Genomic DNA, 54,717 nt, shown 5'->3' on the forward strand with positions numbered 1-54,717 from the left:
GTTAGAGGTGATCGCACTACTGGGGTGCGCCGTTATCGGTGGCGGGTGCTTCCTTTGGTGCGGATGTGGCGATCGCTCGCGCCTGGGGTGGGCCGCAAACGGCGGATTCTCGGTCTCGATTCCTCGGAACCTGGGGTTGGGGTGCGTAGGTGGTGGCGACTTCCTTCGTGACGTACGGGGCCGCTCGGACGCGTTCCAGCCGGTTGGTTTCCCAGCGGCTGAGGTGGGGTTCGCGGGTCTGGCGTGGTTCGTGCGTGGGAGTGGTCGGCGTTCGGGGGCGCGGCGGAATCGGGGCCGGGCGGCGTCGCCGGGGGAATACCCGAATATTCTGGCTCGTTGTCGACTGCGATGGGTCGGCGTTGTGGAAAGGTGTGCGACTCGTGCTGGTGATCAGGGCCGACCTCGTGGAGGCGATGGTGGCGCACGCGCGCGCCGATCACCCCGACGAAGCCTGCGGTGTCATCGCGGGACCGGAGGGCTCCGACCGTCCGGAGCGCTTCATCGCCATGGTCAACGCCGAGCGTTCGCCGACGTTCTACCGTTTCGACTCCGGCGAGCAGCTGAAGGTGTGGCGGGCGATGGACGACGCCGACGAGACACCGGTGGTGATCTACCACTCGCACACCGCCACCGAGGCCTACCCGAGCCGGACCGACGTGTCGTACGCCTCCGAGCCGTTCGCGCACTACGTGCTGATCTCCACCCGTGACCCCGAGCAGCACGAGCTGCGCAGCTACCGGATCGTCGACGGCGAGGTCACCGAGGAGCCGGTGCGGATCGTGGACGCGTACGAGAACTGAGACCCGATGCCCGATCGTGAAACCGAGGAGTACTCATGCCGGTAACCGTGTCCATCCCGACCATCATGCGGGGCCTCACCGGAGGGGAGAAGCGCGTCCAGGCCGAAGGCGCCACGCTGTCGGCGCTGATCGCCGATCTCGAGGCCAACCACCCCGGGCTCGCCGAGCGCCTGCTGAAGGACGGCAAGCTGAACCGCTACGTCAACATCTACGTCGACGACGAGGACGTGCGCTTCGCGGGCGGACTCCAGGCCGAGGTGCCCCAGGACGCCAGCGTCACGATCCTGCCCGCCGTGGCCGGAGGCTGACCCCTCCGTGGCGCGTTACGAATCGCTGATCGCGACCCTCGGCGACACCCCGCTCGTCGGCCTGCGCACCCTGTCTCCCCGATGGGACGGGGACGATCACGTGCGGCTGTGGGCCAAGCTGGAGGATCGCAACCCGACCGGCTCGATCAAGGATCGGCCCGCCCTGCGGATGATCGAGCAGGCCGAGGCCGACGGGCTGCTGCGACCAGGGTGCACGATCCTGGAGCCCACCAGCGGGAACACCGGCATTTCGCTGGCCATGGCCGCGAAACTCAAGGGGTACCGGCTGATCTGTGTGATGCCGGAGAACACCTCGGTGGAGCGGCGGCAGCTGCTCACCATGTTCGGGGCGCGGATCATCGATTCCCCCGCGGCGGGCGGCTCCAACCAGGCCGTCGCGCTGGCCAAGCAGATCGCGGCGGAGAACCCGGACTGGGTGATGCTCTACCAGTACGGCAATCCGGCGAACGCGTCCGCGCACTACGAGACCACCGGCCCGGAGATCCTCGCCGACCTGCCCGAGATCACGCACTTCGTCGCCGGGCTCGGCACCACCGGCACGCTGATGGGGACCGGTCGTTTCCTGCGCGAGAAGGTGCCCGGCATCGAGATCGTAGCGGCCGAGCCGCGGTACGGCGAGCTGGTCTACGGCCTGCGCAACATCGATGAGGGATTCATCCCCGAGTTGTACGACGAGAGCGTGCTGACCACCCGTTTCTCGGTCGGCCCATACGACGCGGTGAAGCGCACCCGCGAACTGGTGCTCGAAGAAGGCATTTTCGCGGGCATCTCCACCGGAGCCATCCTGCACGCCGCGCTCGGCGTGGCCCGTAAGGCGGTGAAAGCGGGCACGCGCGCCGACATCGCGTTCGTGGTCGCCGACGGCGGATGGAAGTACCTGTCCACCGGGGCGTACGACGGCACGCTCGAGGAGGCGGAGGAGCGGCTCGACGGCCAGCTCTGGGCCTGATTCCCCGGCCGCGCCGGTACCCTCGGTGAGGCGGGGCCACGACCCCGCCACGGCGAGGAGGTGGCCATGACCGGCGCGGGACTCGGGCCGTCGTTCGACCCCGATCGGATTGCGGCGATCCGTGCGCGAGCTGGTGCGCCGGGGCCGTCGGCGCTCCCGGCGGCCGGAGGCTTCGGCGTGATGAAGCAACTGTGGTTGCGCGCGGGGATACTGATCGCGGCGTTCGTGGGAGTGCTCTACGGCGTCGAAGGGGTCGACTCCGCCGTCCACGGGGAATTGGAGTACGCGGGCATCCACCCACGCCGTGCCGACGGCCTGTCCGGCATCCTGTTCGCCCCGTTGCTGCACGACAACTGGGCGCACCTGATCGGCAACACGCTTCCGGTGCTGGTGCTCGGCTTCCTCGTCCTGCTGGCGGGCATCCGGCGCGGGCTGGCCGCGACCGCGATCATCTGGCTGCTGGCCGGGCTCGGCGTCTGGCTCACCGGGGCTACCGGCAGTGTGCATGTGGGCGCGTCGTCGCTGGTGTTCGGCTGGTTGACCTTCCTCATCTCGCGTGGCTGGTTCGCCCGTAACGTCGGGCAGATCGCGCTCGGTCTCGTGGTGCTCGCCCTCTACGGATCACTGCTGTGGGGCGTGCTCCCCGGGCAGCCCGGAATCTCTTGGCAGGGGCATCTATTCGGCGCGTTGAGTGGATTGCTGGCCGGCTGGGTACTCTCTGGAGATGCACGACGAAACCGCCGCGGGGACCGTCCGGGAACGGGCGCGGCTCCGCGGTGAGCGCGCGGCCCGCCGGAGAATGTGGGGGATCCTTTCTTGAGTGAGAATTCCGCGTGGCAGCATGGGGGAATGCGCCTTACCGTCCTCGGGTGCTCGGGCAGTGTGTCCGGCCCGGACTCTCCCGCGTCGGGTTACCTGCTGACCGGCCCGGACATGCGGCCGACGGTGATCGATTTCGGTCCGGGAGTGCTCGGCGCGTTGCAGCGCCACGCCGATCCCGGTGAGGTCGACATCTTCCTGACCCACCTGCACGCCGACCACTGCCTGGACCTGCCCGGCCTGTTGGTGTGGCGCCGCTACCACCCCACCCCGCCGGAGGGGAAGGCGATCGTGCGCGGCCCGTCGGACACCTCGCTGCGCATCGGCAACGCCTCCGCCGAAGTCGGCGGCGAATGCGACGACTGGTCCGACGTGATCGACATGCGGCCTTGGGTGGAAGGCGAGCCGATCCCGTTCGGGCCGGGCCACACCGTCACCGCCCGCCGCATGTACCACCCGCCGGAGTCCTATGGTCTGCGCATCGTCACCGCGGCCGGACGCACCTTCGTCTACACCGGCGACACCGCGCTCTGCTCCCAGGTGCACGAACTCGCGCAGGGCGCCGACGTCCTGATGGCGGAGGCGTCCTGGACTCACGACCCGGCGAATCGGCCGCCCGGCATCCACCTTTCGGGCACCGAGGCGGGCCAGATCGCCGCCGAGGCCGGCGTGAAGGAATTGCTGCTCACCCACATTCCCCCGTGGACCTCCCGCGAGGACGTGATCGCCGAGGCCAAAGCACAGTTCGCCGGCCCCGTACACGCAGTGGCCCCCGGCGAGTCCTTCGACCTCTGACCGAATCCGCCCCGGTGCACCGCCGTGCAACCCGTGCGGGCGATCCGACGTCCGAAGGTAAACGCGGTGCCTCGGCACTTCGGCCCCTGAAGCCCGGGCTGGTCGGCCATCCACCAGCGGCGGACGTCGGTCCGAGCCCCCAAGTGCCGTCGCCCGAATGTCGGCGACCTCGAGCGTCCAAGCGGCCTTCGTTCTCGGCGCGGTCTCGAGGCAAGACCTATCCCGTTGTGGCGGTCCGACGGTGTGAGCGCAGAAGTTGGGTTGTCCCTGTACAAACGGCGTGTCGTCCCCGGCCGGCGCTGTGGAGCAAGATTCGCTGGACGCAACAGCACCGGCCCGACCACGTCTTTCGAGCGAAGCGAGACCGAGCATTACCCGTTCGCGGCCCGGCTCGCGTCCGAGCATCCGCCGTGTAGTCGCCAGCGGTGGCCGCTACGCCGAAACGCTTACGGAATCCGTCCTAGAACCCCGTACGGTGAGAGGCAAGCGACCTCTCTGACGCGCTCAGTGCACCGCGACCACGCCTTTCGAGCGAAGCGAGACCGAGCGTCCGCTGTTCGCGGCCGGGCTCGTGTCCGGGCGGCTACCGCTGAGCCGAACGCTTGCGGAAGCCGTCCGCAGGACCCCCGTACGGTGGGACGTAGCAATCCCCTGTGACGCGCCCAGCGCACCCCAACCACGTCTTTCGAGCGAAGCGAGACCGAGCATTGCCCGTTCGCGGCCCGGCTCGCGTCCGAGCGGCCGCCGCGTCCGCGACGCAGTCGCCAGCGGCGGCCGCTCGGACGCGAGCCACCAAGGGGCCGCGAACACCCAGCGCCGCAGGCGCTGGAAAAACTACACAGCCGCGAACGCGCCGTGCCGAAGGCACGGCAAATCCAACCCAGTAGGCTGTGGCCGTGTCGAGACGAGCCGATGGCAGGGCGGACGATGAGCTCCGCGAGGTCCGGATCACCCGTGGATTCACCACGCATCCAGCCGGTTCGGTGCTGGTGGAGTTCGGTCAGACGCGGGTGATGTGCACCGCGAGCGTCACCGAGGGGGTGCCTCCGTGGCGGCGTGACTCCGGATTGGGCTGGCTCACCGCGGAATACGCGATGCTGCCCGCCGCGACGCACACCCGCAGCGGGCGGGAGTCGGTGAAGGGCCGGGTCGGCGGGCGGACCCAGGAGATCAGCCGCCTGGTCGGCCGTTCGCTACGCGCCTGCATCGATCTGGCCGCGATCGGCGAGAACACCATCGCGATCGACTGCGATGTGCTCCAGGCCGACGGCGGCACCAGGACGGCCGCCATCACCGGCGCCTACGTGGCGCTGGCGGATGCGGTGACCTACCTCGGCGCGGCGGGCGCGCTGGCCGACCCGCAGCCGATTTCGTGCGCGATCGCGGCGGTGAGCGTCGGCGTGGTCGACGGGCGGGTGCGCTTGGATCTGCCGTACGAGGAGGATTCGCGTGCCGAGGTGGACATGAACGTGGTCGCGACCGACACCGGAACGCTGGTGGAGATCCAGGGCACCGGTGAGGGCGCCACGTTCCCGCGCTCCACGCTGGACAAGCTGCTCGACGCCGCGCTCGCGGGTTGTGAGCAGTTGTTCGTCGTGCAGAAGGAGGCGTTGGCGCTGCCGTATCCCGGCGGGCTTCCGGAGCAGACCGAAGCGAAGAGGAAGTGATGACCCGCCGTCTGCTGGTCGCCAGCCGCAACGCCAAGAAACTGAACGAGCTGCGCCGCATTCTCGATGAGGCGGGCATCGCCGGTATCGAGATCGTGGGGCTGGACGACGTTCCCGCCTACGACGAGGCGCCCGAGACCGGCGCGACATTCGAGGCCAACGCGCTGGCCAAGGCCCGCGACGGGGCCGCGGCCACCGGATTGGCGTGCGTCGCTGACGATTCCGGCCTCGAGGTGGACGCGTTGAACGGCATGCCCGGCGTGCTGTCGGCGCGCTGGTCGGGCAGGCACGGCGACGACGCGGCCAACAACGCGCTGCTGCTGGCGCAGCTGGCCGACGTGCCGGACGAGCGCCGTGGTGGGCGGTTCGTGTCGACCTGCGCGCTGGTGGCGCCCGGCGGTGTGGAGACGGTGGTGCGCGGCGAATGGCCCGGCACGATCGGGCGCAAGCCGGTCGGCGACGGCGGTTTCGGCTACGACCCGCTGTTCGTCCCGGCCGGCGGCGAGGTCACCGCGGCACAGTTGACGCCCGCTGAGAAGGACGCGGTGTCGCATCGCGGGCGGGCGCTGGCCCAGTTGACGCCCGCGCTGGCGGCGCTCGCCGAAGGCTGACGCGGACGGCGCTGCGCCGGGTCAGACGCCGAAGGTCTGCTTGACCTGTTTGGCGTTGACGTGCTCGACGAAGAACGACAGCAGCGGGATGGTGCCCGCCAGCAGGGTGCCGACGGTGCGCAGGACCGGCCAGCGGACCTTGACCGCGAGGTCGGCGGTGACCAGCAGGTACACGAAGTACACCCAGCCGTGCACCACGGCGATCCAGCTGGGGGTGTGCACGCCGAAGCCGTACTTGGCGATCATCTCACCGGTGAGCAGCAGCAGCCAGAGACCGGTGATCCAGGCCAGGGCCCGGTAGCGCAGCAGGGCCGGGCGGATCTTGGCGGCGTTTCCCGCCGGGGCCTGTGCGGCGGTGGTCTCGGTGGAATTCTCGCTGGTGGTCAACCGGCGCTCCTCTCGCGGGTGTGCGGGTCTGTCGATCTGACCTGCTCATCGATGTCGTCGGCGTGCAGCGCGGCGAGGTACCGGTTGTACTCGGCGAGCACGGGGTCTTCGTCGGGGACGGCCTTGGGCCGCTCGGGCAGCAGGCCCGGCGGAAGTTCGGTGGCGGCGACCGGTTTCGCTGCGCGCCCGGCCGGGGCGGAAGCGCGCCGGGGGGCGTCGGCGGACTCTTGCTCTTCGGCCGCCGCGCGCTCGAGCCGGACGAACCGGAAGTAAGCGAAGACGGCGAACGCCGCGAACAGCGGCCATTGCAGCGCGTACCCGAGGTTCTGGCCGGTGCCCGTGGCGGACTCGTACCGTTCCCACTGCCACCAGGCCAGCACCAGGCAGCCCAGCGCGGCGACGATCACCAGCGCGATGAGGGCCGGGCGATTGTGTGCCGAGCGGCGGGGTGAGGCGGACACGGCTACTACGGTACCCGTTCTACTACGCGGGCCGTAGAGCAAGGTGTGCCGTGCTGGGCGCGCTGTGACCACGGTCATCGCGGCATTGTCCGGCCCGAGGCAAGGATCGGTGGGGCGAGGGGGCGATGCGCGCGTTTCAGCGCGATCGCCGCAGCAGGTATCGCCATGTCAACCGGCCGCTCGACAGCTGCGTGCTCCGGCTCCGGCCACCCTGGGGACGGCTTGCCGGTAGGGAAGTACTCAGCGGACGAGTGGTCGGGCGCGCTCCAGGTGACGTGCCTGTTCCGGCAGCACCTGGGCCGCTCAGCACGGATGACCCGCTGCGAACCAGCGGCCCCCGGTCGCGTGGATGAGCGGCCCGCCCCGGACAGCGGCAGGCCCGGTTGCCGCGTCGTGGCCCGTTCGGCTCAGAACGAGTAGGTGACGCCGGTCTTGCGCTCGGACTCGGCCCACAGTCGCTGCCACAGGTCCCTGTTCTGGGACAGGCGGGTTGACGACGCGGCCCGGACCGGTCCCTGCGTACCGAACAACCACGTCGGTCCCCAGTAGACCTCGGGGTCGGCGTCGGGCATGGTCGCGGCGAACAGCGTCGAGTGCGCGGCCTTGGCGGGCGAGTGTCCGATGAGGCGGATGAACGGCTTCGCGATGTAGTCGAGCGGGGTCTCGGTGTGCGCGAAGAGATCGGTGGCCGAGACACCCGGGTGCACGCCGTAAGAGCGCTTGGCGGAGCCGGATTCGGAGAGCCTGCGCTGGAGTTCGCGAGCGAACATCAGATTGCACAACTTGGACTGCGCGTACGCGAGATTGCGCTGGTAGCGACGGTTCTCGTAGTCGAGGTCGTCGATCCACAGCTTCGGGGTCTGCTTGTGCGCGATGCTGGACAGTGTGACCACCCGGTCGGTGATCCGGTCCAGCAGCAGGCCGGTGAGCGCGAAGTGTCCGAGGTGATTGACTCCCCATTGCGTTTCGAATCCGTCCTTGGTCCGCGAGAAGGGGAGGTTCATCAGACCCGCGTTGTTGACCAGGACGTCGAATTCGCCGCTGTCCTCGGCGAATCTGCGCACCGAGGCCAGATCGGCCAGATCCAGCTCGGCGACCCGGACGTCGCCGTCGATGCCGCCGGCCACCTCCTTCGCCTTGACCGGATTGCGGCACGCCATGATCACGGTCGCGCCCTTGGCCGCCAGGACTTTCGTCGCCACGGCGCCCAGGCCGCCGTTCGCGCCGGTGATGACGAAGGTGCGTCCCGTCTGGTCCGGGATTTCGCTAGGTTTCCATGCCATGGCTCAACCTTACTCTGGAGTAAGTTACGGGGGAAGCTTCGAACGGCGATATGCATCGATCGTCTCAGACGCAAGAGTTCGTGTCGCGGATTACCGCCGCGACACGAGCTTTGGTGTGCGTGGCGCTAGCGGCCGCTGCCGATGGGTTGCTGAAGGCGGCCGCGAGCACGGTGCCCACCGTCTCGCCCCACACCTGCCAAGTGGGATGTCGCCCGGGCATCGGGTCGCGCGATACTTCGTGGTCGCCGCGATTTCGCTACGGTGAGAGATGTGACGGCGACAGTGGGCAGGCAATACGGCGGGCGTGCCGTCGTGGAGCGGAAAGCCGAGCGGCGTCAGCGGTTCCTCGACGCGGCCACCCGGATCTTCGCCGAGCGCGGCTACGCCAACTGCTCGCTGGCCGACGTGTGCGCCGCCGCGGGCTTGTCCAAGCGGCAGTTCTACGAGGAGTTCCACACCAGGGAGGACGTGCTGGTCGCGGCCTATGACCGCATTCAGGACGAGGCCGCCGCCGCCGTGCTGGCCCGGCTCGGGGATCTCGATCCCCGCTTCGACCTGCCCGCCGCGATGACCGCCGTGGTGACGGCCTACCTCGAATCGATCGGCTCCGATCCGTACCGCGCGAAGGTCGCCTTCATCGAGGTGGTCGGGGTGAGCGATCCGATGGAGCGGCACCGTCGCGAGCGCCGCCACGCCTGGGCGGCCGTGCTGGAGTCGCACGTGGTGCCGGTGGTCGCGCCCGGTTCGCGAGTGCGGGGCGCGCCCGGATGGGGCGCGAGCGCTTTGATCGGCGCGATCAACGGGCTCGCGCACGAGTGGGTGCTGGCCGATCCCCGGCCCACCGTGGCCGAACTCGTCGATCTGCTCGTCCCGATCGCGCTGTCGCTGATCGACCGGCCGCGGCAGGGCTAGCCGCGCACGGCGTAATCGCCGATCGCCCGCTCCAGCGTGTCGAACGCGACGCCGATGTACTCCGTGAGGGCGGCGGCGATGTCTTCGTCGGATTCGCCGTCCAACGTGCGCCGCAGGGTCTCGTCGAACAGCACGCGATGGACGCCGCCGAGCAGTGCGGCCGCCACGCGAGGCGTGATATCGGCGCCGGTGGTGCTCGTCTCCGCGGCGAGGGCGGCGGCCAGTGCTCGTTCGCGCTCGTCGTGGAACTCGCGCAACCGGGCCACCAGCGCGGGGCTGTCGGTGATCATGCGGGCGAACTCGGGTCCGGAGAAGCCGACCACCGGATCGTGCCGGGCCACGGCGGCCAGATAGTCCCGCCGTAGCGCCGCGCTCGCGGACTCGCCGGACGCGCGCTCGCGCACCACGCGAGCGAGCTGGTCGACGAACACTTCGTGCAGGTCGAGCGCGAGATCCTCTTTACGCGGGAAGTAATTGGTGACCGTCATCTTGGCGACCTGCGCCGCGGCGGCGACGTCGGCGATCGTGACTTTGTCGAAGCCGTGCTCGAGGAACAGCAAGGTCGCGTGATGGGAGATGTTGTCCCTGGTCTGTTGCTTTTTTCTGGCGCGAAGCCCGAGGTCCGGCGTGATCATACCGCCACTCTAGCTGAAATCGACCTAAAAATCGCCTTGACATATTTTTATGTTCGTTCTAAGTTTGTTCTCGTCATCGGAACGAAGGGACGCACCATGCACCACGGACTCGTCGAAGCGACCTCGGCTCACATCAGCTCCAGCACCGACCGAAAGGGACCAGCCGTCATGGCCGACAAGACCACCGCGCCCGCCTTCGTCGAAACCGCGATCCGCCTGCTCCTCGCCGAAGGCGACGGCGCGACCGGCGCTGCTCGGATCGCCGGCGGCGTACGCACCGCGCCGCCCGCGCGCTCGTATCCGAGCCCGCGGCGCCGCGAACGACAGGGTGTCGCACCGCTCCGGGGCGCGGAGGGTTATCGCGCCAAGCCGCAGCGTCCGCTGCGTATTCCGGGGCGTGGCTGACCGCTAGCCGCTCCGACCCCGCCGGTCGGCGACGTGTTCTCGCATGCCGCCGACCGGTTCGATCCGCCAGGAAGGACGTTCAGTGACCGAACTGTGCACCCGCCCCCTCCGCTTCAGCGGCACCGTCAGCGACGACCCGATCAAGGACTATCTGCGGCTCATCGGACGGACGCCGCTGCTCACCGCCGCGCAGGAGGTCGAACTCGGCGAGCGGATGGAGGCGGGCGAGCACGCCGCGCTCCGCCTCGGCGATGCCGACGCGGCCGCCGAACTCGACGTGCGCGAGCGTCGGGAACTGCGCCGCCGGATCGCGGACGGCTCGCGCGCCAGGGACCGTATGGTCGAGGCCAATTTGCGCCTGGTCGTCTCGATCGCCAAGCGGTATCCCACGCCGACTGGTATGTCGCTGCTGGACCTGGTCCAGGAAGGCACGCTGGGCATGATGCGCGCGGTGGAGAAGTTCGACCATCGGCGCGGATTGAAGTTCTCCACCTACGCCACCTGGTGGATCAAGCAGGCGATCGGCCGAGCGCTGGCCGACCAGAGCCGCACCATCCGCGTTCCGGTGCACGTGGTGGAGGTGCTCAACCGGCTGAGCCGGACGCAGCGGGCGCTCGCCCAGCGGCAGGGTCGCGCGGCCACGGTCGCGGAACTCGCCGCGGAGTTGGAACTGTCGCCGGAAAAGGTGCGCGAACTGCTCGACCTCGCTCGCGACCCGGTGTCGCTGCACACGCCGGTCGGCGACGATGCCACCGAGTTCGGCGAACTGATCGCCGACACCGGGCCGGATCCGGCCGAGTCGGCGGCCGAGTCGGAAGTGCGCGATCAGCTGAACCGGGCCCTCGGCGCGTTGACCGAGCGGGAGGCGGCGGTCATCGCGTCCCGCTTCGGGTTGGGCGGCGCGCAGCCGAAGACGCTCGAGGAGGTCGGCAAGGTCTACGGGGTGTCTCGCGAGCGGGCCCGCCAGATCGAGGCCAAAGGTATGGCGAAACTGCGGCAGCCCGCGCGGGCCAAGGCGCTGGAGGGCCTGCTCAGCTGATTCGCTGCCGCGTCGCTGGATGTTCATCGAAGCGGCGAAGTCCCATACTGGGCTGATGGCCGGTTCGGTTGCTGTCGCCGCGGACCCGGTAGCCCCGATGGGCAGGGCCAAGACCAACGTCGTGTTCGGCACCATCGTGCTCGGCATGTTGATGGCGGCGCTGGACCAGACCATCGTGTCCACCGCGCTGCCGACCATCGTCGCCGACCTCGGCGGGGCGGGGCACATGGCCTGGGTGGTCACGTCGTACCTGCTGGCCGAGGCGGTGGCGACAGCGCTGGCGGGCAAGCTCGGTGACCTGTTCGGGCGCAAACCGGTCTTCCAGGTCAGCGCGGTGATCTTCATCGTCGGCTCGATGGTCGCCGGCTTGGCGAACGGCATGCTGCTGCTGATCCTCGCCCGCGGGGTCCAGGGTTTCGGCGCCGGCGGGTTGATGGTCACCTCGATGGCGCTGATCGCCGACATCATCCCGCTGCGGCAGCGCGGCAAGTACCAGGGCGCGCTGGGCGCGGTGTTCGGCGTGACCACGGTGATCGGCCCGACGCTGGGCGGCCTGTTCACCGACCACGCCAGCTGGCGCTGGTGCTTCTACGTCAACGTGCCGGTCGCCGTGATCATGATCGCCTTGGCGGCGCGCACCATCCCGCGGGTGCGGGCCGCGGCCAAGCCGATCATCGATTACGCGGGCATCGGTCTGGTGGCGCTGGGCGTCTCCTGCCTGATCCTCGGGTTGGAGTGGGGCGGGCAGCAGTACGCGTGGGGCTCGCCGACGATCGTCGGATTGTTCGCCGCGGCGGTGATCCTGCTGGCCGCGTTCGTCGCGGTGGAGTTGCGGGCTGCGGAACCGATGCTGCCGATGGGGCTGTTCCGCAGCCGGGTGTTCACGGTCTGCTCCCTGCTCAGCTTCATCGTCGGCTTCGCCATGCTCGGCTCGATGACCTACCTGCCCGCCTACCTGCAGTACGTCGACGGGGTCTCGGCCACCATGTCCGGCGTGCGCACCCTGCCGCTGGTGGCCGGGCTGTTCGCCACCTCGATCCTGTCCGGGCAGGTGGTCGGCAAGACGGGGCGTTATCGGTACTTCCCGATCGCGGGCACGCTGGTGATGGCGCTCGGGCTGTACCTGATGTCGACCATGGACCGGAACACGGGCGCGTGGCTGGAATCGCTGTACATGCTGGTCCTGGGGCTCGGCATCGGCCTGGCCATGCAGGTGCTCACCATCGTCGTGCAGAACACCGTGCCCTACGCCCAACTGGGCACCGCCACCTCCGGCGTCACGTTCTTCCGCACCCTGGGCAGCGCCTTCGGCACGGCGATTTTCGGCACGCTGTACAGCAACGAGATCGAGCCGAACCTGACCACGGCGCTGGCCCGCGTGCGGGTGGTGCCGCCGGGCGTCGCGGCGGACCCGCAGTCGTTGCGCGCGCTGCCCGCCGAACAGTCGGCTCCGATCATCGATGCGTACGCCGACTCCATCGGTCACGTGTTCTTCTGGGTCGTGCCGGTCGCGCTCGCCGGTTTCGCGCTCGCGTGGTTCCTGCCCGAGGTGCCGTTGCGCGACAGCGCGCGGGCGGGTGCGGGCGATGTGGGCGAAGGGTTCTCGGTGCCCGACTCGCCCGACCGGGTGGTGCAACTCGAGCGGGCGATCGCGGGAACCATGCGCAAGGCGGGCGCCGAGGACCCGATCGGACCGCGCATCCTCGCCGACGCGGACAGCGATTTGACGCGGGGCGAGGCGTGGGCGCTCGGGCAGGTGTATTTGCGCGAGCGGGTCGCGCGGGACGCCACGCTCGCCGCGATAGCGCGGGCGCACCGGCTGCCCGAGGAGGTGATCGAGCCGATCTACGACCAGGTCGGCGCGGAGGGGTATCTGACCAGGGACGGGGGCCGGTTGCGGCTCACCGATTCCGGCGCGGCCGAGATGGATCGGATCAAGGCGGCGTGGCGGCGCTGGCTCGACCGCAGACTCGACGACTGGAACGAAGCCGATCCCGCCGACCGCGCGCTGCTGGACCGGGCGCTGACGAACATCGCGACGAAGTTGCTGGAAGACCAAGCGCGCGAGCAGGAAACGGTGCCCGCCTGAATGGTTGCGGCCGAATACTCGTGTGCGTATATTCGTAGACGAGTAAGGAGGTGCCGCGATGAAGAAGCGCAAGGTCGACAACCTGCTCGCGCTCGCGGTGCTGTCCGTGATCGTGGAGCGCCCGATGCACCGGTACGAGATCGCGCAGACCTTGCGCGAGCGGGGCAAGGACCAGGACATGGCGATCAAGTGGGGATCGCTCTACACCGTCGTGCAGAACATGGCCAAGGTCGGCTTCCTCGAGGTCGTCGGCAGTGAGCGGGCGGGCTCCCGGCCCGAGCGGGTGATCTACCGGATCACCGAGGCGGGCCGCGCCGAGATGGCCGATTGGACCAGGGAACTGCTGTCGACTCCGGAACCGGAACCGCATCGGTTCGTCGCGGGTCTGTCCATGCTCGCGGTGCTCCCGCCCGGCGAGGTGGTCGAACTGCTCGGCACCCGCCTGGAAGCGCTGGAACGGACCATCGCGACCGTCCGCCGCGAACTCGGCGAGCTGGCGGGCACGCTGCCGCGCCTGTTCATCATCGAGTCCGAGTTCGGGCTGGCCATGCTGGAAGCCGAGGCGGCGTGGACGCGTTCGCTGCGTGCGGAGCTGACCGAGGGCGCCTTCCCCGGAATGGCGCAGTGGCGGGAATGGCACGAGCGCGGCATGCCGCAGTCCGAGGTCGCCGAGCTGGTGGAGAGGGGGATGGCCGAGAACTAGCCGAGACCGGACCCGGCGAGGTGCGGCAACACCGCCGCCGGGCCCGATCGAACAGTCTCGAACCGCGCCCGCGAACGCGCACCCGGCTACAAGGCTGGCAACCACAGGATAACCGGGTGGGTGGCGCGCGGGTCGGTTCGGGGAACCGAAACCCGAATCGCACGAATCCTGGAGACACCCATGTCCACAACACGTACCGCCCTGGTGATCGGTGGCGGCATCGCCGGCCCCGTCGTCGCGACGGCCCTGCGCAAGGCGGGCATCGAAGCCCGCGTCTTCGAGGCATATCCCGGCCCGTCCTACGGCATCGGCAGCGGGCTCGCGCTGGCGCCCAACGGCATCGCCGCACTCGACATCATCGGTGCGGGCGACCCCGTCCGCGCGATCGCGCTGCCGGTGACGAAGATGAACCTGGCCGTCGGCGACAAGGTGCTGGCGCTGCCCGGCCTGTCCGACGTGCCGCCGCTGCAACTGGTCGACCGCAGCGAACTGCACCAAGCGCTGCACCGGCACGCGATCGCCGCGGGGGTTCCGTTCGAGTACGACAAGCGCTTGGTCGACGTGCAGGAGGACGCGTCCGGCGTCACCGCGCGCTTCGCCGACGGCAGCACGGCCACCGCCGACGTGCTGGTCGGCGCGGACGGCATCCGCTCGGCCGTGCGCACCCTGATCGATCCGAACGCGCCGGGCCCCGACTACACCGGCATGCTCGGTTTCGGCGCGATCACCGAGTGCGACGCCGAGATGGCGCCCGACACTATGACTTTCGCGTTCGGCAAGCGGGCGTACTACCTGTACTGGCCGGTCGGGAACGGGCGGGTGGCGTGGGGGGCGAATCTGCCGCACAAGCAGTACCTGTCGCTCACCGCGGCACGCGCGGTGCCGAACGCGCGCTGGCTGGAGATCCTGCGCGAGACCTACCGCGACGACACTCCCGGCGGCGAACTCGCTCGTCGCACCACCGAAGAGGAGTTGGAGGTGGTCGGCGCCCTGCACATCATGCCGCCGGTGCCGCACTGGCATCGCGGGCGGATGGTGCTGGTCGGCGATGCGGTGCACGCCCCGTCCAACAGCTCTGGGCAAGGGGCGTCGCTGGCGATCGAGAGCGCTGTGCAGCTGGCCCGCTGCCTGCGCGATCTGCCCGCCGCGGAGGCGTTCGCCTGCTATGAGCGCTTGCGCCGCGACCGCGTGGAGGGCATCGCGGCTCGGGCGTCCAAGATCAACCACAGCAAGACGCCGGGGCCGGTGGGACGCAAGATGATGCAGCTGCTCATGCCGCTCATGGCCAAGACGGTGATGAAACCGGAGAAGTCGATGGGTCCCGAGCAGCGCTACCGGATCGATTGGGACGCGCCAGCCGATCGCGACCTCGCGGCGGCCTGAGCCCTGCCGAACGATCCCGCCGGTCCGCCCGACCGGCGGGATCGCCGCGTCGGTCCTATCGGCGGCGCAATAGTCTTGTCCGGTGACCGATAGGGATTCCGATGGAAATGTCGATCTGAACCAGTTGCGCACGTTCCTGGCCGTGCACCGGGCCGGTTCGATCACGGCCGGGGCGCGGCTGGTCGGGCTGTCCCAGCCGACGGTGACCGGCCAATTGCAGGCCTTGGAGAAGCGGCTCGGCGCCCGCCTGTTCGAACGCCTGCCGCGCGGCGTGACACCGACCGCGGCGGCGACCGAGCTGGCGGCCCGGATCGCCGCACCGCTGGACGAGCTGGACACCGTAGCCGGTCCCGCCCGCCGCGCCGAGCCCACGCCGCAGCCCGCCGTGCGCCTGGCCGGGCCTGCCGAGTTCCTCGCGGTGCAGGCGCTTCCGGCGCTGGCGCCGCTGGTCGCCCGGGGCGTGCGGCTGGCGGTCGGCGCGGGGCTGTCCGACGACCTGCTCGGCGGGCTGCGCGCGGGGCATTTCGACTTGGTGGTGTCGACGGTTCGGCCGAGAGGCCGGGCGTTGATCGCCGAACCCCTGGTCGATGAGGAATTCGTGCTCGTCGCCGCGCCGCAGGTCGCCGCGCGGCTCGACGGCAAGCTGTCGCGGGCCGGGGGACCGGTCGCGCCGGCCGGTATCCCGCTGGTCAGCTACGCCCCGGATCTGCCGATCCTGCGCCGGTACTGGCGGCACGTCTTCGGTGTCCGGCTCGCCGCCGAGGCGGCGGTGGTGGTCGCCGATCTGCGCGCGGTCGCCGCGACGGTCGCCGCGGGCGCGGGCGTCAGTGTGCTGCCGCGTTATCTCTGTGCCGCCGCGCTGGCTTCGGGAACGCTGGTCGCGCTGCTGGAACCGGACGACCCGCCGATCAACACCGCTTTCCTGGTGCGCCGTCCCGGTCCGGTGGCCGGTCCGCACGTCGAGCTGGTCCAGCAGCGGCTGATCGCGGCGGCGGCGCAGTGGTGAGGGCGGTCGCGCTCAGCGTCGTGCCGCGCGCTCGCGCAGGATTCGCGCGGACTGCTCGTCGCCGGGCAGGAACGCCTCCAGTTGCAGCTCGGCGAGGGTGACGTCGACGGCGGTGGCGAACGAGGTGAGCGTGGTGATCAGACGCAACTCGCCGTCGTCACAGCGCAGGCGCAGGGGCACCGCGAAACCGAGATGGTCCGGCCCCGGTTCGGCCTGCGGCAGATAGGTTTTCAGCTCGTCGATCAGCTCGTCGAGGGCGGGATCAGGACTGCGGGCCATCCGGTTGCGCAGCGCCTCGGTGACGTGCCTGCCCCATTCCGGCAGGTTGAGTACCCGAGCGGCGAGGCCATCGGGGTGCAGCGCCAGCCGCAGTACGTTCACCGGAGGCTCCAGCAGCCAGGGGGCGGCGCCCTCGGTGAGCACGTCGAAGGCGGCATTGGCGGCGAGCAGGACGCCGTAGGGCCGGACGACCAGCGCCGGGTAGGGCAGATGACCGTCCAGGATGGCTCGCAAAGCCTCCAGTACCGGCGCCAGCTCCACGGTGTCGAGTTCCGATTCGGGAAAGATCGGCGCGTAGCCCGCGGCGAGCAGCAATCCGTTGCGTTCGCGCAGGGAGAGGTCGAGTGATTCGGCCAGCCGCACCACCATGGTGCGGCCGGGGCGCGAACGGCCCTGCTCCAGAAAGCTCAGATGACGCTGCGTGGTGTCGGCGCGGATCGCGAGGTCGAGCTGGCTGACCCGGCGCAGCGTCCGCCAGTGCTTGAGCTGCCGGGCGAACCCGGTGGACTGGGCCGCCGTCGTCATAGCAGCAGTATCGGTCCGATGGCAGCCGCTGGCCATACCCTGCGGGGAATCGCTCAGCCGCCCGTTCACGGCGAAACTTCGCCGTATGAGTAAGCAACTCGATGAGCAGGAACTGTCGCGATTCGCCGAACGGTACGTCGCGCTGTGGAACGAACCCGACGTCGAGGCCAGGCGTCGGCAGATCAGGCGATTGTGGTCCGAGGACGGCGCCCAAGTGCTGGTGGACCCGCCGCAGGCGATGCGGGAGGCGTTGGCCGCGTTGGCCTTCCCGGTGCCCACCGTGGAGATCCGCGGCTACGAAGCGCTGGACCGTCGCGTCGATCGCGCGTACGACGAGTTCGTCGCCCCTGGCGAGCACGTGTTCACCGCGGACGGGCCTGCGGTGCGCCTTTCGGTGGATCTGATCGGCATTACCTGGCACATGGTGACCAAGGCGGGCGGAGCTGTCGTGGGCGGCGGGTACGACGTCATCGCGCTCGACGACGACGGCCGGATCCGATGGGACCACCAGTACATCGGCGTCGCATGATGAATGCCGTTGTCCACCCGCTTGGTCGCGGAGTGCGGACGGTCGGCCGCCGCGCCGCGCGAGTTCAGGGACAGGCAGTCAGGATCCGGGTCATGGCGTCCTTCTCGGCGGGGGTGACCCAGAGCTGATATGCCGCCTTCACCTGGACCTGCCTGGTCACGTAGGCGCAGTGATAGCCCTTGCTGGGCGGCAGCCATTCGGCCGCGTCGGAGTCGCTCTTGGACTGGTTGGTGGGGCCGTCCACGGCTTGCAGGTTCAGTGGATCGTTGGCCAGGTCGCGGCGGCGTTCGGCGGAAAGCTTCTGTGCGCCTTTCTGCCAGGCGTCCGAGAGCGCGATGACGTGATCGATCTGCACGTCGTCGGAGGACTTCGTGCCGCGTTTGAAGTTGATGACCTTGCCGGTGTAGGGGTCGGCGAGGGTCCCGGTCGCGACGATGCACTTGCCCGACTTGAAGGTCACGTCGGTCAGGTCGCGTTGCAAGATGTCGTTGCGGGTGTCGCAGCCGTTGTTGCCGCCGGGCACCGAGACGTTGTCCGACCACGGTGGCCCGAATTCGTCACGGCTGTAACCGGTTCTGGGTGCGCGATCCGCGACGCGCAGGGAGTTCAAAAGGGCGAGGGCGTCGCGTCCTGGGATCGCGGCGGGCGCGTCGGCGCAGGCCCGTCCGTCGGCGCCGCACTGTGTCGCTGTCGATTCACCGGGCTTGGTGGTGGAGCAGGCGACGAGTCCGATGCTGGTCGCGACCATGACACCGATCAGAGCCAGCCGCTGCGCTGTGGACTTCATCGAGCTTCCTAACGCCGAACCCACTTGAAACTGTAACCGGCGTCAAAGTATCCAGTCTCGGTGTTCGAGCAACCGAACGGCGCGTATGAGATTCGGCACAGCGGAAGGTTCGCGCCCGGCTCGCCGGAACTACCGGCCGTAGTGCGGGCCCGCCCCCGAATCGCCGTGCCGGCGCCGATTCGGGGGCGGTTTATCACGAGGAGACCTGTGGAGCCGCGCGGTTGCGCGGATGGTTGTCCACTCCGAATTCCGCGCTGGGACGACACCACGGGGCTGATGAGGGGGAGGTCCCGAGGTGTCGAGCCGCGCCTGCTCCGGACTCACTCGTGACGATCAGGGGATGATCGGGATCCGGCCGGTGCCGGGGACCACGCGGGTCCGTACCCTGGCGAGGGCCAGCACGCATCAGCTCCATCTCGATCTCGCTTTATTCTACGTATCAAGACAGTAGATAGGCGAGATGTCGATTGGCAAGTTCGTTCCGATGGTTCGAAAACTTTCTCAGCCGTTCTTCAGTTTGCGCCATGCGCCTACTGCATGACTACGGATGTCACCATGAGATGACGGCGCAGCGATCGATGGGTTCAGGCTGGTCTTCGGTGTGACGACACTCACTTAGTGTCCGGTCACAGACAAGCGAAATCGTGTGTCGAAACGGGTGCAGGCAGAACATTTCCGACCCGGAAGGACCCATCATGCCGACCGTCGACGTACTCGACTCCTTCATCCACTACCGCGACACCGGTGTCGGCGACACCCCCGTGGTGTTCCTGCACGGCAATCCGACCTCCTCGTATCTGTGGCGCAACGTCGTCCCGCACGTCGCGGACCGGACCAGGGCGCTGGCGCCGGACCTGATCGGCATGGGGGAGTCGGGCAAGCCCGTCAGCGACTACCGATTCACCGACCACGCCGCCTACCTGGACGCCTGGTTCGACGCGCTCGCGCTGGACCAAGTGGTGCTGGTCGGCCACGACTGGGGTGGCGCGCTGGGCATGGACTGGGCCGCCAGGCATCCGGGCCGGGTGCGCGGCGTCGCGCTGATCGAGACGTTCCTGCGGTCGATGCGCTGGGACGAGATGCCTCCGCTCGGCGCCGAGCTGTTCCGGAAGTTCCGGTCGGCGGAGGGCGAGCGAATGGTGCTGGAAGAGAACACTTTCATCGAGTTCAACCTGCCGAAGGGCGTCGCCGACCTGTCGGCCGAGGATCACGCCGTGTACCGGGCGCCGTACCCCACGCCCGAGTCGCGCAAGCCGCTGCTGGCGTGGCCGCGTGAATTCCCGCTGGACGGCGAGCCCGCCGACGTGGTCGCTGTGGTGGCGAACTACGGCGCGTGGGCGGCCGCGACTCCCGAGGTGCCCAAACTGCTGATGGCGCTGGCGAACGGAGTCGGACTGGGGTCGGCGGAGGTGATCGGCTGGGCGGCGGAAACTTTCGCGAGCGCCGAGGTCGCGCCGATCGGCCCGGCCGGCCACCACGCGCCGGAGGACCGGCCGGAGGAGATCGGCCGGGCGGTCGCGGGTTGGCTCGACCGGCACGCCCTGATCGGGGCGGTCGCTCGGTCGTGAGCCCGGCCATGGTGTGACCCGCCGCCGCTTGCGCCGACCTCGGCGCCGGCCGAATGATGGCCGGATGATTACGGAGCACGAGCGGGTCGCGGCGCAGGAGAAGGTCATGGTCGCCCGCGCGGTCGCGGGCGACCGGGACGCCGTCGCCCAGGTGGTGCGCCTGCTACAGGACCCGCTTTACCGGTTGGCCCTGCGGATGGTCTGGCGGCCCGACGAGGCCGAGGACGCCACGCAGGAGATCATGGTGCGCGTCCTCGACCATCTGCACACCTGGCGCGCCGAAGCGAAGCTGCTCACCTGGGCCTACCGCATCGGCGTCAACCACCTGCTGAATCTGCGGCGGCAGACTCCGCAGGAGGCCGCGCAGCTGAGCTTGGACGCCTACCGGGACGGACTGGCCGACGGGCTGTCGGAGGCGGACTATCGCGGACCGGAAGCGGTGCTGCTGACCGCCGAAGTCCGGCTCACGTGTAGCCAGGGCATGCTGCAATGCCTGGCCCGCGACGAACGGGTGGCCTTCGTGCTCGGCGACGTGTTCGAGCTGAGCTCGGCCGAGGCGGCCTGGATAATCGGCATCACCCCCGCCGCCTACCGGAAGCGGTTGCAGCGCGCCAAGAAACGGCTCGGGAACTTCCTGAACGCGACTTGCGGCCTGGTCGACCCGCAGGCGTTCTGCCGCTGTTCGCGGCGGGTGGATCGGGCGCTCGCGCTGGGGCGGGTCGATCCGCGCCGTCCGGTGTACACGCGCCATCCGGTCAGTCCGGGCGGGCGCACCGCGGCCGAGGCCGAACAGCAGATGATCCGGCTGCACGATGCGGCGTCGGTGCTGCGCGCGCACCCGGACTACGCCGCGCCGCGAGCGAAGATGGACGCGATCGCGGGGCTGCTCGGTTCCGGTCGCTTCCCGATGCTCGACGAGCAGTGACCCGTCCGGCGGGTCGTCGCGGCGAACGCCATCGGAGCAGGAGTGTTCAGCCGGGCGGATCGGTGGCGGTGCCGTCCGCGATGGACGCGGAGCCCTTCAGTTCGGTTGCGAGACGGGCGATGTCGGCGGGGCCCACCCGGCAGCATCCGCCGATGACGCGCGCGCCTCGCGCGAACCAGTCATGGGCGCGACGCGCGTCGAACCGCGCGGGACCGGTCCAGCGGTGGCGCTGCGCGTCCCATCCTTCGCCGCTGTTGGGGTAGGCGATCCCGGCTTTGCCGGTGCGAGCCGCGAGCTCGACCGCGGCCGTGACATCGGCGGGCGCGCAGCAGTTGACGCCGATCGCGACGATCGAGTCCGAGCCCGCCGCTACCGCGAAAGCGTCGGCGAGTGGCTGCCCGGCGCGGGTGCGCGCGCCGTCGATGGTGTAGCTGAGCCACGCTGGCACCCCGATCTCGTCCACCAGGCTTACCAGCGCTTCGGCTTCATCGATGTCGGGAACGGTCTCCAGCGCCAGCAGGTCGGCGCCCGCCTCCGCGAGCACCTCCATCCGCGGCCGGTGCCATGCCCGTAGTTCGGCCACGGTGCACCCGTAGCGGCCACGGTATTCCGACCCGTCGGCGCGGGCGGCGCCGTACGGGCCGATCGAGGCCGCGACCCATCGGCGTCGCCCGTCGGCGCAGGCGTCACGCGCCGCGCGGGCCAGGGCCACGCCACGCCGCCAGAGCCGCACCGAATCCGCCCTGGTCAGCCCGCGCGCGGCGAAACCATCGACCGATGCCTGGTAGGTCGCGGTGGTGGCGATGTCGGCGCCCGCCCGGAAGTAGGCCGCGTGCACGGCCTCGATCGCGGCGGGTTCGTCCACGAGCAGCCGGGCCGACCACAACGCGCCCGCTAGGTCGTGGCCGCGCGCCTCCAGTTCGGTGGCCAATCCGCCGTCCGAGATCAGTGCCTCCGCCGCCGAGTCGAACAGCACGGTTCCACTGTAGGACTGGGCTTACTCGTCGTCGCTGGGCTGGGCGGTCGGGGGGACCCCGGTGTCGAGGAAGCGGATGAGCCGATCGATGCGGGCGGTGTGGTCGATACAGCGTTCCAAGTGGTGGCCCAGCAGCGCGATATCGATCGCTACCTCGGTGGGCGGCTGGGTCCGCGGCTCGCGCAGCGTGGCATGCAGTTGCTGGTGCAGCGTTTCCATCGAGCGCGCCGCAGGCGTCTGCTCCTCGGCCTGTACCTGGCCAGCGACCGCTTGCGCGGCCAACGCCGTGCGTCGCGCAGCCAGCTGCCCCATCGCGGCGAGGACGTCCAGGATGGGTGGAGTGGCCACGTGTCCCGGATGGCTCCGATACACCTGGTCGGCCACCCGGCTGGCGAGCCAGCCGATGCGGGACAGTTCACCGGCGATCTGGATCGCGGTCACCACATGCCGCAGGTCGCGCGCCACCGGCGCCTGCAGCGCCAATAGCACCACGGTGCGCGCCTCGCACGCGCCGTACATCTTCTGCAACTGCTCGTCCAGCGCGAAAACCTCGTAGGTCGCGGTGAGGTCGGCGCCGACGAGCGCGTCGGTGACACGCTCGACGGCGTCGTGGGCGAGCGTGCACATCAGCGTCAAATCTTTCGTCAACGCGATGAGCTCGGCAGTGAACTGAGTGCGCACCGCCAAATTCTCGCTTATCGACCGCCGCGCGGTCGATTCCTTGCCGGATGTTCTTCGGTAACGACCTCGCCTCGGCGCGGCGTTCGAGGTCCACCGCGATCGGGAGTCCGCGGGCGCGGCTGTGGTGTCGCCGGGAAAGCGGTTCCTGCCAGTGGTTTCGCGCGGGTGCGAGCTTCGACGTTGCTACGAGTCGAGGGGCGCCGACCCGGTGCGGCCACCTTGTCTCCGCAGCTGGAACGAGCTGCGGAGAGTTATTGGCGTACGCGGAGATTATGGCGCACATCACAAATGACTCTGTCGCGCATGGCGACTCGTCCGATTGCTCAGGGCATGCCTCACCCAGCCCGGTGCTGCGGCACGGGCGGTCGATCCTGCGCGCTGCCGCGTGCGGGAGTTTGCGCCCGGGTATCTGTGCGGGCCATGCCCCGGTGTGGGACTGCCCGTGCCCTGCTCAGCGCATGAATCGTGCTCCCGGCGAGACCTGCTCGCGGACGCCGCCGGTGTTACCGTCGCGGCATGCCGAACTTGCGTGACATCCAGCATCGGGTGGTGACGGCGTTCCAGCGTGCCGTCGGCAACCCGATCCTTGGCAGGCTGCCCGGGCAGACTCTGCTGGAGACCACCGGCCGGGTCAGCGGACAGCCTCGGATCACCCCGATCGGCGGGCGGAAGATCGGGCAGGAATTCTGGCTGGTCTCCGAGTTCGGTGAGCGTTCGCAGTATGTTCGCAATATCAAGGCGGACAACCGGGTTCGGTTGCGGCTGCACGGAAGGTGGCACACGGGCACCGCGCACCTGCTGCCCGACGACGATCCGCGCGCCCGTCTGGCCGCCCTGCCGCGGGCCAACAGCGCGGCCGTCCGGGTCGTCGGCACCGATCTGCTCACCCTCCGCATCGATCTGGACGACTGAGCGCGCGGCCGGGCGGTCGAAGTCGGTCGCCCGACGGGGATGCGGATAGTTTGCTGGGACGATGGTGGGCATGATCCGTGTGCTGCTCGCCCGTTGGACCGTTCTCGTGCCGCTCCTGGCCGTCTTCGCTCTCGCGGCCACGTGGGGCCGAAGTCTGCCCGGCGTCGCGGTGGCGATCGTGGTGCCGGCGTTGATCGGGGCCGTGCTCGCCGCGGTGCACCACGCGGAGGTGGTCGCGCTCCGGGTCGGCGAACCGTTCGGTTCGCTGGTGCTGGCGATCGCGGTGACCGTGATCGAAGTGGCCCTCATCCTGACGCTGATGGGCTCGGGCGGCGACGAGACCGCCACCCTGGCGCGGGACACCGTCTTCGCCGCGGTGATGATCACCTGCAACGGCATCTTCGGGCTCTGCTTACTGGTGGGCGCCCTGCGCAGGCGGGTGGCGGTGTTCAACGCGGAAGGCACCGGTGCGGCGCTGGCCACCGTAACCACCCTCGCGACGCTCAGCCTCGTGCTGCCGACCTTCACCACGAGCAAGCCCGGCCCGGAGTTCTCGCCCGCGCAGCTGGCCTTCGCCGCGGTGGCCTCGCTCGCGCTGTACGGCTTGTTCGTGATGGTGCAGACGGTGCGTCATCCGGACGACTTCCTGCCGGTCGAGGCGGACGGCGTCGTCACCGAGGACGACGGGCGCGCCGAGCTGCCCAGTGGGCGCGCCGCGCTGGCCGGTCTCGGTCTCCTGGTCGTCGCCCTGATCTGCGTGGTGGGACTGGCGAAGGTGGTCTCGCCCGCCGTCGAGTCGGCGGTCGAGTCCGCGGGGCTGCCCCCCTCGGCGGTGGGTGTGGTGATCGCGCTGCTGGTGCTGCTGCCCGAGACGCTGGCCGCGGTGCGCGCCGCGCGCCGCGACCAGGTGCAGATCGGTCTCAATCTCGCCCTGGGCTCGGGTATGGCGAGCATCGGCCTGACCATTCCGGCGATCGCGGTCGCGAGCATCTGGCTGGACGGTCCCCTGGTGCTCGGCCTCGGCGCGACCCAGATGGTGCTGCTGGCCCTGACCGTCGTGGTGGGCGGGCTGACCGTCGTTCCGGGGCGGGCGACGCTCCTGCAGGGCGGCGTCCACCTGGCCGTGTTCGCGGCCTTCGTCGGACTCGCCGCCAGCCCGTGAAATGTGGCGGCCGCGTCTCGCCCGCTTGCGGCAGGCCCGGGGCACAGGACTGCGCGCTCGAGCCGCTCAGTGCGGATGCCGCGCCGCGTACCTCGCCCGTTCCACCTCGCGCTGCCGCGCCCGGCGCGGGTTCTCCAGATCCGCGGGCAGCCCGTGCTTCGCGAGCCGGTGCGCGCGGTTCATCGGCATGAACGCGACGGTGTAGAACAGGGCCAGCAGCAGCGCCAGCAGGACCATCGCGCCGCGCAGCCAGAATTCGCCGGGGAACAGCAGGAACGCCGCGAACAGCGGGGTGAACGGCACCATCCCGCGCAGGATGTGCCGGACGGTCGCGAACCTCCCGGTCAGGTCCGCGCGCACCCAATCCCGCATCGATTCGGGCAGGCGGCGACCGAATGCGTAGCCGATCCACTGGATCGGATCGGGACGTCGGCGCTCTGCGGTCATGCCTGTGCTCCTGCTTCGGCGGCGATGGCGTCGGGCCCGGCGAGCACCGATCGGCGGGCCGCCTCGTTCACCCGGGTGAGGACTTCGCGCAGCTCCTCGAGGTCGGCCAGGGTGACGCCGAGGCGGCGCACGACGGCAGGCGGAATCCGCTCGGCCTGCTCGCGCAGCCGGGCTCCCGCCGAAGTCAGGTCCACCACCAGGTTGCGCTCGTCGCGACTGTCGCGGCCCCGGCTGATCAGCCCCGCGGCTTCCAAACGCTTGAGCAGCGGGGACAAGGTGGGGGAATCGAGCTGAATGGCCTCGGCGATCGCTTTGACCGACATCGGCGCCTCGCCCCAGAGCGCGAGCATCACCAGATATTGCGGGTGGGTGAGCCCGAGCGGCTCGAGTAGCGGCCGGTAGACGGCGAGCACCGCGCGGTTGGCCACCGCCAGCGCGAAGCACACCTGCCGGTCCAAGCGCAGCGGATCATCGATCTCGGTCTCCATCGAGCCTCCTTGTCCTGCTTCAAGTTAGCGCACTAATAGTTAGTGCGTTAATCAATGTGTGCGACATCTCCCCGCGAGATCCCGGTGTGACGGCGGCTGCTCGATACCGTGAAACGCATGCACAACGACCCTGGTCCGCCGCGCATCGAGGAACTGGACGCGGTGCGCGGGTTCGCGCTGTGCGGGATTCTCGTAGTGAACATCTGGCAGATCACCGGGATGGTCGCGACGGACGGATCGGGCGTGGTGATCCCGCTTCGCCACGTGTTGTCGGTGGTGTTCGAGGGACGGTTCTTCCCGATCTTCTCGTTCCTGTTCGGGATCGGTTTCGCCCTGCTGATGGACACGGCGGCGGAGCGGAGCGAGCGGCCGCGGCTGGTCTTGATCCGCCGCCTGCTCGCGCTCGCGGTCGTCGGTCTGGTGCATCAGCAGTTCCAGCCGGGTGAGGCGCTGCTGCCGTACGCGCTGGCCGGGTTGCTGATCCTGGTGCCCGCGTCGGCGCTGCCGAACTGGGTGGTGCTGCTGGCGGGACTGGCCGGCACCTTCGGCGTCGCGCTGGCCCTCGGCGGCGGACTGGCCTTGGTGCCGGGATTGTTCCTACTCGGATCGGCCACCGCGCGGGCCGGGATCGTGGACACCCTGGACGAGCGAGGTTGGCAGATCGGTGCGGTCTTCGTCCTGGCCCTGCCCGCCGCGATACTGGCGGGCAGGTGGGAATACCGCACGCCGTATCTCGAGCTGTGGTCGACCCCCGCCATAGCTGTGGCGGGTCTGCTGGGCGCACTGGCGTATCTCACCGGCTTACTGCTCTTGCTGCGGATCGAACCAGGCCAGGTGCTGGCGGAGGTGTTGCGCCCGCTGGGCCGCATGACTTTGACCAACTACGTCGGCGCCACTGCTGCGATCCTGCTGGCGGCACCACGGCTGGGATTGTTCGGCTCCGACGACTACGCGACGGTCCTGGGGTTGGCGGTCACGATCATCGTGGTGCAGGCGGTGTTCAGCGCCGTGTGGTTGCGATTGTTCGCCTACGGTCCACTGGAATGGGTGTGGCGCTGCGTCACCTGGTGGACGATGGCGCCGATCCGGCGGACGGGGGCGCCGAGCCGCGCGTACTGAGTTCAGCGCCCACCAGTGGGATTCTCCAGCGCGGTCAGCGTCGCGGAAACCAAAGGCGCGGTGTCGAACTGGTCGGCGACCTCGGCCAGCCAAGCCAGCTCTGCTGCCAGCGTGGGCAGGCTCGGCTCGGCGAAGGATTCGTCGTCCCCGGCGGGTGGCAGGCCCAGCCGGTACGCCCGCAGCGCGGCGGCGATGCGGGCGGCTTCGATCGCGGCGGCTCGGGTGCGGACTGGGACGGCGAGTTCGGTCGCCAGGCGCACGGCGATCGCGGTCGCCTCGGCGGACAGGTGCGGTTGCAGGCGCAGCAGCCAGTCCCGGATCTCGATCACCCTGCGATACACCCGATCGCGGGCCGCCGTGTTCCGGTCGGGCGTGGGCGCCAGCTCCGGGTCCACCTCGCGCAGGGCCAGCCACAGCGGGCGCAGCCGCGGCAGCGCCCGCAGCCGGGCGTTCGTGTGCAGCAGCCAGGGCGCCAGGGAGGGGCACAGGTAACCGACCAGCATGACGGTCGCGCCCAGGCTCGCGAACGCGGGCGCGACGTCGGTGTTGAGGGCACGCAGATCGACGTCGAACCACGCCGCGCCGATCGCGATCACCTTGCCCGCGCTGTAACCCAGCGCGACGGCGCTGCCGGCGGCGAGCAGCCGGAGACCCCGCCGCAACCAGATCTGGTCGACCTCGCCGATCCACCTGCGGCACAACACGATGATGCGGAGCAGCGCCGCCGAGTACACCGTCAGGTAGACGCCGAGGAAGACCACCGCGAGCGGCACCTTCGCGTAGTGGGCGTCGAAGTCGGTCGGATGACTCGCATCGTGCACCGGAGCCACGGTGAACAGCACGACCAACACCGCGAGCACGAGCACCGGCAGCGTGAGGACACCCCGCCCCGTCCCGGCCTCCGGCTCCTGGGACGCCACCATGAACCCGGTCCATACCACCTGGGCGAGCACGGCACTCGCGATGGAGCCGTAGACCACGAGCGAAGCCAGATTGGGAATCCCGGAGACGTCCCCGATCCAGGAGTAGATCTGCGGCACAGCCGCTTCGAATCCGATCCCCGCCGCGAGAATGGCGAACGCGACGGCCCATCGCGCGGGACTACCCGGATTGCGCAGGGCGAGGGCGACGCGCCATAGGAAGGCGGCGAAGGCCAAGGCGGCCACGCCGCCGTAGACGAGTCCGAACCACATCGGCTCAGCCCTGCCCCGGCCCCAGCGCGTCCAGCAGGCGGCGCGCGGCGACCGGCGCGGAATCCGGCAGGACCCACTCTTCCCTGGCGGTCCACTGGGTGATGTGATGGGCCATCAGCATATTCGCGATGTGCTCCGCTTCGCGCTCCTGCGGCTGCGCGTAGCTGGTGCGCCCGAGTATCCGCCGCACGACCGCGGGGTCGATGTTCGGCGCGAGCAGTCGAACCGCCGCCACGCCGCGGACGTCGACGGTGCGGTGCCCGGCGAGCAGATGGCCGAGTTCGTGACAGATGATGTGGTCCTGGTGAACCTTCGAGGTGTTGCGCTGGTAGGCGATGAAGTCGATCGCGTCGGTGACCAGCAGGCCGCCGGTGAGCCCGGTCACCGGAAAGCTTTCCGGACGCAGGCGCAGCGGCCGGGCGCGGCGCCCGGCGATCGCCTCGGCGAGCTCGACGACGGTGAACCGGCCGGGCAGTCCGAGGCCGCGCAGTTCGCGGCGCAGCCAGCGACGATCCAGCACCGGCTGGTCACCTCCGTCCTTGCTCCAGGCCGCGATCCGCATCGCTCACTCGCGTTGTTCGTTCTCGATGCGCCGCAGGATGTCCAGCATCGCCAGCACCGACTCCGCGCGGACCGTACCCTGTTGCAGGCCGTCGCGCAGCACCAGTTCCAGCACCTCGTGCTCGGCATTTCCCTTGAGCGCGTTGATCAATGCCAGTTCGCTGCCCCGCGCGGCCGCCAGTTGCGGATCGGTGAACGGATCCAGGCTGTCGAGCCCGAAGTAGCCGCGGAACACCTCGAGCGTCTCATAGGACGGGTTCACCGCCTGCCCGGTGCGCAGCTTCCAGAGGTAGTTCGCGGACAGGCTCGTCCCGGTGGTGCGGTGGATGTCCTCGGCGAGCGCTCGATGGGTGATCTCCTGCGGCCGTCCGTCTTTGCTCGCGGGCGGGTGCATTCCGTTGATCAGCGTGTTGAGAGCCCGCGTGAACGGGTGTGCTTCCTCCCCCATGGTCACCGTGTCTCCTGTAGTTGACAGCGTGTGTGTCGTAGATCATACTCGTCCGTGCTCCGCCGGCGCATGCCGGTGTGGTCGCCCCGAAGGGGTGGGTGACCGCGAGAGGCCCGGCATCCGAAAGCGGGAGCAGGTGGGGCGATCATCGTCGCTCGCCCCATCTCATCGCATTTCCACCGGCAGTGCCAGCGGACCCCGATGGCGAAAACCGGAGCGCCAGACGATCTCTCGCTCGTGCAGCGCGAGCATCGAGTCCGGCCACCGGGTGAGGACGTGATCGATCGCCGCGACCGTGACGGTGCGCACCAGCGCGTTGCCCAGGCAGGCGTGCATGCCGTAGCCGAGTCCGAGTTGCGCCCCGCGGTCCCTGACCAGGTCCAATTCACCGGGCTGGTCGAAGAATTCGGGATCGCGGTTGGCCGAGGCGAGGCACAGCAGGACGGTCTGCCCCGCGCGAATCGTGGTGTCGCCGAGGCTCAGGTCGGTCGTCGCGAAACGCGGCCCCGCCAGTACCTGCGGAGACAGGTACCGCAGCAATTCGTCCACGGCGGACTGCTTGTCGGCCGCCGTGCGCCACATCCGCACCCGGCCGGGATGGCCGAGCAGGGTGAGCAGCGAGCCCGCGATCAGGTCGGCGAGCACTTCGTACCAGACGAACAGCAGGTAGAACAGCAGTCCGGCCAGTTCGTCGGCGCTCGGCGAGCCGCAGTCCCGGTGCGCGGCGACCCACCGGCCCAGCGCCGTGCCGGGCCGGGCCCGCGCGGTGGCGGCGGTGATGATCGCGTGCATGGCGGCGAGGGTGTCGCGGGCGCGGGGCGGCGACGCCGACGCGAGCAGTGTCGAATCCGCCCAGCCGAGCAGACGTTCCGAGACGGGTCCGTCCAAACCGAGCAGTTCGCTCAGCACGGCCGCGGGCAGGGGCACCGCCAGCCGCTCGACCAAATCGACCGTCGTGCCCGGAGCGTGCTCGCGCAGCAGCGAATCCACCAGCCCGGGAGCGAGTTCGGCCCACTCGGCCAGCCTGCGCGGCGACAACTCGGCGGTCACCAGGCTGCGCAGCCGCGCGTGATCGGCCGGAGCGGCGTTGAGCATCTCGTCCAGCGGTGGTGGTACGAGGAAGCCGCGATAGTCGTCCCCCTGCGCGTGCCGGACCCGGGTGGACAGCCGTGGATCCAGCAGGCCGGCCCGCACATCACGGTATCGGGTGACCAGCCAAGCCGGCGGGCCGTCCGGCGTCCGGACGCGATGTACGCCCCCTGCGCTGCGCAGCCGATCGAGCGCGGGCCACGGGTCTCGTGCGAATTCGGGGTCGAACACGTCGGTCACCCGGCCATCATCTCGCACGATGGCGTGCGCACGGGTGGGGATGGTCTCCGCACGGACCGAATACACCGTCTCGCGCGGCGGGGGCGCTGCCGTCTCGCGCGGCAGGGCGCTCCGATCAGGAGGCGGAGGCTCCGGTCTGCCGGATCGCGTCGAGAACCTCACCGTAGGTCAGCGTCGTGGAGTTCACCAGGGCGCGCTCCGACGGTACGTCGATGTCGACGGAGTCGATGCCGTTGACGCCGCGCAGCGCGGATTCGATGGCCGACGCGGACTCGCGGGTGACGTTGTGCAGAGTAACTGTGTAGGTCATGCAATTCGCATTGACCGATTCGTCCCGCCCAAACTTTCCTTTTCGCCGCGTTTGATCGCCCGGACCCCGGGAATAACGGAGTTGTCATACGACTCGACCCCCAGGGATTGCCATGATCATCATCATCGGGCTCGTCGCCTTGATCGCGGCCGTGATTATCGGAGTTGCCGCCGTGGTCGGCAACACAGGCCCCGCTCAGCAACTGACGAGCGATTTCGCGGTATTCGACTATCACTTCCACGGCTCCACCGGCGCGCTGTTCGGCTACGGCGTCGTGCTAGGGGCGATCGGGATGTTCGGACTGGCGCTCGTCCTAGCGGGCGCTTGGCGGGCGACCCGCCGCGGCATGGTCGCACGTCGTGAACTTGCGCAGTCGCGTCGCGAGATGGCGGCGGTGCGGCGTGATCTGGCGTCGGACAACACCGCTCCCGTCAAGGGCGCTGCCGGGGAGCCGGCCTGGCGGCGGTGGCTGCGCGCACCCGGTTCGGGTGGCGCCCGGACCGATCGCGGCGCGACGGTATCGACCTCGAAACCCGTGACCGCGAAATAGTTGAGAGAAAAGGAATACGACAATGATTATTCTCGGCCTCATCCTCCTGGTTCTGGGCTGGCTGCTCGGAATTTCGCTGCTCACCACCGCGGGCATCATCGTGCTGATCATCGGGCTCGTACTGCTGGTGGCCGGCTCGGTGGGCCGTCCGGTGGGTGGCCGCCGCTGGTACTACTAGAGGAATTCGGCATGAAGTTCGAAGATCGCCTCGCGCACCGAGTGCAAGCGACCAGGGGCAGCATGAAGAAATTCCTCGGCAAAGCGACCGGAAACTCCCGGCTGGAGGCCGAGGGGCGGCGTGATCAGGCTCGCGGCAACGTCAAGCGGGCCGCGGACAAACTGCGGGACGCGTTCAAGCGCTGACCGCGACCGGCGACCAGATGCCGGGCGCAGACCGATGGTCTACGCCCGGCAGCGGCGTGCGTGGGGAAAGCGGCAGTCGTGCGTCGGATCGCGACGACGTCAGATTCCGGCGACGTCGGCCAGCTGCCCGATACCGTAGGTGACGGCCATGGCCAGCGCACCGCCGACCACCACCCGCAGCACCGCTCGGCCACGGGAGCTGCCACCCAGCCCGGCGCTGACCGACCCGGTGAGGGCGAGCGCCGCGAGCACGGCCGCGAACGTCACCGGAATGCGCGCGGTGACCGGCGGCAGCAGGATCGCCAGCAAGGGCAGCAGTGCGCCGAGCGTGAAAGCCACCGCCGAGGACAACGCCGCCTGCCAGGGATTGGTCAGCTCGGTGGGGTTCAGGCCGAGTTCGGCCTCCGCGTGCGCGGTGAACGCGTCGTGCGCGGTGAGTTCCTCGGCGACTTTGCGCGCCGTTTCGGGCGTCAGCCCTTTCGCCTGGTAGATCTCCGACAGTTCGGCCAGCTCGTAGTCCGGCTCGTCGCGCAACTCCCGGCGTTCTTTCGCCAGCAGGGCCCGCTCCGAATCGCGCTGGGTGCTGACCGATACGTATTCGCCCACCGCCATCGAGATCGCGCCCGCCGAAATACCCGCGATGCCCGCGGTGAACAACGCCGCGGTGTCGGTCGTCGCCGCCGCGACGCCGACGACCAGCCCGGCCGTGGACACGATGCCGTCGTTCGCGCCGAGCACGCCCGCGCGCAGCCAATTGAGCTTGCCTGCGAAACCGTCGCCGTGCGGTTCGTGCGGATGCGCGCCGGAGGCACTGGTGGTTCGAGCCATGAACGCACCTTAATCAACGCCGCACGCGTCCACGGGACCTAATCGCGGTGCCGGCGCGGAATCGCGAGTGGATGCGGAAGCATCGTGCGGTGGATGATCTGCAGGATCAGCAGGAACAGAATCGAGAGCGCGGCGGTGGTGTAGTCCCCGAGCAACACCGCCAGCACCGCGAACGTGCCGAACACGGGAAACTCCAGCATCGCGCACCAGCGCAGGATCCGCAGCCGCCTGGCGTTGGCGGCCAGCCGTTGCACGCCGTCGTCGATGATGGTCAGCGCCGTCTCGTAGCGCACCATACCGTCGCCCACCTGGACGAACATGTGCACCGCTTGGTCGCGGCTGAGTTCGCCGAGCCAGGCTCGGTCGATCAGCCGCTTGCCCTCCTCGGCGACCTCCTTGATAACCGCGTCCATGCGGCCCCCTTCCCAGTCGATCCCGGGAAGTCTAGCGGCCGAATCGTCCCTTCCCAGTGGCGATTCAAGCCGGTGGGAAGACGTAGACCCGCTCCGGTGCGATCCGCACGATCAGCCGCCGCGCCTCGGGTTCCGGCGGCGGCGTCGCGCCGCCCATGTACTTGGCGTACATCGCGGTGGACAGGGTCTTCTCCGGGTCGTCGGTGATCTCGACCCGGCCGCGCACCTCCACGTACCGGCCGTCGGCGCGGCTGAGCACCAGCAGGCTCACCCGGGGATCCCGCCGCATGTTCCGGGTTTTCAGCCGTCCCTCGATCGTGCTGAACAGCAGGGTGTCGCCGTCGTAGTCGACGAAGATCACCGAGGACTGCGGACGGCCGTCCGCGTTCGCGGTGGCCAGCACTGCGGCGTGGGGGCCGTCGATCAGGGCGCGCACGGTGTGGTCGAGTGGCATGGGAATTCTCCTCCTTCGATGCGGGAACCACGGTGATTCCCGATGTGCGGACTTCCGCCGGAAGCCGGAGGAATCGGGGCCTGCGATTCTTTTTCGGGTCCCGCCCGGTCTCATCTGTGACGGCTCACGTTCCGTGGACAGGAAAGGACCAGCGGATGACCTCGACCAGCGCGCTGCCCGACGCCGAATTCACCTGCCGCACCCAGCCGTATCGCCGGGAACTGCTCGCGCACTGCTACCGCATGCTCGGCTCGATTCACGACGCCGAAGACCTGGTACAGGAGACCTATCTGCGGGCATGGCGGTCCTTCGACACCTTCGAGGGGCGCTCCTCGGTGCGGACCTGGCTGTACCGGATCGCCACAAACGCGTGCCTGACCGCGCTCGGGCACCACGGGCGGCGTGTGCTGCCGTCCGGCCTCGGCGCACCGGGCGCGGACCCGTCCGCGCCGCCGGTGGCCGCCGCCGAGGTCAGGTGGCTCGAGCCACTGCCGGACGCCCTGGTGACGCCGGAGTCGGCGGACCCGGCCGGCGTGGCGGTGGCTCGCGACAGCCTGCGCCTGGCGCTCATCGCCTGCCTGCAATACCTCAACGGAAGACAGCGTGCCGTGCTGCTGCTGCGCGAGGTCCTCGGCATGCCCGCGGCCGAGGTCGCCGATCTGCTGGACACCAGCACCGCGGCGGTGAAGAGCACGTTGCAGCGCGCGCGGGCCCGGCTCGCCGAAGTGGCGACGGCTGCCGAGCAGGCCGTGCCGCCCAGCGATCCGGGACAACGCGCGCTGCTCGACGAGTACCTTGCCGCGTTCCACCGTGCCGATCCCGCGGCGCTCGAACGACTGCTGCACCGCGACGCCGTGCTGGAGATGCCGCCGTCGGGCACCTGGTTCGCGGGCAAACGAACCTGCGTCGACTACCTGGCCCAGCAGGTCCTCGGCGCCCCGGGCGAGTGGCTGCTGTTTCCCGCCGCGGCCAACGGACAACTGGCCGCGGTGGCCTATCACCGGGAAAACGGCTGCGACTATCGGGCTTTCGGCGTCGCGGTGCTCACCACTACGAAGGACTCGATCATCCGGATCACCGCGTTCGGCGACCCGGGCCTGGTCCCGGCCTTTGGATTCGCCCCGGCCCTCGGGACGACGGCGACCCGCTAGCTCCGGTCGGCGCCAGGACGGTCGTCTCGGATACCGATCCACGCGTAGTCGCGCGCCCTGGTGATCGCGACGAGCTTCTGGCGGTCGGCGAGTTCGGCTCGCTCGCGGCTCGCGCCCGCGCCCGGCTGCCCGCCGCCCGACCAGGTCGGGTGGAAGACGGCGGCGAAGTCGAGGCCCTTGGCCCGGTGCACCGTGCCGACCTTGACCGCGTCCCTCGGCGTCCCGTCGTACTCCTCGAGGCGCAGCGTCGCTATGCCGACGGCGTCGAGCGCCCCGGCGAGCCGATCGCTCTCTTGGCGCGTCCTGGTCAGCACGGCGATATCCGACAGCGGTTTTCCGCACTCTCGGACGCCCCGGACCAGCGCGGCCTCCAGGTACGGGTCGGGTCCACGCCAGATGTGCACCAGGCCGTCGGGCAGGGCGACGTCGGCGTCGCGCAACAGCACACCGGGCGCGTCGTCGAAATCGCCCAGGGCGTTGACCGCGTCGATGCCTGCCGCGTTCTCCCAGACCCGGCGGCGATTGCGGTAGTTGACCCGCAGGATCTCGCCGCGCCCGCGCAGGTTGATCCCCGCGTCGGCCATTCGCCAGCCGCCCGGGTACACCTGCTGCTGGCCGTCGCCGAGCAGCAGCAGCGGACTCGATCCGTTGCCCCCGGCGATGGCATGGGCCAGCCGCAGCCCGGCCAGCGTCATGTCCTGCACCTCGTCGACGACGACCACGTCGTACGGTTCGGCCAGCGGTTCGTTGCGGATCTCGGCCAGCGCGACGGCGATCACGTCGCTGTAGTCGGAGATGCCGCGCCGGCGCATCTCGCGCACGTAGGGGACGTAGAGCCGCCGCCACACCTCGGCGCGCTGGTCGCCGTCGAGGCGGATGCCGTCGCGTCCGAAGCGCTCGGTGCGCTGGTAGACGTCGAGATCGTCGATCTCCCGCCCCTTGATGACCCGGTCGATCTCCTCCCGCCAGTAGCTCTCGTGTGGCTCGATGGCCTCGAAGTCCGCTCTCGCGTCCGCCCAGACGCGAGCGAAAGCTTGGTCGGCGCCCTGTGGGTCGAGCCTGGGCGCCGCGATCCGCCGACCGAGGAAATCCAGCGCCCAAGCATGCAGTCCGGCGAACTGCACCCGGCCCTCGGTCCCGGGCGCGAGCCGGCGGAAGTAGGTCTCTTGGCAGTTCGCCAGGGTCTTGACGAACGTCGTGTACAGCTGACGTCCGGTGGATCGCTTGGCCTGCCTGGCCATCCGGTGCAGGGCCACCACCGTCTTGCCGGTGCCTGCGGGCCCGGCCAGCCGTGCCGGGCCGGTGTAGGCGCGGTTGACCAGAGCTTCCTGTTCGGGGTCCAGGAATGTCATCCAGTGCTGGAACGGGCTCCGCAGCGCCGTGTCCCGCTGCGGAGCGAGCACGTCCGCCCGTTCGAGCAGGGCGAGATCCGGTGGGCCGTCCTCTTCGATGTCGAGCAGGTCGTAGTCGCGCGCGGACTGGTGCGCGATCGTGTTCGCGATCGCCTGTGCCCGGCTCGGGCGCAGTTGCCGGTCTCGCGCGCGGATCACCCGATCGAGCTCGCCGGGCCCGGCGACGGCGAAGCGACCGTCCTCGCGCAGCTGCGCCGCGGCCGGGACGAGCAGGACGATCTGCACGTCGTGGGCGACCACCTTCTCCCGCCCGAACTGCAACTTGCCGAACCTCTTTTCGACGTCGCGGTGGATGTCGTCGAGTTCGGCGGGCACGTCATCGGCGAAGCGCAACGCGAAAAGCCCTGTCCCGCAGATCAGCAGCGCGTGGGCGTGGTCGGCGGGCGTGCGGCCCGGATCGCGGTGCACGAGCAGGTACCGCCCCGGCCGAGCCAGCGCGTCGGCGAGAAACGCCCCCTGGTGCGACGTGAAGCCGGGAATGCGGGCCAGCGTGTCCGCCACACGGGCAAGCCAGGTGTCGGTGCTCATGGGTCCCCCTTCCGGGGCACACCTACCCCGTCTTCGACGGTAAAGTCCGAGCGTCGAGGAGGGAACGGACCGAACGCATTCGCTTGGAACCGTTACCGAAGCGGGCGGATCGGACATCCGGCCGTAGTCGAGTCGTCACCCGAAAGTGTTGTGCGCCTGCGTTCTTGCGTGCGGACCGGCGCGCCGTACGGCGGTAGGCGTTGTGCCCCACCACCTTCGAGCGCAGCGGGTGAACGTCGCCTGCTCCGACAGTCCGATCAGCGAGGCGACCTGACTCATCGGCATATCCGTGGTGGTCAGGTAGCGGCGCGCCGCATCGCGGCGGATCTCGTCCAGAATCGCGGCGAACGAGGTCCGCTCGGCCGCGAGACGTCGTTGCAACGTGCGCGGATGCACGGTGAGCAGCCTCGCGACAGCGCCGATCTCGGGCGCGGACGTACCGAGCAGCTGCCGGACCGCGGCACGCACCTTGGGGGCGATCGCCGCGTCCGCGCCGCCGGACTGTTCGGCGAGGAACGCCATGGCCAGCCGGTGCAGATTCTCGTCACCGCCGGACAGCGGCCTGCTCGCCAGGCTGCTCGGCACCCGCAGCGCCGCGAACGGCCGCTCGACGCGCACCGGAGCGCCGAAGAACTCCTCGTAGTCGGCGATCGGGGCCCGCGGCCGGTAGGGCAGCTCGACCGAGCGCAAGCCGTAGCGGTCGTCCACCAGGCGCGCGATGGTCCGATGCACGAACGCCAACCCCAGATCGGTGCCCTGCACGGGCGTGGCCGATCCGGCCTGTACCCCGTACCGCAGCGCGAGCACGCCGCGATCGCCGTAGGGGTCCGGTTCCAGCGTCAGGCTCAGCGACCGCGCGTGCAGGAACAGGTATCGCGCCGAGCATTCGAGCACGTCGGCCAAGGACGGCGAATTCCGGATGGCCAGCGCCAGCGGGCCGAGCATGTCCAGGTCCTGCCGCAGCGAGATCCGCAAGCCCAGATCGGGGCAGCGCAGCTGCTGCGCGGCCAGTTCCAGCACGCCCGCGACCCGATCGTCGGGCACGAGCAGGTCGTCGGCGTCCAGGGCGGCCACCGGCAGCCCGCATGCCGTGGCCAGCGCCTCGGCGTCCCCGCCCAGCTCGGCCACGGTGGCGCGGAATCCGCGCAGCCCCGCGGACCGAATCACCGACATGTCGTCGAGGATCAAATACTTGTCGCGCAAAGTCAAGAAAGGTAACCACTCGGCTCGCACACTGGAGGCATGAGCGAGACCGCCGCTGCACCCGAGCACCTCGATGTCGTGATCGTCGGCGCCGGACTCTCCGGTATCGGCGCGGCCTATCGGTTGCAGACCGAGTGCCCTGGCAAGACCTACGCCGTGCTGGAGGCCCGCGACACGCTCGGCGGCACCTGGGATCTGTTCCGCTACCCGGGGATTCGCTCGGACTCCGACATGTTCACCCTCGGCTATCCGTTCAAACCGTGGCGCGACGCCAAGTCCATCGCGGACGGTCCGTCGATCCTGCGCTACATCACCGAGACCGCGACCGAACACGGCATCGACCGGCACATCCGCTATCGCACCAAGGTGGTCGCCGCCGACTGGGACAGCGGCGCCGCGCGCTGGAGCTTGACGCTGGAGCAGCGCGACGCGTCGGGCGGCGTCCAGACGCGCACGCTGAGCTGCGGCTTCCTCTACGCCTGCGCCGGGTACTACGACTACGAGCAGCCGTACGCGCCGGAGTTCCCCGGCATCTCCTCCTTCACCGGCGAGGTGGTGCACCCGCAGTTCTGGCCCGAGGACTTCGACTATCGCGGCAAGCGCGTCGTCGTGATCGGCAGCGGCGCCACCGCCGTCACGCTGGTTCCGGCCATGGCACAGCAGGCGCAGTCGGTGACGATGCTGCAGCGCACGCCGACCTGGATCAGCGCCGTACCGGGCCGGGACAAAGTGGCCGACAGAATCCGCGAACTGCTCCCGGCCCGGCTGGCGCACCGCCTGATCCGCACCAAGAACATCCTGTTCGGCATCGGTTTCTACCAGTACTGCCGACGGCGTCCGGAAGCGGCGCGCAAGCTGCTCACCGGCCTCACCACGCGCATCCTGAAGGACGACAAGGCCGTCGCGGAGCATTTCACGCCCAGCTACAACCCGTGGGACCAGCGGCTGTGCGCGGTGCCGGACGCGGACTTCTTCAAGGCGATGAAGAAGGGCAAGGCCGACGTCGTCACCGATCACATCGATGCGTTCGTGCCGGAGGGCATCCGGCTGCGGTCCGGCCGTGTGCTCGAGGCGGACGTCGTGATCACCGCGACCGGGTTGAAACTGCTGGCCTTCGGCGGTATCTCACCCAGCGTGGACGGCGCGCGGGTCGAGTTGTCCGAGCAGTTCGTCTGGCAGGGGACCATGATCACCGGCGTGCCCAACTTCGCCGTGTGCATCGGGTACACCAACGCCTCTTGGACGTTGCGCGCCGACCTCTCTTCCCGGCTGATCTGCAAGGTGCTCAACCACATGGATCGCAAGAGCTACGCCTCCGTGGTGCCGCAACCGCAGGGCGAACTGGCCGAGCACCCGCTGCTGGATCTGGCTTCCGGGTACATCCAGCGCTCCATCGGCGAGTTCCCGCGGCAAGGCGATCGTCATCCGTGGAAGGTGCGCCAGAACTACCTGCTCGACTCGGCGACGACGTTGCGCACGGATCTGGACAAGACGCTCACCCCGACGCCGAAATCGGCTGTGCGGCAGCCCGCTCCCGTCGCCTAGCTCGGCGGGTGGCCCGGCGTGAGCTACTGCGCGCGCAGGACGACAATGCCCGGCGTGGACCGGACGTATTCCATGAAGGGCGAGTTCACCACCATGTTGTTGCCCGCGAGCGAAGACGCGTTGCGGAAGACCGGGCCCGCGGGCGTCATGACGAAGATGCCGACATGGGTGACGTCCAGGCCCGGCTGGTCGGCGTAGGCGCCGATGTAGTCGCCGGTGCGGAGCCTGCTCACGACGTCCTGGTCGACGGCGGCGCTGGGCACGTAGGTGACGGCGCGTTCCACCACGGGCAAACCGGGCAGATGGTTACCGCCGTCGGCTTTCGCGTTGAGATGCTTGCCGACCGTCACCGCCGCTGTGCTCACACTGGCCGTGATGTCGGTGGCCGCGACCCGGGCGGTGTGCGACCAGTCGCTGAAGAAGTGTTTGCGCTGGCGGAAGTCGACCCGGCCACCGGCATAACGCGTTTCGATCAGATTGGCGGTGAACTGGTCCCGATCGGTGGATCTGCTGAGCGCCTCGACATAGTCGAGGTAGGTGAAGCAGTCCACCCGGCGGAAGTCGACGACCAGCTGTTCGGGCTCGGTCGCCGACCCGACGAGCATGTTCGCGCCGTACGGCGTACCCAGGAACGGCCTCGACAGCAGCTCGATCAACTCGGCCTTGCTCGCCGAGGCGGGCGCCTGAGCGCGCAACGACAGCAATTCGTCGAGCTTGCGCGCGGTCGCGTCGTCGAGCTGCGCGGCCCGCGGCGCACCCAGCGCGGCGGGCGGTATCGACGCGGCGGCGCAGACGACGGCCGCCAGGACGAGCAGTACGCGAGCGATGGTGCGCAAGACGCCTCCAGTAGCGGGTGATCGGTACACGACAGCGACACCCACGGTAGCGGGCAGCGGCCAGCCGCGGCCTCCAATGACCTAGCGCCGTCCAAACACCCTTCTTGATGGACTGAACGCCGGGTCACGTCGCGCTGGCCCGAACCTCTCACCGAAAGGGTTATCCGACATGACGAGAATCGTGCGAGTCACCGTCGCTCTCGGCGGTCTGATCGCCGCGGGTGCGCTGCTCGTTCCGGCGACCGCCGCCGCGCAGCCGGGTCCGGGCGGGCTGCTCGAGACGACGTGCAGCTTCGCGCAGATCGATGCCGCCGCCCACGCCCAGTTCCCCGAACTCGCCGCCAAGCTCGACGCGCACCCCGAACGCAAGGCCGAACTCGCGGAATTCCTCAACCTCCCGGTCGACCAGCGCAAGCAGCGCGCCAAGGAGTTCATGGACAAGCACCCGGAGGCTCGGGGCAGGTTCGAGGAGCGTCGCGATTCGCCGCAGGCTCAGCAGCGCCACGAGAAACTGCGCGCGCTCGCCGACACCTGCCACAACTACTGAGCACAGCACGGGCGAGGTGTCGGACTCGCCCGTGCCCCACCGGGCGGCCCGCTATCTCCCAGCGTGGGGGAGTTCGACGGTCACCGCGAGCCCGCCGTTCGGGCGCGCCGCCGCGCGGACGGTGCCGCCGTGGGCCTGCGCTACCGAGCGCACGATCGACAAACCGAGTCCCGCGCCGCGTCCGCCGGAGTCGGCCAGACGTTCGGAGGACCGCAGTCGGCGAAATGGTTCGAAGAGGCCGTCGACTTCGAACGCCGGAACCCGTGGTCCGCTGTTCTCCACCATGAGCGTGGCGCGCCCACCGAGCGTCCGGGACCAGATCGTCACCCACCCGTTCTCCGGCAGGTTGTAGCGCACCGCGTTGTCGAGCAGATTGTGGACGAGGCGTTCCAGGAGCAGCCGATCCCCGAGGACCGGTGCGGTTTCGAGGTCCGCGGTGATCCGTGCGCCCCGCCGGTCGGCAGGCGTCCCGAGCGCGTCGGCCGCGATGTCGGCGAGGTCGGTGCGGTGATGTTCGGTCAGCCGCTGTTCGCTGGTGGCCAGCACCAAGAGGCCGTCGATCAGCCGTTCGTGGCGGAGGTTGACCTCGAGCAGCGTGGCGCCGAGCCTGCGGGTGGACTCCGGCACGTCCGGGTCTTCCAGCGCCACCTCGATCAACGTTCGATTGATCGTCAGCGGTGTGCGCAGTTCGTGGGATGCGTTGGCGACGAACCGGCGCTGGCCGTCGAACGCCCGGTCCAGGCGTTCCAGCATCGCGTCGAAAGTATCGGCCAGATCTTTGATCTCGTCCTGCGGACCGTCGAGGGCGATGCGCTCGTGCAGGCTGGTGTCGGCCACCCGTCGCGCGGTCGCGGTGATCCTTTGCAGGGGATGCAGCGCCCGTCCTGCCATCAACCAGCCGAACCCGCCCGCGGCAATGCCGACGGCGCCCAGGGATACCAGCGACCACGTCAGCATGGCGCGCAGAGTGTCGCGCCGGTTCCGCTGGGCTTGCTCGGTCAGCGCCTGGTACAGGTCGGTGGAGACCGGAGCCCGGTGCCGTTCCGCACGCTCGACGAGATACTCACGCACCACTTGCTGCGCGGCGACACCGGGCCGTCGCTCCAGGAACTGGTTCAGATAGAAGTACATCAAGGTGATCAGCACTGCGCCGGCCAGGAAGAACGCCGTCGCGTACAGCAGCGTGAGCCGCAGCCGGATGGTGCGCCCGCTCATCGGATCCGGTATCCGACGCCGGGCTCGGTCTCGATCACCGGCGGGTCGCCCAGCTTCCGCCGCACGTTCATGATCGTGTACCGCACCACGCCGGTGAACGGGTCGATGTGCTCGTCCCATGCCTTCTCCAGCAGGTGTTCGGCCGAGACCACGCCGCCGTCCGCCCGCAGCAGTTCGGCGAGCACCGCGAACTCCTTGCGCGACAGCGGCACCGGCCGGTCGTCTCTGGTCACGGCGAAACGGTGCTGGTCCAGCCGGATGCCGGACCGTTGCAGCACCGGGGGAGCGGCGCGGCGCGCGCGGCGCCCGAGCGCCTGGATCCGGGCGACCAGCTCGGCGAACGCGAACGGTTTGGTGAGATAGTCGTCCGCGCCCAGTCCCAGACCCGCTACCCGCTCGGCCACGGCGCTCGCGGCCGTCAGCATCAGGATCCGAGCGGCGCCTTCGGACTCGACCAGTGTTGCGCACACCGCGTCGCCGGGGACATCGGGCAGGTCTCGGTCGAGCACCACCACGTCGTAATCGTTGACGCCCGCGCGCTCCAGCGCCGCGCCGCCGTCGTACACCACGTCGACCGCCATGGCGTGCCGCCGCAGCCCGTCGGCGATCGCGTCGGCCAGCAACTTCTCGTCCTCGACAACCAGCACCCGCACCCCGCCATCGTGCCCCCTTCCGCTGTTGGGCGGCTGTTAGTTCAGCGGAGCCGGGCAGTCTGGGTAGGCTCGCGCACGACCCGGCCCACCGCATTCGCAGGAGAGACAAGCCATGGCAGGCGACTGGAACGCCCAGATCATCGAAGAATTCCGCGCCAACCAGGGCAAGGTCGGCGGTCCCTTCGAGGGCCGGGAACTGCTGCTGCTCACCAGCATCGGCGCCAAATCCGGGCTGCCGCGCACCAATCCGCTCGCCTTCGTCCGCGACGGCGGAGACATCGTGGTGATCGCCTCGAAAGCGGGCGCTCCCACCAACCCCGACTGGTTCCACAACGTGCGCGCCAATCCCACGGTCACCATCGAGATCGGCACCGAGACGTTCCACGCGACGGCCGCGCCGGTCACCGAGGGCCCCGAACGCGATCGCCTCTACGCCGCGATGGTCGAGGTCATGCCCGGCTTCGCCGAGTACCAGGAGAAGACCGATCGGGTGATCCCGGTAGTCAAGCTCACACCGCGCTGAACGCAGGCGCGTTCGGGGGTCAAGCGTCATCCCCGCCTTCGCGTAGTAGGCGCGCACAGACCGCGGCCCGGTGACGTCCACTCCTGCGTTCCCGCGATTCGGCTCTGCGAGTGCGCACGGGACCGCCGGGGCGGGAAGCGCAGCCGCGACTCGATGTACCGGGCACCGGCCGAGTCGCCGCCAGGGGACACAGCGGCGTGACAACTCGGCCGCAGTCCGGGTCGTCGGCTGTCCACGTCGCGCTCACGAGTTCGATATCGGCGGGGTCGCATGCGGTTCAGGGTCGGCGGGCTGCGTTGCGCGCATCGAGTTCGGGTATCGGCGGCGCGGGCCCGCACCTCGGAGCGTCAGCCGATCAGGCCGCGCCCACCGAGGACAGCAGCATGGGGAGGGCGGCTCGCATCTGGATCTTCCAGGCGTCCCAGTTGTGGCCTTGGTCGGGGACATACCGTTCGTCCACCTGCGCCCCGAGCTGTTGCAGACGGTCCACGAAGCGGAAGTTCTGTTCGTAGGCGGCGGACTCCACGGCATCGCCCTTGCCGTAGGAGACGAACAGCGGGATGCCGGTGAGGTCGGCGGCTCGGCTGTACGGATTGTTGGCGACCCAGATGTCGCGGCGGACGGCGTAGTCGCCCCAGACCCGTTTCCAGTCGGCGGCGCAGCCCTGGCCCGGCTTGTCGGGTTCGCCGGGGGCGCCGGAGTCGTGCAGCGGGTCGACGTTGCCGCTGAAGGAAGCGGCCGAGTTGAACCAGCCCGGATGCGCGGCGGCGAACTTCATGGCGCCGAGACCGCCCATGGAGTTACCCGCGACGGCGCGGGTCGTATCGGCGCGGTATCCCGATTCCAGCAGGGTGCGCACGTCGTCGAGGAGGTAGCTCTCCCAGGCGGGCGGACCGCCGCGACCGTCGTTGTACCAGTTGGAGTACGCGCTGCACCAACTTGTTTCGGGCAGGACGAAGATCGCCTCCTTGCCCGCGGTGAGCGCCTCGAGATCGCCTTTGTCGGTCCAGGACTTGTGGTCGTCGAAGCCGCCGTGCAGCACCCACACGGTGGGCCAGGTACGGGCGGCGTCCTTGGACCAGCCGGGCGGGAGCAACAGCCGGACCACCTTGACCGACCAGTCCGGGCCCTCCAAGTGGGGAGAGGAGAGCCCGATGTCGAGGATCCGGTCGCTTACCCGGGTCTCCCAGCGCACCGTGGGCGCGGCCCGGGCGGGCTGCGCGGACAGCAGGGGCGCGGTGAGGCCCGCGAGGACGGTGGCGATGGCGAGGGCAATCCGGCTCAGGCGACGCAACGATCGGACCTTTCTGCGGTCATATCGAAATACTCACTCTCGCAAGTGAATCTAAAGCATCGCGCCGTCTGTGAATAGCGCTGTTCGCAAATAATCTCCGGTGCGCGCTCGGAATGTCGCGCCGAAACGCGGGAGGCGATGTGATGTCGGCGGCGGTGCGCCGCAGCCTCGGCGCAGCGTGCTCGAACCCCGCGCGGGCCGCGCCGAGTGAAGCCGAGTGAATCAGCCCGCGGTGATCCCCGTGATCAGCGTCTGGTCCGTACCGGTCCGGGTTGTGATGAACTGCGTGAAGGTATTCGGTTCCTCGTCGGGAAACTGCTGCGTCAACCGGACTTCCCACCGCGCTTGGCCGTCGGGTCCGTCACCGGCTCGGGAGATCTGGACGCAGTACCGGGTGCCCACCGGCACCTGGTTGATACCGCGCTGGATCTGATCGGCCGGTGACACCGCGGCATCGGGGGCGACCACCGCGCGGGCCCGATACCCCGACCGTTCGGCGTAATAGGCGTACTCGAAAGCGAAGATGGCGTCGGGGCCGCTACCGGTGCCGCCCGGATCGGTGCCGGAAATGACTTCGCCCGTGCGCTTCTGCTCGCACCCCGGCGTCGCGATGGCCCACGGTGGCTTGACCCGGGACGTGGGCGTGGAGGTGGCCGCGGCGGGTCCGGCCGCTCGGGCGGGGGAGGTGACCGGCGTTCTGCGCGAATTCGCACCGGAACCGTAGATCATGGCCAGGCCGATCGAGACGGTGGCGACCACGATGGCGAGCACGATCAACACGGTCAGCGACCGGTTGCCACGCTGCTGATCCGTGCGCCGGGGATGGCGCACCGGCGTGCCGGGGTGGATTCCGGACCGGTTGACGATAGCGGGCGCTTTGACCTGGCCGTCCTCGGCCTTGGGCGGCTCGGGGGCGGCGGGCGCGCTGCGCTGCTGCGGGGCCTGCGGTCGCGGCGCCCGCTCCGCCGGGGGCGCGGGATCGAGCCACTGCTCCCACTCACCGAACTGCGGCCGGTTACTCGGCCTTTCCTGCGGCCGCGGAGGCTCCGCGGCCTCGTACTCCGGCTCCCGGCGACGTACCTGCTTGCGACGGCCGGGCGTACGACGCCGCTTGGACGGCTTGCTCGCGGGAATGCGCAGCATCGGCAGACCCGTGTCGAACGGATTGCTCTGGCTCGCGCCCTGACTGGGATGCTCCCGGTCAGGGGGTGTCATCGTCGAATTCGCCCAGCACCGGTACGACCGCTGTCACAGCGGACGGGATGGTCACGCCGAGCTGTCCGTCGCGCGGCTTGTGCTCGTGGTCGTTGCCACCGGGCGGCGGAGCGGGCGGCAGCACCATGCCGCCGGTGTGACCCGGCTGGCCGGGGTGGTCGGGGCGCCCGGCGGGGGCCGGCGGCGTGGAGTCGGCGAACGGCGCGGACCCGGGAACGGGCCTGCTTTCCGGCCTGGGCGCCTCCGGGCGGGCGGCGGGCGCGGAATTGCCGGGCGGATTCCCCGAACCGGGGCCGGCGGACGACGGCTTGTGGTCGGACGAGCCGCCGAAGTCGAACAGCTTCGAGGAGTTCTTCGAATCGTCGCCACTCGTGCCCGAGTTGGTGGTGGAGCCGGGATTGATCAGTTCCGGGATCGCCTTGTCCGCTGCCGCCGCGACCGTGTCGATGCCGTGGATGCCGACCTCGGCGATCTTGTCGATGATGTGCGTGCCGATGTCGACGCCCGCGTTGATGGCCGTGGTGCCGAGCTGCACGCCCGCGGAGATCAGCGCCTGCTGCAACTGCAGCTGGGCGGCCATGGCCGGATCCATGGGCTGCGTGGTGGCAGGCGTCGAGGCGCCGGGCGTGACCGTGCCGGGTGTGGCGGTGCCGGGCGTGACTTGCGCCGTGCCACCGGAGTGGGCGGCCTGACTCTGGCTCACGCCGGACGGCGAGGTGACCGTGAGCGGGCCCATCTCGTCGAGTTTACGGGTGTGGTCGTTCATTTCGGTGCGGGCGACCGTGACGGTGGTGAGCGCGTCGCGCAGCGCCTGGCTGGCGCGGGCGATGACGGCGTCGGTCTCCGGCGCCGAACTCGCGTTGTCCAGGATCTCCCGGGCGTCGCGGCGGAAGTCGGCGATGATCTGGTCGACGCGCCGCGCCGCGCGCCCGGAGGTGGCGTGCGCGTCGGCGAGGACGGACAGATAGGCGGGCCCGCGATCGGAGATGTCGCCGATCTCGGTCTGCGTGGTGCGCAGCGCGGGCACCGCGGCGTCGGCGGCGCGGGAGGTCCAGGTCGACTCCAGCGCGTGCAGACCTTCCCTGTGCGGCGCTTCGGTGTCCGCGACCTGCGCGGACGCGGCGGAAAGCGCGCCGGTCGCGGCGGCGCTCGGCACGCCGACGCCGGTGCCGAGCGAGGAGCGCAAGGTCAGCAGCGGGCGCACCAGCGCGGCGACGATCGGGGGATCGACGCCCGGTTCGGTGCTCTGCGGCCGGGTGGCCTCGGCGGCGGGCTGGGTGGCGTGCGCGCGTTTGCGCAGTCCCATCAGGCTTCTCATGCCAGTGCCTCCCCGGAGCGGGTGATCGCGGCAGCCGTCGTGGCGTCCACGTCCTGGGCGTCCTCGCGGTAGTCCCGCAGCACCCGGCCGTAGGCGTCGACCAGCTGCCCCGCGGTCGACAACGCTTGCGCGTGTTCGGAGACCGCGGCGGAGAAGCGCGCCGCGAACTCCGCGCCGACGAGCCCGAGATCGGCGGCCAGCCGGTCCGGATCCACCGCGCCGGAGGCGACCGTGGCCGCCGACGCCAATTGTTTCGATACCGCGTCCGCTATCGCGGTGTAGGCGGCCACCGCCGCCGGGTCGAGCCTGAGCGTGTCCACTGTTCCCCTCCCGGATCCCAGTCTGTCGCTGCCGCGCCAAGATTCACCGCCAAGAGTACTGTGCCGGAGGGCCGCTGTGCGCCCGATCCTCGGTGGTCTGTTCCCGGCGAACGCCGCCCCTGCGCGTCTGCGCTGCCCACCGCCCGGCCCGTCCGAGTCTTCCCCGTCCCCGGGCGTAGTGCCGGGCAGGGCGCCGACGGCCCTGTTCACGAGCCCTCCTCGGCCCCGGGGCCGATCGTGCGCACCAGCCGCCACCTGAGCGAATGCCCGCGTGTCGAGATTGTTATGCGGAACAACAAATCACCTGTTGTGCCCTGTGTCACAGTCCAATATGTTGCTGTGAACAACATTCGCTCCACTCCGACCGGCCCGGGACCTGTCCCGGGCCGGTGATGAAAGGCCCACTCATGCGTAAGGGCATGTTCAGCGCCGCGGCGCTGTCGTTCGCGTTATTCGCCGCCACGCTCACCGCTTGTGGCGACGACTCCGCGGACTCCGGCGGCAAGACCCAGATCGGCGTGATCCTCCCGGACAGCAAGACCTCCGCTCGCTGGGAGACGGCGGACCGCAAGTACTTGCAGCAGGCGTTCGATGCCGCGGGCGTCAAGGCCGATATCCAGAACGCCCAGGGCGACAAGAACGCCTTCCAGACCATCGCCGACCAGATGATCACCAACGGCGCCGCCGTGCTGGTGATGACCAACCTGGACAGCGGCACCGGCAAAGCCGTGATCCAGAAGGCGAAAGCGCAGGGCGTCACGGTGATCGACTACGACCGGCTGACCCTCGGCGGCGGCGCCCAGTACTACGTCTCCTTCGACAACGTGAAGGTCGGCAGCCTGCTCGGTGAGGGCGTCGCGCAGTGCCTGAGCGACCGCGGTGCCGTCCGCCCGGTGGTCGCCTACCTCAACGGCGGACCCACCGACAACAACGCCACCCTGTTGAAGACCGGCTACGACGGGGTGCTGCGGCCACGGTTCGACGCGGGCCGGTACGTCAAGGGGCCCGACCAGGCGGTCCCGGAGTGGGACAACACCAAGGCGGGCACGATCTTCGAGCAGATGCTCACCGGCCGGCCGGACATCGGCGGCGTCGTCGCGGCCAACGACGGATTGGCCAACGCCGCGATCGCGGTGCTGAAGAAGCAGAAGCTGAACGGTCAGGTGCCGGTCAGCGGCCAGGACGCCACGGTGCAGGGCCTGCAGAACGTGCTGGCGGGCGATCAGTGCATGACCGTCTACAAGGCGATCCGGAAAGAGGCGGAGGCGACCGCGAACCTCGCGGTGGCGCTGGTGAAGGGGGAGCGGGGCACGACCAACGGCGCGGTGCGCGATCCGGAGTCCCAGGCCGACGTGCCGTCGGTGCTGCTCGAGCCGAAGGCGATCTACCCGCGCGACGTCAAGGACGTGGTGGCCGACGGCTATGTCGGCAAGGCCGAGCTGTGCGCCGGCGAGTTCGCGAAACTCTGCGCGGACAACGGGATCTGATATCGCACGCCCCTTCCGCGGTTCGATGAGGGGATTGCGGAAGGGGCTCCATTCCTTCGGAGGAGTACCCATGTCCGAACTGCCGGTCATCGAATTACGCGGAGTAGAGAAGAGTTTCGGCCCGGTCCACGTCCTGCACGAGGTCGCTTTCAGCGCCTATCCCGGCGAGGTGACCGCTCTCGTCGGCGACAACGGGGCGGGCAAGTCGACGCTGGTCAAATGCATCGGCGGCACCCACCCGATCGACGCGGGCGAATTCCTCTTCGAGGGCGCGCCGGTGCAGGTGCACAGCCCGCGCGACGCGGCTGCGCTCGGGATCGAGATCGTCTATCAGGATCTCGCGCTCTGCGACAACCTGGATATCGTCCAGAACATGTTCCTCGGCCGGGAACGCAGGCGCGGCCTCGTGCTCGACGAATACGCGATGGAGGAACTGGCCGGAAAGACGCTGGCGAGCCTGTCGGTGCGCACGGTCAAGTCGGTGCGGCAGCAGGTTTCCAGCCTGTCCGGCGGCCAGCGCCAGACGGTGGCCATCGCGAAAGCCGTGCTGTGGAACAGCAAGGTGGTGATCCTCGACGAGCCGACGGCCGCGCTGGGCGTCGCGCAGACCCAGCAGGTGCTCGAACTGGTCCGCAGACTCGCCGACCAGGGTCTGGCGGTGGTGCTGATCTCGCACAACATGAACGACGTCTTCGCGGTGTCCGACCGGATCGCCGCGCTCTACCTCGGCCGGATGGCGGCGCAGGTCCGCACCTCCGACGTGACGCACGCGCAGGTGGTCGAACTGATCACGGCGGGCCGCAGCGGGGCGCTCGGACTCGAACCGAGCGGAGTCCTCCGATGACCGCGGTGGCCACCCAGCGGCGACCGGCGGCCGCGCCGGTGACCGATCTGGTGAGCGATTACGTCGGCCGGGTGCGCGGCGGCGACATGGGGGCGCTGCCCTCGGTGATCGCACTCGTCGTGCTCTCGGTGATCTTCTGGGCGGCGCGCCCGGTCTTCATGTCCGAGGCCAACTTCGCCAATCTGTTCACGCAGGGCGCGGCGATCGCGGTGATCGCGATGGGACTGATCTTCGTGCTGCTGCTGGGCGAGATCGACCTGTCGGCGGGGTTCACCAGCGGTGTCTGCGCGGCCGTGCTGGCCGTGCTGCTCACCGACAAAGGATGGCCGTGGTATCTGGCGGTGCTGGTCGCGCTGCTCACCGGCGTCGGGATCGGACTGGTGATCGGCACGGTCGTGGTGCAGATCGGGATACCGTCGTTCGTGGTGACGCTGGCGGCGTTCCTCGCGCTACAGGGCGTCGCGCTGAAGATCATGGACAACGGGCGCAACATCGCCATCCGCGACGAGACGATCGTCGCGATAGCGAACAAGAACGTGCCGCCGCCGATCGGCTGGGCGCTGTACGCGGTGCTGATCGCCGGTTTCGCGCTCGTCCAGTACCGGAAGTTGCGGGCGCGCAGGAAACTCGGGCTCACCGGCGCGACGGCGCGCACAGTCGTGATACGGGTGGGGCTGCTCGCGCTCGTGGCCGGCGCGGCGGTGCTGGTGCTCAACGGCGAGCGCAGCCGCAATCCCGCGTTGCACTCGCTGGCGGGAATGCCCATCGTGGTCCCGCTGATCGTGGCCCTGTTGCTGCTGTGGACGTTCGTGCTGGACCGCACCGCGTTCGGCAGGCACATCTACGCGGTCGGCGGCAACGCCGAGGCCGCCCGGCGCGCGGGCATCGCGGTGGCCCGCGTGAAGATCACCGCCTTCGTGCTGTGTTCGACGATGGCGGCGGTGGGCGGGCTGATCGCGGCCTCGCGCGCGAATTCCGTCGATCCGAACACCGGCGGCAGCGACGTGCTGCTCACGGCGGTCGGCGCGGCGGTGATCGGCGGCACCAGCCTGTTCGGCGGTCGCGGGCGGATGCTGGACGCGGTGCTCGGCGCCGCGGTGGTCGCGGTGATCAACAATGGGATGGGGCTGATGGGCTACAGCGCGGGCACGAAATTCGTTGTGACAGGATTTGTGCTGCTCTTGGCCGCCGGAGTGGACGCGCTGTCGCGCAAGCGTGCGCTCCGGAATCGATGAATCCCCCGCCCCGTGACGAAAGCCCGGTGAATGCGAGCAGCACCTTCTCCCGAGGAGATCCGCACGCGCAACCTCGCCGCGCTGCTGCGGAACGTCCACCGTGACGGGGCGGTGTCGCGCGCCACGCTCGCCGAGCGAATGGGATTGAACCGCAGCACGATCCTCGCGCTCACCACCGACCTGGCGGCCGCCGGCCTGGTGAGCGAGGAACTGCCCGGCCAGACCGGCCGGGCGGGCAGGCCCTCGCTGGTGGTGCGGCCGCGGTCGGAACGGGTGTACGTCGTCGCGCTGGACGTCAGCGCGGACCGCCTCGCCGCCGCGCGGGTCGGGCTGGGCGGCTCGGTGCTCGATCGCACCGAGACCACCCGTCCGCGCGGCGCGTTCGACCCCGAGGACGTGATCGCCGCTCTGGTGACCATGGCGCGGGCGATGATCGCCGCCGCGGCGCCGGACGCGGTGTGCGTGGGGGTGGGTGTCGCGTTCTGCGGCATGGTCCGCGAGGAGGACGGCGTGGTGCGGTACGGGCCGAACCTGGGCTGGGTGGACGTCGCCTTCGGCGCCGAGATGACCAGGGAACTCGATCTCGGACTTCGGGTCGCGGTGGGCAACAACGCCAATCTCGGCGCGCTGGCCGAACGCGAACGCGGTGTGGGCGTCGGCTTGGCGAACCTGATCTACCTGCACGGCGACGTCGGCATCGGCGGCGGCATCATCGTCAACGGCGAGTTGCTCGGCGGTGAAGGCGGTTACGGCGGGGAAGTGGGGCACATGATCGTGCATCCGGGTGGGCGGCCCTGCGCCTGCGGTTCCCGGGGCTGCCTCGAGGCCGAGGCGGGCGAACTCGGGTTGATCGCGGCGGCGGGACGCAGCGATCCGCCCGGGCAGGCGGCGGTCGACGCGATCGTCGACGCGGCGGCCCGCGGCGACACCACGGCACGGGACGCGTTGCACCAGGTCGGCGAATGGCTCGGATACGGCGTCGCCAATCTGGTGAACGTCTTCAATCCGTCGGTGGTGGTGTTCGGCGGGGTGCTGCGGGAGATTTATCTGGGGTCGGCGGCGCAGGTGCGCAGCCGCGTTGCGATCAACGGCCTGCAAGCCGTCCGCGAACGGGTTCGCCTGCGTACCAGCGCGCTCGGCGGCGACGCGACGCTGATCGGCGCCGCGGAACTGGCCTTCACCGACGTGCTCACCGACCCGTTGCACACGTTGTCGCGGACCTCCGCAGCGCGCGCCTGACGAAAGGCGGCGTCGGCCGGTGAGGCGCGCGGTGCGACGAGAAAGCGTCCGCCGCCGATGATTTCGCCGAGAGCGGGCCACCCGTGATCCGGCCATCGCCGTCGGCGCGGCCGAACGTTCAGGCGGCGTCTGCCGCGCTGAACTCCGACAGGTGCGCGGCGAGCAGTTGGACGCGCACCCGCTGTTCGGCGGTGGTTTCCTCGGGATGGTGGATCTCGATGCTCAGCCGGTCGTCGAAGGTGCTGATGATGATGGTGCCGCTCGGCTGCTGCAGCCGGTGCCCGGTCCTGTCCGGTTTGCCGAGCATGATCGAGCGAAAGTCGGTGACGCGCAGGTCGTCCGGGACCCGAGGTCTGCGCACGCGTCCCCAGTTGGTGGCGAGCACGATCCCCGGTGCGCGCGGCGGAGGGCCGGCAGCGATCTCGGGGATGTGCAGCGGGGTCTGTTGCACGAAACCCCTGTCGAGTCCGGCGCGCAGCGTGTCGCTGATGTCACGGGCCAGCTCCACGAGTGTCGCGCCGGTCCGCGGCGCGGGCACGAAATTCGCGAAGCCGAGTACGTTGGTGCCGTCGGTCGCCCCGATCGGCGGCCGCACCCGGGTGCGCAGGTCGACCGAGTAGGTGTAGACCAGGTCGGTCAGTGCCAATCCGCGCAGCTCGGCCTCGGTGAGCAGGATCGCGGCGGAGGCGAGGCCGTTGATCGTGGTGTGCTCTCGGTGTCCCAGCTCGACCAGCGCGGCGGTCTGCTCGCGGGTCATCCTGCATCGTGCCGTGCGGGGTAGGAGGTAGTCCAGGTCGTCCGGGCCGGTATAGACCTGGGCCACGCCCATCGGGCGGTGGGGCATCGCCGGTGTGTCGATCTTCCGTACGCCGCGCTCGCGCAGCAGGTCTTCCACCGAGTGTGGGAAACCGTGCGGCTCCAGCTCGGGCGTGCGGCCTCGGGCGAGGTCGGCATAGCACGACCACAGCTCGGCGAACACGGCCAGCGAATGATAGGCATCCGCGACGCTGTGGTGGGTCACCAAGGTGACCCCCGCGGTGGCGCCGTCGCGGACCACGCACAGCGAGCTGAGCGCTCTGCGCTGATCCAGCCGGGCACCGGTGAGCATTCGCTCGGGATCGCCGTCGGCGACCGTCATCTCCGCCGCGCCGTCCGGTGCTTCGAGCAGGAGGTGCCCGCCGCGCCCGTCCGGCTCCAGACGGGCGGCGAGGATCGGGCGGGAGCGAACCACGGCTTCGAACGCCGCCGACAGCGCGGCGAGATCCAACCGGCCGACGACCCGGACCGAATAGCCGACGAGGACTTCGCTATTGGCGAAGATCGCCTCGCTCGGCGCCAGCGGACGGATGACGGTTGCTGCGGTCATGTCGCTTCCTCCACCTGAGCCCTGTCCCAGAGGCTAGTCCGAAGCCCGGACGCGCCAAACTCTTTCGGCAGCATCATCTGTGTCCTGTATCGGCGGATACGAGCCCGCCGTTTCGGGTTGTTGCCACACCGACACCTTGTCCACACCAGGCCCCTCGAACGTGGAGCCCGGCGTTAGCTGCCGCCCTTCTAGAGTGATACTCTAGAGCCTTGCTCTAGAGGAGGCTGCCATGACCGAACTCGTCACCTACCGGCTCGACGCCGGAGTCGCCACCGTCACGCTGGACGACGGCAAGGCGAACGTGATGTCGGAGCACATGATCGGCGCCATCGCCGCCGCCCTGGACCGGGCCGAGGCCGATCGCGCCGTCGTCCTGTTGACCGGACGCTCCCGCATGTTCTCCGCCGGCTACGACCTGGCGACGTTCTCCCGATCCGCCGACGACATCCGCCGCACCCTGCGGGCCGGCGGCAACCTGGTCCATCGGCTCCTCGGGTTCCCGTATCCGGTCGTCGCGGCGTGCCCGGGGCACGCGATCGCCCAGGGCGCGTTCACGCTGCTGGCCACGGACGTGCGATTCGGCGTCGAGGGGGATTTCAAACTGGGTCTGAACGAGGTCGCGATCGGTCTGACCATTCCGCATTACGGCGTCGAGACGGCACGGCACCGGCTCACCGCCCCGGGGTTCGACCGGGCGGCGAACACCGGCGTCCTGCTCGGTCCCGAGGAAGCCAGGGAACTCGGCTTTCTCGACGTGCTCGCCGCCGACGCCGACGAACTGCGCGAGCGCGCGACCGCCGAAGCGCGCCGATTGACCGGCATCGACTTCGCCGCGCATACCGGCACGAAGCTGCGGGTGCGTGCCGGAGTTCTCGCCGCGGTCCGGTCCGGCATCGACGCCGAGTTCGGGGCGTAATCGAAAGTGCGCACGCGCGAGCGGATCTTGGCGGAAGCGACCGAACAACTCCTGGCGAAGGGTTATCCGGCGTTCACGGTGGCCGGCGTGCGCGATCGGCTCGGTCTGTCCAGCGGCAGCATGTTCCACGCGTTCGGTTCGAAAGCCGAACTGGCGGCCGCGGTCTATGTCGCGGGGATGCTCGACTACCAGCGCGCGGTGCTGGACCGCCTCGACGCGTACGGCATCGACGCGCAGCAGGCGATCCGCGCGATGCTCGCGGCCCATCTCGGCTGGGTGGAGGATCACCGTGATCTCGCCCGCTTCCTGTTCGCGACGCTTCCCGACGAGGTCGCGCGGGTCGCGGAGCCCGAACTGGCGCAGCACAACCGAGTTTTCTTCGGCGCGCTGGAACGCCGGTACCGCGAACTGCTCGGCACCGCGGACGTGGGCGGCGACGGCTATCCGGTTGCCCATGCGATCTGCGTGGGACCGGCGCAGGAGTACTGCAGGCAATGGGTCCGCGGACGCGTCTCGGCGCCGCCGCGCACGCTGGCCGCGACCTTCCAGGACGCCGCCGCGGCCGCTCTCGCCACCCTGATTCGATAGCCGCCCGGTCGGGCAGCGCGGGTGTACGCGTGGCGGTGCCGGGGCGATGACCGCGCCGGTTGCGGAACGGCGATGTGTGATCAACAGTGGTTGTCGAGTTACGGTGCGGCGACGGGAGGCCACCATGGACCGTGCGGACGTCGTTGTCGTCGGTGCCGGATA

At 69.7% G+C, this 54,717-nt stretch carries 62 protein-coding genes (1 of these 62 only partly in view); 34 read left to right on the forward strand and 28 right to left on the reverse strand.

Annotated features, from left to right (window positions below; all coding sequences use genetic code 11):
• Positions 1-380 precede the first annotated feature (380 nt).
• From ON27_RS06490 to rdgB, 7 genes are all read left to right on the forward strand, one after another.
• Complete coding sequence (locus ON27_RS06490) at positions 381-800, forward strand: M67 family metallopeptidase (RefSeq protein WP_043688435.1); 420 nt, start codon at positions 381-383, stop codon at positions 798-800.
• A gap of 35 nt (positions 801-835) precedes the next feature.
• Positions 836-1,108, forward strand: a complete 273-nt coding sequence (locus tag ON27_RS06495; protein ID WP_043720872.1) for a MoaD/ThiS family protein — start codon at positions 836-838, stop codon at positions 1,106-1,108.
• A 7-nt stretch (positions 1,109-1,115) separates the two neighbouring features.
• Positions 1,116-2,078, forward strand: coding sequence for a PLP-dependent cysteine synthase family protein (locus tag ON27_RS06500; protein WP_043720876.1), 963 nt, complete (start codon positions 1,116-1,118; stop codon positions 2,076-2,078).
• 66 nt (positions 2,079-2,144) lie between these two features.
• On the forward strand, positions 2,145-2,858 hold the full coding sequence (locus tag ON27_RS06505) for a rhomboid family intramembrane serine protease (protein ID WP_083887409.1): 714 nt from the start codon (positions 2,145-2,147) through the stop codon (positions 2,856-2,858).
• Between the two features lie 69 nt (positions 2,859-2,927).
• Entirely contained in the window at positions 2,928-3,692 is a 765-nt protein-coding gene (locus tag ON27_RS06510; protein WP_043720879.1) for a cyclic nucleotide-degrading phosphodiesterase, read from the forward strand.
• 896 nt (positions 3,693-4,588) lie between these two features.
• Complete coding sequence (rph, locus tag ON27_RS06515; RefSeq protein ID WP_043721045.1) at positions 4,589-5,359, forward strand: ribonuclease PH; 771 nt, start codon at positions 4,589-4,591, stop codon at positions 5,357-5,359.
• Entirely contained in the window at positions 5,359-5,970 is a 612-nt protein-coding gene (gene rdgB / locus ON27_RS06520; RefSeq protein WP_043720882.1) for an RdgB/HAM1 family non-canonical purine NTP pyrophosphatase, read from the forward strand. Before rph ends, rdgB begins: the two co-directional genes overlap by 1 nt.
• Before the next feature lie 21 nt (positions 5,971-5,991).
• Here the strand turns inward: rdgB and ON27_RS06525 are convergent, their stop codons facing one another.
• The 3 genes from ON27_RS06525 to ON27_RS06535 form a co-directional block, all read right to left on the reverse strand.
• Positions 5,992-6,357, reverse strand: a complete 366-nt coding sequence (locus ON27_RS06525; protein ID WP_043720886.1) for a DUF3817 domain-containing protein — start codon at positions 6,355-6,357, stop codon at positions 5,992-5,994.
• Complete coding sequence (locus ON27_RS06530; RefSeq protein WP_043720890.1) at positions 6,354-6,818, reverse strand: glucitol operon activator; 465 nt, start codon at positions 6,816-6,818, stop codon at positions 6,354-6,356. The genes ON27_RS06525 and ON27_RS06530 overlap by 4 nt, the downstream gene beginning before the upstream one ends.
• A gap of 407 nt (positions 6,819-7,225) precedes the next feature.
• Entirely contained in the window at positions 7,226-8,101 is an 876-nt protein-coding gene (locus ON27_RS06535; RefSeq protein ID WP_043720893.1) for an oxidoreductase, read from the reverse strand.
• Positions 8,102-8,371: 270 nt separating this feature from the next.
• On the opposite strand from ON27_RS06535, the gene ON27_RS06540 reads away from it, so the two are divergent.
• On the forward strand, positions 8,372-9,013 hold the full coding sequence (locus ON27_RS06540) for a TetR/AcrR family transcriptional regulator (RefSeq protein ID WP_043720897.1): 642 nt from the start codon (positions 8,372-8,374) through the stop codon (positions 9,011-9,013).
• On the opposite strand, the gene ON27_RS06545 is transcribed toward ON27_RS06540, so the two are convergent.
• Positions 9,010-9,648 carry a TetR/AcrR family transcriptional regulator gene (locus ON27_RS06545; protein ID WP_043720899.1) on the reverse strand — a complete coding sequence of 213 codons (639 nt, stop codon included), beginning with the start codon at positions 9,646-9,648 and terminating at the stop codon, positions 9,010-9,012. The genes ON27_RS06540 and ON27_RS06545 overlap by 4 nt on opposite strands.
• 168 nt (positions 9,649-9,816) lie before the next feature.
• Between ON27_RS06545 and ON27_RS06550 the strand changes: the two genes are divergently transcribed.
• The 6 genes from ON27_RS06550 (at position 9,817) to ON27_RS06575 (ending at position 16,273) form a co-directional block, all read left to right on the forward strand.
• Positions 9,817-10,053: a hypothetical protein gene (locus ON27_RS06550; protein ID WP_157227101.1), complete on the forward strand. Its 237-nt coding sequence runs from the start codon at positions 9,817-9,819 to the stop codon at positions 10,051-10,053.
• A gap of 82 nt (positions 10,054-10,135) precedes the next feature.
• Complete coding sequence (locus tag ON27_RS06555; protein ID WP_051046272.1) at positions 10,136-11,092, forward strand: sigma-70 family RNA polymerase sigma factor; 957 nt, start codon at positions 10,136-10,138, stop codon at positions 11,090-11,092.
• A gap of 55 nt (positions 11,093-11,147) precedes the next feature.
• On the forward strand, positions 11,148-13,181 hold the full coding sequence (locus ON27_RS06560; RefSeq protein WP_043720906.1) for an MDR family MFS transporter: 2,034 nt from the start codon (positions 11,148-11,150) through the stop codon (positions 13,179-13,181).
• 58 nt (positions 13,182-13,239) lie between these two features.
• Entirely contained in the window at positions 13,240-13,884 is a 645-nt protein-coding gene (locus ON27_RS06565) for a PadR family transcriptional regulator (RefSeq protein ID WP_043720909.1), read from the forward strand.
• Between the two features lie 180 nt (positions 13,885-14,064).
• On the forward strand, positions 14,065-15,267 hold the full coding sequence (locus tag ON27_RS06570; RefSeq protein ID WP_043720913.1) for an FAD-dependent oxidoreductase: 1,203 nt from the start codon (positions 14,065-14,067) through the stop codon (positions 15,265-15,267).
• An 82-nt stretch (positions 15,268-15,349) separates the two neighbouring features.
• A complete protein-coding gene (locus ON27_RS06575; RefSeq protein ID WP_043720916.1) occupies positions 15,350-16,273 on the forward strand; it encodes a LysR family transcriptional regulator in 924 nt (307 codons plus the stop codon).
• 12 nt (positions 16,274-16,285) lie between these two features.
• On the opposite strand, the gene ON27_RS06580 is transcribed toward ON27_RS06575, so the two are convergent.
• On the reverse strand, positions 16,286-17,077 hold the full coding sequence (locus tag ON27_RS06580; protein ID WP_043720919.1) for a helix-turn-helix domain-containing protein: 792 nt from the start codon (positions 17,075-17,077) through the stop codon (positions 16,286-16,288).
• Positions 17,078-17,162: 85 nt separating this feature from the next.
• On the opposite strand from ON27_RS06580, the gene ON27_RS06585 reads away from it, so the two are divergent.
• Positions 17,163-17,606, forward strand: a complete 444-nt coding sequence (locus ON27_RS06585; protein ID WP_043720924.1) for a hypothetical protein — start codon at positions 17,163-17,165, stop codon at positions 17,604-17,606.
• A 64-nt stretch (positions 17,607-17,670) separates the two neighbouring features.
• Here ON27_RS06585 and ON27_RS06590 read toward each other — a convergent pair whose 3' ends face one another.
• Positions 17,671-18,393 carry an HNH endonuclease family protein gene (locus ON27_RS06590; protein WP_043720927.1) on the reverse strand — a complete coding sequence of 241 codons (723 nt, stop codon included), beginning with the start codon at positions 18,391-18,393 and terminating at the stop codon, positions 17,671-17,673.
• Positions 18,394-19,088: 695 nt separating this feature from the next.
• On the opposite strand from ON27_RS06590, the gene ON27_RS06595 reads away from it, so the two are divergent.
• The gene (locus tag ON27_RS06595) at positions 19,089-19,961 is read left to right on the forward strand and encodes a haloalkane dehalogenase (protein WP_043720931.1); all 873 of its coding nucleotides are present in this window, start codon (positions 19,089-19,091) and stop codon (positions 19,959-19,961) included.
• Positions 19,962-20,025: 64 nt separating this feature from the next.
• Positions 20,026-20,886 carry an RNA polymerase sigma factor gene (locus tag ON27_RS06600; protein ID WP_043720934.1) on the forward strand — a complete coding sequence of 287 codons (861 nt, stop codon included), beginning with the start codon at positions 20,026-20,028 and terminating at the stop codon, positions 20,884-20,886.
• Positions 20,887-20,932: 46 nt separating this feature from the next.
• On the opposite strand, the gene mmuM is transcribed toward ON27_RS06600, so the two are convergent.
• Positions 20,933-21,835: a homocysteine S-methyltransferase gene (mmuM, locus tag ON27_RS06605; protein ID WP_043721051.1), complete on the reverse strand. Its 903-nt coding sequence runs from the start codon at positions 21,833-21,835 to the stop codon at positions 20,933-20,935.
• A gap of 48 nt (positions 21,836-21,883) precedes the next feature.
• Positions 21,884-22,543, reverse strand: coding sequence for a phosphate signaling complex PhoU family protein (locus ON27_RS06610; RefSeq protein WP_043721054.1), 660 nt, complete (start codon positions 22,541-22,543; stop codon positions 21,884-21,886).
• 516 nt (positions 22,544-23,059) lie between these two features.
• Here ON27_RS06610 and ON27_RS06615 point away from each other — a divergent pair.
• Positions 23,060-23,455, forward strand: a complete 396-nt coding sequence (locus ON27_RS06615; RefSeq protein WP_043720937.1) for a nitroreductase/quinone reductase family protein — start codon at positions 23,060-23,062, stop codon at positions 23,453-23,455.
• A gap of 82 nt (positions 23,456-23,537) precedes the next feature.
• A complete protein-coding gene (locus ON27_RS06620; RefSeq protein WP_245559828.1) occupies positions 23,538-24,617 on the forward strand; it encodes a calcium:cation antiporter in 1,080 nt (359 codons plus the stop codon).
• Between the two features lie 66 nt (positions 24,618-24,683).
• Here the strand turns inward: ON27_RS06620 and ON27_RS06625 are convergent, their stop codons facing one another.
• Both ON27_RS06625 and ON27_RS06630 read right to left on the reverse strand, forming a co-directional pair.
• Entirely contained in the window at positions 24,684-25,064 is a 381-nt protein-coding gene (locus ON27_RS06625; protein ID WP_043720946.1) for a DUF5313 family protein, read from the reverse strand.
• Positions 25,061-25,552 carry a MarR family winged helix-turn-helix transcriptional regulator gene (locus ON27_RS06630; RefSeq protein ID WP_043720948.1) on the reverse strand — a complete coding sequence of 164 codons (492 nt, stop codon included), beginning with the start codon at positions 25,550-25,552 and terminating at the stop codon, positions 25,061-25,063. The genes ON27_RS06625 and ON27_RS06630 overlap by 4 nt, the downstream gene beginning before the upstream one ends.
• A 117-nt stretch (positions 25,553-25,669) precedes the next feature.
• On the opposite strand from ON27_RS06630, the gene ON27_RS06635 reads away from it, so the two are divergent.
• On the forward strand, positions 25,670-26,671 hold the full coding sequence (locus tag ON27_RS06635) for a DUF418 domain-containing protein (RefSeq protein WP_043720951.1): 1,002 nt from the start codon (positions 25,670-25,672) through the stop codon (positions 26,669-26,671).
• A gap of 2 nt (positions 26,672-26,673) precedes the next feature.
• Here the strand turns inward: ON27_RS06635 and ON27_RS06640 are convergent, their stop codons facing one another.
• The 5 genes from ON27_RS06640 to ON27_RS06660 form a co-directional block, all read right to left on the reverse strand.
• Entirely contained in the window at positions 26,674-27,864 is a 1,191-nt protein-coding gene (locus ON27_RS06640) for an MAB_1171c family putative transporter (RefSeq protein WP_051046273.1), read from the reverse strand.
• Between the two features lie 4 nt (positions 27,865-27,868).
• A complete protein-coding gene (locus ON27_RS06645) occupies positions 27,869-28,426 on the reverse strand; it encodes an ImmA/IrrE family metallo-endopeptidase (protein WP_083887406.1) in 558 nt (185 codons plus the stop codon).
• A gap of 3 nt (positions 28,427-28,429) precedes the next feature.
• A complete protein-coding gene (locus tag ON27_RS06650; protein WP_157227102.1) occupies positions 28,430-28,879 on the reverse strand; it encodes a hypothetical protein in 450 nt (149 codons plus the stop codon).
• 159 nt (positions 28,880-29,038) lie between these two features.
• Positions 29,039-30,202, reverse strand: coding sequence for a cytochrome P450 (locus ON27_RS06655; RefSeq protein WP_043721065.1), 1,164 nt, complete (start codon positions 30,200-30,202; stop codon positions 29,039-29,041).
• A 115-nt stretch (positions 30,203-30,317) separates the two neighbouring features.
• Positions 30,318-30,512: a heavy-metal-associated domain-containing protein gene (locus ON27_RS06660; RefSeq protein WP_043720958.1), complete on the reverse strand. Its 195-nt coding sequence runs from the start codon at positions 30,510-30,512 to the stop codon at positions 30,318-30,320.
• A gap of 112 nt (positions 30,513-30,624) precedes the next feature.
• Between ON27_RS06660 and ON27_RS06665 the strand changes: the two genes are divergently transcribed.
• The 3 genes from ON27_RS06665 to ON27_RS41130 are packed head-to-tail and all read left to right on the forward strand — an operon-like array spanning position 30,625 to position 31,425.
• Positions 30,625-31,062 carry a hypothetical protein gene (locus ON27_RS06665; RefSeq protein WP_051046275.1) on the forward strand — a complete coding sequence of 146 codons (438 nt, stop codon included), beginning with the start codon at positions 30,625-30,627 and terminating at the stop codon, positions 31,060-31,062.
• 22 nt (positions 31,063-31,084) lie between these two features.
• Entirely contained in the window at positions 31,085-31,240 is a 156-nt protein-coding gene (locus ON27_RS43840; protein ID WP_085994835.1) for a DUF6131 family protein, read from the forward strand.
• Between the two features lie 11 nt (positions 31,241-31,251).
• On the forward strand, positions 31,252-31,425 hold the full coding sequence (locus ON27_RS41130) for a CsbD family protein (RefSeq protein ID WP_083887407.1): 174 nt from the start codon (positions 31,252-31,254) through the stop codon (positions 31,423-31,425).
• Positions 31,426-31,524: 99 nt separating this feature from the next.
• Here ON27_RS41130 and ON27_RS06670 read toward each other — a convergent pair whose 3' ends face one another.
• The 3 genes from ON27_RS06670 to ON27_RS06680 form a co-directional block, all read right to left on the reverse strand.
• The gene (locus ON27_RS06670) at positions 31,525-32,253 is read right to left on the reverse strand and encodes a VIT1/CCC1 transporter family protein (RefSeq protein ID WP_043720961.1); all 729 of its coding nucleotides are present in this window, start codon (positions 32,251-32,253) and stop codon (positions 31,525-31,527) included.
• Between the two features lie 38 nt (positions 32,254-32,291).
• A complete protein-coding gene (locus ON27_RS06675; protein ID WP_043720965.1) occupies positions 32,292-32,666 on the reverse strand; it encodes a hypothetical protein in 375 nt (124 codons plus the stop codon).
• A gap of 64 nt (positions 32,667-32,730) precedes the next feature.
• Positions 32,731-33,120 carry a PPOX class F420-dependent oxidoreductase gene (locus ON27_RS06680; protein WP_043720967.1) on the reverse strand — a complete coding sequence of 130 codons (390 nt, stop codon included), beginning with the start codon at positions 33,118-33,120 and terminating at the stop codon, positions 32,731-32,733.
• A 155-nt stretch (positions 33,121-33,275) separates the two neighbouring features.
• On the opposite strand from ON27_RS06680, the gene ON27_RS06685 reads away from it, so the two are divergent.
• Complete coding sequence (locus ON27_RS06685) at positions 33,276-34,271, forward strand: sigma-70 family RNA polymerase sigma factor (protein ID WP_043720970.1); 996 nt, start codon at positions 33,276-33,278, stop codon at positions 34,269-34,271.
• On the opposite strand, the gene ON27_RS06690 is transcribed toward ON27_RS06685, so the two are convergent.
• Complete coding sequence (locus tag ON27_RS06690) at positions 34,268-36,211, reverse strand: UvrD-helicase domain-containing protein (protein WP_043720974.1); 1,944 nt, start codon at positions 36,209-36,211, stop codon at positions 34,268-34,270. The two genes, ON27_RS06685 and ON27_RS06690, sit on opposite strands and share 4 nt — an antisense overlap.
• A gap of 135 nt (positions 36,212-36,346) precedes the next feature.
• Positions 36,347-37,414 (reverse strand): AraC family transcriptional regulator, encoded by a 1,068-nt coding sequence (locus tag ON27_RS06695; protein WP_245559824.1) that lies wholly within the window; start codon positions 37,412-37,414, stop codon positions 36,347-36,349.
• Between the two features lie 39 nt (positions 37,415-37,453).
• Here ON27_RS06695 and ON27_RS06700 point away from each other — a divergent pair, with 39 nt between their 5' ends.
• Positions 37,454-38,959: a flavin-containing monooxygenase gene (locus ON27_RS06700; protein ID WP_043720977.1), complete on the forward strand. Its 1,506-nt coding sequence runs from the start codon at positions 37,454-37,456 to the stop codon at positions 38,957-38,959.
• Between the two features lie 23 nt (positions 38,960-38,982).
• On the opposite strand, the gene ON27_RS06705 is transcribed toward ON27_RS06700, so the two are convergent.
• Positions 38,983-39,795: a DUF1460 domain-containing protein gene (locus tag ON27_RS06705; protein ID WP_043720980.1), complete on the reverse strand. Its 813-nt coding sequence runs from the start codon at positions 39,793-39,795 to the stop codon at positions 38,983-38,985.
• A 169-nt stretch (positions 39,796-39,964) separates the two neighbouring features.
• Between ON27_RS06705 and ON27_RS06710 the strand changes: the two genes are divergently transcribed.
• Complete coding sequence (locus tag ON27_RS06710) at positions 39,965-40,342, forward strand: hemophore-related protein (protein WP_043720984.1); 378 nt, start codon at positions 39,965-39,967, stop codon at positions 40,340-40,342.
• 51 nt (positions 40,343-40,393) lie between these two features.
• Here the strand turns inward: ON27_RS06710 and ON27_RS06715 are convergent, their stop codons facing one another.
• Positions 40,394-41,557 carry a sensor histidine kinase gene (locus ON27_RS06715; protein WP_043720987.1) on the reverse strand — a complete coding sequence of 388 codons (1,164 nt, stop codon included), beginning with the start codon at positions 41,555-41,557 and terminating at the stop codon, positions 40,394-40,396.
• Positions 41,554-42,210: a response regulator transcription factor gene (locus ON27_RS06720; RefSeq protein ID WP_174377818.1), complete on the reverse strand. Its 657-nt coding sequence runs from the start codon at positions 42,208-42,210 to the stop codon at positions 41,554-41,556. Before ON27_RS06720 ends, ON27_RS06715 begins: the two co-directional genes overlap by 4 nt.
• Positions 42,211-42,322: 112 nt before the next feature.
• Here ON27_RS06720 and ON27_RS06725 point away from each other — a divergent pair, with 112 nt between their 5' ends.
• Positions 42,323-42,733 (forward strand): nitroreductase family deazaflavin-dependent oxidoreductase, encoded by a 411-nt coding sequence (locus tag ON27_RS06725; RefSeq protein WP_043720991.1) that lies wholly within the window; start codon positions 42,323-42,325, stop codon positions 42,731-42,733.
• A 355-nt stretch (positions 42,734-43,088) separates the two neighbouring features.
• Here the strand turns inward: ON27_RS06725 and ON27_RS06730 are convergent, their stop codons facing one another.
• From ON27_RS06730 to ON27_RS06745, 4 genes are all read right to left on the reverse strand, one after another.
• Complete coding sequence (locus ON27_RS06730) at positions 43,089-44,027, reverse strand: alpha/beta hydrolase (protein ID WP_043720994.1); 939 nt, start codon at positions 44,025-44,027, stop codon at positions 43,089-43,091.
• A gap of 222 nt (positions 44,028-44,249) precedes the next feature.
• Positions 44,250-45,242: a DUF8176 domain-containing protein gene (locus tag ON27_RS39690; RefSeq protein ID WP_051046276.1), complete on the reverse strand. Its 993-nt coding sequence runs from the start codon at positions 45,240-45,242 to the stop codon at positions 44,250-44,252.
• A complete protein-coding gene (locus ON27_RS06740) occupies positions 45,229-46,560 on the reverse strand; it encodes a hypothetical protein (RefSeq protein WP_043720997.1) in 1,332 nt (443 codons plus the stop codon). Before ON27_RS06740 ends, ON27_RS39690 begins: the two co-directional genes overlap by 14 nt.
• On the reverse strand, positions 46,557-46,880 hold the full coding sequence (locus ON27_RS06745) for a hypothetical protein (protein WP_043720999.1): 324 nt from the start codon (positions 46,878-46,880) through the stop codon (positions 46,557-46,559). Before ON27_RS06745 ends, ON27_RS06740 begins: the two co-directional genes overlap by 4 nt.
• 407 nt (positions 46,881-47,287) lie before the next feature.
• Between ON27_RS06745 and ON27_RS06750 the strand changes: the two genes are divergently transcribed.
• From ON27_RS06750 to ON27_RS06765, 4 genes are all read left to right on the forward strand, one after another.
• Positions 47,288-48,367 carry a sugar ABC transporter substrate-binding protein gene (locus tag ON27_RS06750; protein WP_043721080.1) on the forward strand — a complete coding sequence of 360 codons (1,080 nt, stop codon included), beginning with the start codon at positions 47,288-47,290 and terminating at the stop codon, positions 48,365-48,367.
• 70 nt (positions 48,368-48,437) lie between these two features.
• Positions 48,438-49,211: an ATP-binding cassette domain-containing protein gene (locus ON27_RS06755; RefSeq protein WP_043721001.1), complete on the forward strand. Its 774-nt coding sequence runs from the start codon at positions 48,438-48,440 to the stop codon at positions 49,209-49,211.
• A complete protein-coding gene (locus ON27_RS06760) occupies positions 49,208-50,446 on the forward strand; it encodes a sugar ABC transporter permease (protein ID WP_043721005.1) in 1,239 nt (412 codons plus the stop codon). The genes ON27_RS06755 and ON27_RS06760 overlap by 4 nt, the downstream gene beginning before the upstream one ends.
• A 30-nt stretch (positions 50,447-50,476) precedes the next feature.
• Positions 50,477-51,685, forward strand: coding sequence for an ROK family transcriptional regulator (locus ON27_RS06765; RefSeq protein WP_043721009.1), 1,209 nt, complete (start codon positions 50,477-50,479; stop codon positions 51,683-51,685).
• Between the two features lie 118 nt (positions 51,686-51,803).
• Here ON27_RS06765 and ON27_RS06770 read toward each other — a convergent pair whose 3' ends face one another.
• Positions 51,804-53,051: a phthiocerol/phthiodiolone dimycocerosyl transferase family protein gene (locus ON27_RS06770; RefSeq protein WP_051046277.1), complete on the reverse strand. Its 1,248-nt coding sequence runs from the start codon at positions 53,049-53,051 to the stop codon at positions 51,804-51,806.
• 229 nt (positions 53,052-53,280) lie between these two features.
• Here ON27_RS06770 and ON27_RS06775 point away from each other — a divergent pair, with 229 nt between their 5' ends.
• From ON27_RS06775 to ON27_RS06785, 3 genes are all read left to right on the forward strand, one after another.
• A complete protein-coding gene (locus tag ON27_RS06775) occupies positions 53,281-53,967 on the forward strand; it encodes a crotonase/enoyl-CoA hydratase family protein (protein WP_043721014.1) in 687 nt (228 codons plus the stop codon).
• Between the two features lie 27 nt (positions 53,968-53,994).
• Positions 53,995-54,555, forward strand: a complete 561-nt coding sequence (locus tag ON27_RS39695) for a TetR/AcrR family transcriptional regulator (protein WP_157227103.1) — start codon at positions 53,995-53,997, stop codon at positions 54,553-54,555.
• A 124-nt stretch (positions 54,556-54,679) separates the two neighbouring features.
• On the forward strand, positions 54,680-54,717 hold the beginning of the coding sequence (locus ON27_RS06785; protein ID WP_043721018.1) for a flavin monoamine oxidase family protein. It continues 1,315 nt past the right edge of the window; the window shows 38 of its 1,353 coding nt (coding positions 1-38); its start codon is at positions 54,680-54,682; the stop codon falls past the right edge of the window.

Origin of the sequence: Nocardia asiatica NBRC 100129 (genome assembly GCF_000308415.1) — a bacterium.
Classification (GTDB): Bacteria; Actinomycetota; Actinomycetes; order Mycobacteriales; family Mycobacteriaceae; genus Nocardia; species Nocardia asiatica.

Coding starts and splice junctions, on each gene's coding strand:
- ON27_RS06595 (WP_043720931.1), top strand. CDS start 19,089: ATGCCGACCGTCGACGTACTCGACTCCTTCATCCACTACCGCGACACC.
- ON27_RS06665 (WP_051046275.1), top strand. CDS start 30,625: ATGATCATCATCATCGGGCTCGTCGCCTTGATCGCGGCCGTGATTATC.
- ON27_RS06535 (WP_043720893.1), bottom strand. CDS start 8,101: ATGGCATGGAAACCTAGCGAAATCCCGGACCAGACGGGACGCACCTTC.
- ON27_RS06755 (WP_043721001.1), top strand. CDS start 48,438: ATGTCCGAACTGCCGGTCATCGAATTACGCGGAGTAGAGAAGAGTTTC.
- ON27_RS06640 (WP_051046273.1), bottom strand. CDS start 27,864: ATGTGGTTCGGACTCGTCTACGGCGGCGTGGCCGCCTTGGCCTTCGCC.
- ON27_RS06750 (WP_043721080.1), top strand. CDS start 47,288: ATGCGTAAGGGCATGTTCAGCGCCGCGGCGCTGTCGTTCGCGTTATTC.
- ON27_RS06635 (WP_043720951.1), top strand. CDS start 25,670: ATGCACAACGACCCTGGTCCGCCGCGCATCGAGGAACTGGACGCGGTG.
- ON27_RS39690 (WP_051046276.1), bottom strand. CDS start 45,242: ATGACACCCCCTGACCGGGAGCATCCCAGTCAGGGCGCGAGCCAGAGC.
- ON27_RS06505 (WP_083887409.1), top strand. CDS start 2,145: ATGACCGGCGCGGGACTCGGGCCGTCGTTCGACCCCGATCGGATTGCG.
- ON27_RS06545 (WP_043720899.1), bottom strand. CDS start 9,648: ATGATCACGCCGGACCTCGGGCTTCGCGCCAGAAAAAAGCAACAGACC.
- ON27_RS06675 (WP_043720965.1), bottom strand. CDS start 32,666: ATGGACGCGGTTATCAAGGAGGTCGCCGAGGAGGGCAAGCGGCTGATC.
- ON27_RS06765 (WP_043721009.1), top strand. CDS start 50,477: ATGCGAGCAGCACCTTCTCCCGAGGAGATCCGCACGCGCAACCTCGCC.
- ON27_RS06760 (WP_043721005.1), top strand. CDS start 49,208: ATGACCGCGGTGGCCACCCAGCGGCGACCGGCGGCCGCGCCGGTGACC.
- ON27_RS06630 (WP_043720948.1), bottom strand. CDS start 25,552: ATGGAGACCGAGATCGATGATCCGCTGCGCTTGGACCGGCAGGTGTGC.
- ON27_RS06585 (WP_043720924.1), top strand. CDS start 17,163: ATGAGTAAGCAACTCGATGAGCAGGAACTGTCGCGATTCGCCGAACGG.
- ON27_RS06680 (WP_043720967.1), bottom strand. CDS start 33,120: ATGCCACTCGACCACACCGTGCGCGCCCTGATCGACGGCCCCCACGCC.
- ON27_RS06725 (WP_043720991.1), top strand. CDS start 42,323: ATGGCAGGCGACTGGAACGCCCAGATCATCGAAGAATTCCGCGCCAAC.
- ON27_RS06645 (WP_083887406.1), bottom strand. CDS start 28,426: ATGCGGATCGCGGCCTGGAGCAAGGACGGAGGTGACCAGCCGGTGCTG.
- ON27_RS06615 (WP_043720937.1), top strand. CDS start 23,060: ATGCCGAACTTGCGTGACATCCAGCATCGGGTGGTGACGGCGTTCCAG.
- ON27_RS06685 (WP_043720970.1), top strand. CDS start 33,276: ATGACCTCGACCAGCGCGCTGCCCGACGCCGAATTCACCTGCCGCACC.
- ON27_RS06670 (WP_043720961.1), bottom strand. CDS start 32,253: ATGGCTCGAACCACCAGTGCCTCCGGCGCGCATCCGCACGAACCGCAC.
- ON27_RS06600 (WP_043720934.1), top strand. CDS start 20,026: ATGATTACGGAGCACGAGCGGGTCGCGGCGCAGGAGAAGGTCATGGTC.
- ON27_RS41130 (WP_083887407.1), top strand. CDS start 31,252: ATGAAGTTCGAAGATCGCCTCGCGCACCGAGTGCAAGCGACCAGGGGC.
- rdgB (WP_043720882.1), top strand. CDS start 5,359: ATGACCCGCCGTCTGCTGGTCGCCAGCCGCAACGCCAAGAAACTGAAC.
- ON27_RS06570 (WP_043720913.1), top strand. CDS start 14,065: ATGTCCACAACACGTACCGCCCTGGTGATCGGTGGCGGCATCGCCGGC.
- ON27_RS06625 (WP_043720946.1), bottom strand. CDS start 25,064: ATGACCGCAGAGCGCCGACGTCCCGATCCGATCCAGTGGATCGGCTAC.
- ON27_RS06740 (WP_043720997.1), bottom strand. CDS start 46,560: ATGAGAAGCCTGATGGGACTGCGCAAACGCGCGCACGCCACCCAGCCC.
- ON27_RS06775 (WP_043721014.1), top strand. CDS start 53,281: ATGACCGAACTCGTCACCTACCGGCTCGACGCCGGAGTCGCCACCGTC.
- ON27_RS06715 (WP_043720987.1), bottom strand. CDS start 41,557: ATGAGCGGGCGCACCATCCGGCTGCGGCTCACGCTGCTGTACGCGACG.
- ON27_RS06690 (WP_043720974.1), bottom strand. CDS start 36,211: ATGAGCACCGACACCTGGCTTGCCCGTGTGGCGGACACGCTGGCCCGC.
- ON27_RS06660 (WP_043720958.1), bottom strand. CDS start 30,512: ATGACCTACACAGTTACTCTGCACAACGTCACCCGCGAGTCCGCGTCG.
- ON27_RS06550 (WP_157227101.1), top strand. CDS start 9,817: ATGGCCGACAAGACCACCGCGCCCGCCTTCGTCGAAACCGCGATCCGC.
- ON27_RS06560 (WP_043720906.1), top strand. CDS start 11,148: ATGGCCGGTTCGGTTGCTGTCGCCGCGGACCCGGTAGCCCCGATGGGC.
- ON27_RS43840 (WP_085994835.1), top strand. CDS start 31,085: ATGATTATTCTCGGCCTCATCCTCCTGGTTCTGGGCTGGCTGCTCGGA.
- ON27_RS06510 (WP_043720879.1), top strand. CDS start 2,928: ATGCGCCTTACCGTCCTCGGGTGCTCGGGCAGTGTGTCCGGCCCGGAC.
- ON27_RS06580 (WP_043720919.1), bottom strand. CDS start 17,077: ATGACGACGGCGGCCCAGTCCACCGGGTTCGCCCGGCAGCTCAAGCAC.
- ON27_RS06565 (WP_043720909.1), top strand. CDS start 13,240: ATGAAGAAGCGCAAGGTCGACAACCTGCTCGCGCTCGCGGTGCTGTCC.
- ON27_RS06770 (WP_051046277.1), bottom strand. CDS start 53,051: ATGACCGCAGCAACCGTCATCCGTCCGCTGGCGCCGAGCGAGGCGATC.
- ON27_RS06495 (WP_043720872.1), top strand. CDS start 836: ATGCCGGTAACCGTGTCCATCCCGACCATCATGCGGGGCCTCACCGGA.
- ON27_RS06710 (WP_043720984.1), top strand. CDS start 39,965: ATGACGAGAATCGTGCGAGTCACCGTCGCTCTCGGCGGTCTGATCGCC.
- ON27_RS06700 (WP_043720977.1), top strand. CDS start 37,454: ATGAGCGAGACCGCCGCTGCACCCGAGCACCTCGATGTCGTGATCGTC.
- ON27_RS06590 (WP_043720927.1), bottom strand. CDS start 18,393: ATGAAGTCCACAGCGCAGCGGCTGGCTCTGATCGGTGTCATGGTCGCG.